General features: G+C 70.9%; 58 protein-coding genes and 1 riboswitch (1 of these 59 running past the window's edge). Of the genes, 25 read left to right on the top strand and 33 right to left on the bottom strand.

Annotation, left to right across the window (positions count from 1 at the left end):
• Window positions 1–287: 287 nt before the first annotated feature.
• Window positions 288–929 carry a DNA-3-methyladenine glycosylase gene (locus GXP76_RS06750; protein WP_242570503.1) on the bottom strand — a complete coding sequence of 214 codons (642 nt, stop codon included), beginning with the start codon at window positions 927–929 and terminating at the stop codon, window positions 288–290.
• A gap of 85 nt (window positions 930–1014) precedes the next feature.
• On the opposite strand from GXP76_RS06750, the gene GXP76_RS06755 reads away from it, so the two are divergent.
• The 3 genes from GXP76_RS06755 to GXP76_RS06765 all read left to right on the top strand — a co-directional run bounded on the left by GXP76_RS06755 (window position 1015) and on the right by GXP76_RS06765 (window position 3127).
• Window positions 1015–1797 carry a sporulation protein gene (locus tag GXP76_RS06755; RefSeq protein WP_242570504.1) on the top strand — a complete coding sequence of 261 codons (783 nt, stop codon included), beginning with the start codon at window positions 1015–1017 and terminating at the stop codon, window positions 1795–1797.
• 89 nt (window positions 1798–1886) lie between these two features.
• Window positions 1887–2426, top strand: a complete 540-nt coding sequence (locus GXP76_RS06760) for a YbhB/YbcL family Raf kinase inhibitor-like protein (RefSeq protein ID WP_242570505.1) — start codon at window positions 1887–1889, stop codon at window positions 2424–2426.
• A 188-nt stretch (window positions 2427–2614) separates the two neighbouring features.
• Window positions 2615–3127, top strand: a complete 513-nt coding sequence (locus GXP76_RS06765) for an HNH endonuclease (protein WP_078078023.1) — start codon at window positions 2615–2617, stop codon at window positions 3125–3127.
• A 94-nt stretch (window positions 3128–3221) separates the two neighbouring features.
• Here the strand turns inward: GXP76_RS06765 and GXP76_RS06770 are convergent, their stop codons facing one another.
• From GXP76_RS06770 to GXP76_RS06785, 4 genes are all read right to left on the bottom strand, one after another.
• A complete protein-coding gene (locus GXP76_RS06770) occupies window positions 3222–3989 on the bottom strand; it encodes a sulfite exporter TauE/SafE family protein (protein WP_242570506.1) in 768 nt (255 codons plus the stop codon).
• A 183-nt stretch (window positions 3990–4172) separates the two neighbouring features.
• Window positions 4173–5102, bottom strand: a complete 930-nt coding sequence (locus tag GXP76_RS06775; RefSeq protein ID WP_078078021.1) for an SPFH domain-containing protein — start codon at window positions 5100–5102, stop codon at window positions 4173–4175.
• Between the two features lie 133 nt (window positions 5103–5235).
• Complete coding sequence (locus tag GXP76_RS06780; protein WP_242570507.1) at window positions 5236–5664, bottom strand: NfeD family protein; 429 nt, start codon at window positions 5662–5664, stop codon at window positions 5236–5238.
• A gap of 98 nt (window positions 5665–5762) precedes the next feature.
• A complete protein-coding gene (locus GXP76_RS06785; RefSeq protein WP_242570508.1) occupies window positions 5763–6554 on the bottom strand; it encodes an ABC transporter ATP-binding protein in 792 nt (263 codons plus the stop codon).
• 124 nt (window positions 6555–6678) lie between these two features.
• On the opposite strand from GXP76_RS06785, the gene GXP76_RS06790 reads away from it, so the two are divergent.
• Window positions 6679–7467 carry a hypothetical protein gene (locus GXP76_RS06790; RefSeq protein WP_242570509.1) on the top strand — a complete coding sequence of 263 codons (789 nt, stop codon included), beginning with the start codon at window positions 6679–6681 and terminating at the stop codon, window positions 7465–7467.
• Between the two features lie 103 nt (window positions 7468–7570).
• Here the strand turns inward: GXP76_RS06790 and GXP76_RS06795 are convergent, their stop codons facing one another.
• The 3 genes from GXP76_RS06795 to GXP76_RS06805 form a co-directional block, all read right to left on the bottom strand.
• A complete protein-coding gene (locus GXP76_RS06795; protein ID WP_147871995.1) occupies window positions 7571–7816 on the bottom strand; it encodes a chaplin in 246 nt (81 codons plus the stop codon).
• Window positions 7817–7992: 176 nt separating this feature from the next.
• Window positions 7993–8640: a response regulator transcription factor gene (locus tag GXP76_RS06800; protein ID WP_078078017.1), complete on the bottom strand. Its 648-nt coding sequence runs from the start codon at window positions 8638–8640 to the stop codon at window positions 7993–7995.
• Complete coding sequence (locus tag GXP76_RS06805) at window positions 8633–9778, bottom strand: GAF domain-containing sensor histidine kinase (protein WP_242570510.1); 1146 nt, start codon at window positions 9776–9778, stop codon at window positions 8633–8635. The genes GXP76_RS06800 and GXP76_RS06805 overlap by 8 nt, the downstream gene beginning before the upstream one ends.
• Window positions 9779–9979: 201 nt before the next feature.
• Here GXP76_RS06805 and GXP76_RS06810 point away from each other — a divergent pair, with 201 nt between their 5' ends.
• Complete coding sequence (locus GXP76_RS06810) at window positions 9980–10678, top strand: SDR family oxidoreductase (protein WP_242570511.1); 699 nt, start codon at window positions 9980–9982, stop codon at window positions 10676–10678.
• 1159 nt (window positions 10679–11837) lie between these two features.
• Window positions 11838–12584, top strand: a complete 747-nt coding sequence (locus GXP76_RS06815; RefSeq protein WP_242570512.1) for a transglycosylase SLT domain-containing protein — start codon at window positions 11838–11840, stop codon at window positions 12582–12584.
• Window positions 12585–12743: 159 nt separating this feature from the next.
• On the opposite strand, the gene GXP76_RS06820 is transcribed toward GXP76_RS06815, so the two are convergent.
• On the bottom strand, window positions 12744–15356 hold the full coding sequence (locus tag GXP76_RS06820) for an FHA domain-containing protein (RefSeq protein WP_242570513.1): 2613 nt from the start codon (window positions 15354–15356) through the stop codon (window positions 12744–12746).
• Window positions 15357–15638: 282 nt separating this feature from the next.
• Between GXP76_RS06820 and serB the strand changes: the two genes are divergently transcribed.
• Entirely contained in the window at window positions 15639–16871 is a 1233-nt protein-coding gene (gene serB, locus GXP76_RS06825) for a phosphoserine phosphatase SerB (RefSeq protein WP_242570514.1), read from the top strand.
• A gap of 124 nt (window positions 16872–16995) precedes the next feature.
• Here the strand turns inward: serB and GXP76_RS06830 are convergent, their stop codons facing one another.
• The 4 genes from GXP76_RS06830 to GXP76_RS06840 all read right to left on the bottom strand — a co-directional run bounded on the left by GXP76_RS06830 (window position 16996) and on the right by GXP76_RS06840 (window position 19507).
• A complete protein-coding gene (locus tag GXP76_RS06830) occupies window positions 16996–17514 on the bottom strand; it encodes a histidine phosphatase family protein (RefSeq protein ID WP_242570515.1) in 519 nt (172 codons plus the stop codon).
• Window positions 17515–17579: 65 nt separating this feature from the next.
• Entirely contained in the window at window positions 17580–17786 is a 207-nt protein-coding gene (locus GXP76_RS06835; protein ID WP_078078010.1) for a hypothetical protein, read from the bottom strand.
• Between the two features lie 288 nt (window positions 17787–18074).
• Entirely contained in the window at window positions 18075–18191 is a 117-nt protein-coding gene (locus tag GXP76_RS35540) for an SGM_5486 family transporter-associated protein (protein ID WP_023542633.1), read from the bottom strand.
• 17 nt (window positions 18192–18208) lie between these two features.
• Complete coding sequence (locus GXP76_RS06840) at window positions 18209–19507, bottom strand: MFS transporter (protein WP_242570516.1); 1299 nt, start codon at window positions 19505–19507, stop codon at window positions 18209–18211.
• A gap of 87 nt (window positions 19508–19594) precedes the next feature.
• Here GXP76_RS06840 and GXP76_RS06845 point away from each other — a divergent pair, with 87 nt between their 5' ends.
• A complete protein-coding gene (locus GXP76_RS06845; RefSeq protein WP_242570517.1) occupies window positions 19595–20269 on the top strand; it encodes a FadR/GntR family transcriptional regulator in 675 nt (224 codons plus the stop codon).
• A gap of 29 nt (window positions 20270–20298) precedes the next feature.
• Here GXP76_RS06845 and GXP76_RS06850 read toward each other — a convergent pair whose 3' ends face one another.
• From GXP76_RS06850 to fabG, 3 genes are all read right to left on the bottom strand, one after another.
• Window positions 20299–20730: a hypothetical protein gene (locus GXP76_RS06850; protein ID WP_242570518.1), complete on the bottom strand. Its 432-nt coding sequence runs from the start codon at window positions 20728–20730 to the stop codon at window positions 20299–20301.
• Between the two features lie 153 nt (window positions 20731–20883).
• Window positions 20884–21654, bottom strand: a complete 771-nt coding sequence (fabI, locus tag GXP76_RS06855) for an enoyl-ACP reductase FabI (protein ID WP_242570519.1) — start codon at window positions 21652–21654, stop codon at window positions 20884–20886.
• Window positions 21655–21658: 4 nt separating this feature from the next.
• On the bottom strand, window positions 21659–22378 hold the full coding sequence (gene fabG / locus GXP76_RS06860; RefSeq protein ID WP_242570520.1) for a 3-oxoacyl-[acyl-carrier-protein] reductase: 720 nt from the start codon (window positions 22376–22378) through the stop codon (window positions 21659–21661).
• A gap of 189 nt (window positions 22379–22567) precedes the next feature.
• Here fabG and GXP76_RS06865 point away from each other — a divergent pair, with 189 nt between their 5' ends.
• From GXP76_RS06865 to tyrS, 3 genes are all read left to right on the top strand, one after another.
• Window positions 22568–24091 (top strand): TldD/PmbA family protein, encoded by a 1524-nt coding sequence (locus GXP76_RS06865; RefSeq protein WP_242570521.1) that lies wholly within the window; start codon window positions 22568–22570, stop codon window positions 24089–24091.
• Window positions 24088–25485 (top strand): metallopeptidase TldD-related protein, encoded by a 1398-nt coding sequence (locus GXP76_RS06870; protein ID WP_242570522.1) that lies wholly within the window; start codon window positions 24088–24090, stop codon window positions 25483–25485. The genes GXP76_RS06865 and GXP76_RS06870 overlap by 4 nt, the downstream gene beginning before the upstream one ends.
• 66 nt (window positions 25486–25551) lie before the next feature.
• Window positions 25552–26829, top strand: a complete 1278-nt coding sequence (gene tyrS, locus GXP76_RS06875; RefSeq protein ID WP_242570523.1) for a tyrosine--tRNA ligase — start codon at window positions 25552–25554, stop codon at window positions 26827–26829.
• Window positions 26830–26944: 115 nt separating this feature from the next.
• On the opposite strand, the gene GXP76_RS06880 is transcribed toward tyrS, so the two are convergent.
• Entirely contained in the window at window positions 26945–27232 is a 288-nt protein-coding gene (locus GXP76_RS06880) for a GlsB/YeaQ/YmgE family stress response membrane protein (RefSeq protein WP_242570524.1), read from the bottom strand.
• Between the two features lie 215 nt (window positions 27233–27447).
• On the opposite strand from GXP76_RS06880, the gene GXP76_RS06885 reads away from it, so the two are divergent.
• Complete coding sequence (locus tag GXP76_RS06885) at window positions 27448–27822, top strand: DUF3099 domain-containing protein (protein ID WP_242570525.1); 375 nt, start codon at window positions 27448–27450, stop codon at window positions 27820–27822.
• 250 nt (window positions 27823–28072) lie between these two features.
• The gene (locus tag GXP76_RS06890; protein ID WP_242570526.1) at window positions 28073–28336 is read left to right on the top strand and encodes a hypothetical protein; all 264 of its coding nucleotides are present in this window, start codon (window positions 28073–28075) and stop codon (window positions 28334–28336) included.
• On the opposite strand, the gene moaA is transcribed toward GXP76_RS06890, so the two are convergent.
• From moaA to GXP76_RS06905, 3 genes are all read right to left on the bottom strand, one after another.
• The gene (moaA, locus tag GXP76_RS06895; protein WP_242570527.1) at window positions 28319–29308 is read right to left on the bottom strand and encodes a GTP 3',8-cyclase MoaA; all 990 of its coding nucleotides are present in this window, start codon (window positions 29306–29308) and stop codon (window positions 28319–28321) included. The genes GXP76_RS06890 and moaA overlap by 18 nt on opposite strands.
• Window positions 29309–29457: 149 nt before the next feature.
• Window positions 29458–31104 (bottom strand): cation acetate symporter, encoded by a 1647-nt coding sequence (locus GXP76_RS06900; protein ID WP_374360007.1) that lies wholly within the window; start codon window positions 31102–31104, stop codon window positions 29458–29460.
• Complete coding sequence (locus GXP76_RS06905) at window positions 31101–31469, bottom strand: DUF485 domain-containing protein (RefSeq protein WP_242570528.1); 369 nt, start codon at window positions 31467–31469, stop codon at window positions 31101–31103. The genes GXP76_RS06900 and GXP76_RS06905 overlap by 4 nt, the downstream gene beginning before the upstream one ends.
• Window positions 31470–31704: 235 nt before the next feature.
• Here GXP76_RS06905 and GXP76_RS06910 point away from each other — a divergent pair, with 235 nt between their 5' ends.
• A complete protein-coding gene (locus GXP76_RS06910) occupies window positions 31705–33237 on the top strand; it encodes a S8 family serine peptidase (RefSeq protein WP_242570529.1) in 1533 nt (510 codons plus the stop codon).
• An 80-nt stretch (window positions 33238–33317) separates the two neighbouring features.
• Here the strand turns inward: GXP76_RS06910 and GXP76_RS06915 are convergent, their stop codons facing one another.
• The gene (locus GXP76_RS06915) at window positions 33318–33950 is read right to left on the bottom strand and encodes a lysoplasmalogenase (RefSeq protein ID WP_242570530.1); all 633 of its coding nucleotides are present in this window, start codon (window positions 33948–33950) and stop codon (window positions 33318–33320) included.
• 32 nt (window positions 33951–33982) lie between these two features.
• A complete protein-coding gene (locus tag GXP76_RS06920) occupies window positions 33983–34816 on the bottom strand; it encodes a sterol desaturase family protein (protein WP_242570531.1) in 834 nt (277 codons plus the stop codon).
• A 194-nt stretch (window positions 34817–35010) separates the two neighbouring features.
• Here GXP76_RS06920 and GXP76_RS06925 point away from each other — a divergent pair, with 194 nt between their 5' ends.
• The 5 genes from GXP76_RS06925 to GXP76_RS06945 all read left to right on the top strand — a co-directional run bounded on the left by GXP76_RS06925 (window position 35011) and on the right by GXP76_RS06945 (window position 39858).
• Window positions 35011–36057 (top strand): DEDDh family exonuclease, encoded by a 1047-nt coding sequence (locus tag GXP76_RS06925; protein WP_242570532.1) that lies wholly within the window; start codon window positions 35011–35013, stop codon window positions 36055–36057.
• A 63-nt stretch (window positions 36058–36120) separates the two neighbouring features.
• On the top strand, window positions 36121–36354 hold the full coding sequence (locus GXP76_RS06930) for a hypothetical protein (protein WP_242570533.1): 234 nt from the start codon (window positions 36121–36123) through the stop codon (window positions 36352–36354).
• Between the two features lie 95 nt (window positions 36355–36449).
• The gene (locus GXP76_RS06935; RefSeq protein WP_242570534.1) at window positions 36450–37238 is read left to right on the top strand and encodes an SURF1 family protein; all 789 of its coding nucleotides are present in this window, start codon (window positions 36450–36452) and stop codon (window positions 37236–37238) included.
• Window positions 37239–37267: 29 nt separating this feature from the next.
• Window positions 37268–39097, top strand: a complete 1830-nt coding sequence (locus GXP76_RS06940; RefSeq protein WP_242570535.1) for a glycoside hydrolase family 15 protein — start codon at window positions 37268–37270, stop codon at window positions 39095–39097.
• Window positions 39098–39102: 5 nt separating this feature from the next.
• On the top strand, window positions 39103–39858 hold the full coding sequence (locus GXP76_RS06945; protein WP_242570536.1) for an SDR family oxidoreductase: 756 nt from the start codon (window positions 39103–39105) through the stop codon (window positions 39856–39858).
• Between the two features lie 63 nt (window positions 39859–39921).
• On the opposite strand, the gene amaP is transcribed toward GXP76_RS06945, so the two are convergent.
• The 5 genes from amaP to GXP76_RS06970 are packed head-to-tail and all read right to left on the bottom strand — an operon-like array spanning window position 39922 to window position 42260.
• The gene (amaP, locus tag GXP76_RS06950; protein WP_242570537.1) at window positions 39922–40500 is read right to left on the bottom strand and encodes an alkaline shock response membrane anchor protein AmaP; all 579 of its coding nucleotides are present in this window, start codon (window positions 40498–40500) and stop codon (window positions 39922–39924) included.
• A 4-nt stretch (window positions 40501–40504) separates the two neighbouring features.
• Window positions 40505–41197: a DUF6286 domain-containing protein gene (locus GXP76_RS06955; protein ID WP_242570538.1), complete on the bottom strand. Its 693-nt coding sequence runs from the start codon at window positions 41195–41197 to the stop codon at window positions 40505–40507.
• On the bottom strand, window positions 41194–41538 hold the full coding sequence (locus GXP76_RS06960) for a hypothetical protein (RefSeq protein ID WP_242570539.1): 345 nt from the start codon (window positions 41536–41538) through the stop codon (window positions 41194–41196). The genes GXP76_RS06955 and GXP76_RS06960 overlap by 4 nt, the downstream gene beginning before the upstream one ends.
• A gap of 6 nt (window positions 41539–41544) precedes the next feature.
• Complete coding sequence (locus GXP76_RS06965; RefSeq protein WP_242570540.1) at window positions 41545–41736, bottom strand: hypothetical protein; 192 nt, start codon at window positions 41734–41736, stop codon at window positions 41545–41547.
• Window positions 41737–41771: 35 nt separating this feature from the next.
• Window positions 41772–42260 (bottom strand): Asp23/Gls24 family envelope stress response protein, encoded by a 489-nt coding sequence (locus tag GXP76_RS06970; RefSeq protein ID WP_242570541.1) that lies wholly within the window; start codon window positions 42258–42260, stop codon window positions 41772–41774.
• A gap of 94 nt (window positions 42261–42354) precedes the next feature.
• On the opposite strand from GXP76_RS06970, the gene GXP76_RS06975 reads away from it, so the two are divergent.
• Together GXP76_RS06975 and GXP76_RS06980 are read left to right on the top strand one after the other, a co-directional pair.
• A complete protein-coding gene (locus GXP76_RS06975; RefSeq protein WP_242570542.1) occupies window positions 42355–43092 on the top strand; it encodes a hypothetical protein in 738 nt (245 codons plus the stop codon).
• A 123-nt stretch (window positions 43093–43215) separates the two neighbouring features.
• Window positions 43216–43722, top strand: coding sequence for a DUF6624 domain-containing protein (locus GXP76_RS06980; protein WP_242570543.1), 507 nt, complete (start codon window positions 43216–43218; stop codon window positions 43720–43722).
• A gap of 208 nt (window positions 43723–43930) precedes the next feature.
• On the opposite strand, the gene GXP76_RS06985 is transcribed toward GXP76_RS06980, so the two are convergent.
• The 3 genes from GXP76_RS06985 to GXP76_RS06995 form a co-directional block, all read right to left on the bottom strand.
• On the bottom strand, window positions 43931–44722 hold the full coding sequence (locus tag GXP76_RS06985) for an enoyl-CoA hydratase/isomerase family protein (protein ID WP_242570544.1): 792 nt from the start codon (window positions 44720–44722) through the stop codon (window positions 43931–43933).
• Window positions 44723–44851: 129 nt separating this feature from the next.
• Window positions 44852–45070: a helix-turn-helix domain-containing protein gene (locus GXP76_RS06990; protein ID WP_023542602.1), complete on the bottom strand. Its 219-nt coding sequence runs from the start codon at window positions 45068–45070 to the stop codon at window positions 44852–44854.
• Between the two features lie 336 nt (window positions 45071–45406).
• The gene (locus tag GXP76_RS06995) at window positions 45407–47005 is read right to left on the bottom strand and encodes an ABC-F family ATP-binding cassette domain-containing protein (RefSeq protein WP_242570545.1); all 1599 of its coding nucleotides are present in this window, start codon (window positions 47003–47005) and stop codon (window positions 45407–45409) included.
• A gap of 234 nt (window positions 47006–47239) precedes the next feature.
• Here GXP76_RS06995 and GXP76_RS07000 point away from each other — a divergent pair, with 234 nt between their 5' ends.
• A complete protein-coding gene (locus GXP76_RS07000) occupies window positions 47240–47641 on the top strand; it encodes a VOC family protein (protein WP_242570546.1) in 402 nt (133 codons plus the stop codon).
• Window positions 47642–47701: 60 nt separating this feature from the next.
• Here the strand turns inward: GXP76_RS07000 and GXP76_RS07005 are convergent, their stop codons facing one another.
• The 3 genes from GXP76_RS07005 to GXP76_RS07015 all read right to left on the bottom strand — a co-directional run bounded on the left by GXP76_RS07005 (window position 47702) and on the right by GXP76_RS07015 (window position 51238).
• Window positions 47702–49129 carry a hypothetical protein gene (locus tag GXP76_RS07005; RefSeq protein WP_374360022.1) on the bottom strand — a complete coding sequence of 476 codons (1428 nt, stop codon included), beginning with the start codon at window positions 49127–49129 and terminating at the stop codon, window positions 47702–47704.
• 169 nt (window positions 49130–49298) lie between these two features.
• A complete protein-coding gene (locus GXP76_RS07010) occupies window positions 49299–50426 on the bottom strand; it encodes an alpha/beta hydrolase (protein WP_242570548.1) in 1128 nt (375 codons plus the stop codon).
• 95 nt (window positions 50427–50521) lie between these two features.
• The gene (locus tag GXP76_RS07015; RefSeq protein ID WP_242570549.1) at window positions 50522–51238 is read right to left on the bottom strand and encodes a class II aldolase/adducin family protein; all 717 of its coding nucleotides are present in this window, start codon (window positions 51236–51238) and stop codon (window positions 50522–50524) included.
• Window positions 51239–51585: 347 nt separating this feature from the next.
• Here GXP76_RS07015 and GXP76_RS07020 point away from each other — a divergent pair, with 347 nt between their 5' ends.
• From GXP76_RS07020 to GXP76_RS07030, 3 genes are all read left to right on the top strand, one after another.
• Window positions 51586–52842: an inorganic phosphate transporter gene (locus GXP76_RS07020; RefSeq protein ID WP_242570550.1), complete on the top strand. Its 1257-nt coding sequence runs from the start codon at window positions 51586–51588 to the stop codon at window positions 52840–52842.
• A gap of 22 nt (window positions 52843–52864) precedes the next feature.
• Entirely contained in the window at window positions 52865–53098 is a 234-nt protein-coding gene (locus tag GXP76_RS07025; RefSeq protein ID WP_242570551.1) for a hypothetical protein, read from the top strand.
• A gap of 148 nt (window positions 53099–53246) precedes the next feature.
• Window positions 53247–53394: riboswitch (cobalamin riboswitch) on the top strand.
• Window positions 53395–53852: 458 nt separating this feature from the next.
• Window positions 53853–54782 carry the 5' portion of a cobalamin biosynthesis protein gene (locus GXP76_RS07030; RefSeq protein ID WP_242570552.1) on the top strand. Its footprint extends 57 nt past the window's final position, so the window shows 930 of its 987 coding nt (coding positions 1–930); the start codon lies at window positions 53853–53855; the stop codon falls past the right edge of the window.

Below are 54782 nucleotides of genomic sequence, written 5' to 3' on the forward strand. Positions count from 1 at the left end.
CCTTGCTGTCTTGCGTTCCCGACTCTATCAGAACCTTTCGGCGTCCGATTCCCGGTCGGCGGGAACGCTTTCAGATATCCGCTTTCGCGTTTCCCTTTCGGCGTGTTCACTACGTTAACCGATTCTCCGGGCGACTCATAATCGAGCCGATGAGTTCGAATTTCGGCATGCCGAAAGAGAACCCGTCAGGGGAGAATCGTAGGTAGTGGGTGGCCGCTGCGGGCTGCTGAAGAGACAAGACCCGTTGAAAGCGGCTCGGACTACGTTAGGGGTACCGACCCGGCGCGTCAAGTTGCCCGGCGGCGGGGAGTGTGTGCCCGGTACGGGCTCACCGTGGGGTCCCCGTCGATCCAGAACCGCCAGGGGTGCGGGGCGCCTTCGCCGCCCACGCCGGTGCGCGGGCCGTTACGTACCTGATCAGCCGGGGGTGGTGTGCCCGTGAGTACGGACAGGGGCGCGTCGTCGCCGGCGCAGACGTCCGTGCCGTTCAGGCCGCGGTCGACGTCCAGGCCGGTGGCCAACCGGGCCGGGCCTTTGGCCAGTTCCTTGTCGTGGCGGGCCGAGACACGTCGTTCCCGTACCTGCTCCCTCCCCTCCCGGACCTCACCGGCGCGCAGCAGCACACCGCTCGCCCGGCCCACGGGACCGCACACCAGGTTGAGGCAGTGCCACATCCCGTACGTGAAGTAGACGTACGCGTGACCGGGCGGGCCGAACATCACGTCGTTGCGGGCCGTCCGGCCGCGATAGGCGTGGGAGCCCGGGTCGATGTCGCCCGCGTACGCCTCCACCTCCGTGAGGCGGAGCTCGATGGTCCCCTCCGCCGTGCGGCGCAGGAGAGTTCGGCCGAGGAGGTCCGGGGCGACTTCCAGCACGGGGCGGTTGAAGAAGGCGCGGGGCAGCGGCGTACGGTCGGGGCGCTCGATCATGGCGTCCGAGCGTAGCGGGGGAACCGCCCGCGGTCGTGGCGCGTATGTAGACGCGTACAGAGGTCAGGATCCAGGAGGAGTGACTATGGGCTTCAAGAGGCTGCTCGCGAGCATGGGCGCCGGCGGGGCGTCCGTCGAAACCGAGCTGACCGAGCAGAACGTCGTGCCGGGCGGGGTCGTCCAGGGCGAGGTGCGTATCCAGGGCGGGGCGGTCGCCCAGCAGATCGAGGGACTCTCCGTCGGCCTCCAGGCGCGCGTCGAGGTCGAGGGCGGCGACCAGGAGGTCAAGCAGGACCTGGAGTTCGTCAAGCAGCGTCTGGGTGGTGCCTTCGAGGTGCAGGCCGGTGCGGTGCACGTGGTGCCGTTCGGGCTGGAGATCCCGTGGGAGACCCCGGTGACGAGCATCGCCGGACAGCAGCTGCACGGCATGAACATCGGTGTGACGACGGAGCTGGAGATCGCCCGGGCGCTGGACTCCGGCGACCTGGACCCGATCAACGTGCACCCGCTCCCCGCCCAGCAGGCCATCCTGGACGCCTTCATCAGCCTGGACTTCCGCTTCAAGAGCGCGGACATGGAGCGCGGGCACATCCGCGGTACGCGTCAGCGGCTGCCGTTCTACCAGGAGATCGAGTTCGTTCCGCCGCAGCGGTACCGCGGGCTCAACCAGGTGGAGCTGACGTTCGTCGCGGACGACCGCGAGATGGACGTCATCCTGGAGATGGACAAGAAGCCGGGCCTCTTCAGTGAGGGCAGCGACTCGTTCCGCGCGTTCAAGGTGGGTCTGCACGACTTCCAGGGAACCGACTGGCCCGCCTACCTCAACCAGTGGATCGCCGACGTCGGCGGACGTCGTAACTGGGCCTGATGTCTGTCCCCATCTAGTCTCGGCTTCGGAAGGCCGTCGGGCCGCGGTTCGTGGCCCGGCGGCGTGAAGCCGAAACCGGAGGTTCAGTAGTGACCGAGGCGAAGAGGGCTCCGCTCCCTCACGACTTCCTGCCGCCCGTGCCGTCCTTCACCGTGGTGAGCGACGACATCGCGCCCGGCGCGGTCCTGAAGGACGCCCAGGTCTTCGCGGCGGGGAACACGTCGCCGCATCTGCGGTGGGAGGGGTTCCCCGCGGAGACGAAGAGTTTCGCGGTGACGTGTTTCGACCCCGACGCGCCGACCGGGAGCGGTTTCTGGCACTGGTCGCTGTTCGACATCCCGGTGTCGGTCACCGAGTTGCCGACGGGCGCGGGCTCCGGCTCGTTCGAGGGGCTGCCCAAGGGCGCCGTTCACGCCCGTAACGACTACGGGTCGAAGGACTTCGGGGGCGCCGCTCCCCCGGAGGGCGATCCCGCGCACCGCTACGTGTTCACGGTGTACGCGGTGGACAGCGACGCGCTGGGACCGGATTCGGATGCCTCGCCGGCCGTGGTCGGGTTCAATCTGCGGTTCCACACGCTGGCGCGTGCGCAGCTGATCGGTGAGTTCACCGCTCCGGCGGCCGGCTGAGCGTTCAGCTGTTGTTTGCCCTGCCCTGGTCTTGGAGAGATCAGAGCAGGGCATTTTTTTGTTGCGGGGGTATTGGGGTCGTCCCCGGAACTCGGATCGGCGGATATTGCGTTGTCCATCCTGGCGCGCCCGGCCAGAGTTGATCCCAGCCCGCCGTCCGGCGGGGCGGCACACGGGAGGTGGGCGGGATGCGGGACACGCTGGTACTGAATGCGAGCTTCGAGCCGCTGTCGACGGTGACACTCAACCGTGCGGTGGTGCTGGTCCTTCAGGACAAGGCCGTCGTCGAGCAGTCCCACCCCGGTCTGCGGGTGCGCGCGGCAGCGGTGGATCTCCCGGTGCCCCGGGTGATCAGGCTCTGCCGGTACGTACGGGTGCCGTTCCGAAGACAGGCTCCGTGGTCGAGGCGTGGGGTGCTGATACGCGACCAGCACCGGTGCGCGTACTGCGGCCGGCGCGGGACGACCGTGGACCATGTGGTGCCGCGGTCGCGTGGTGGTGCGGACAGCTGGCTCAATACCGTCGCTTCGTGTGCCGAGGACAATCACCGCAAGGCCGACCGGACGCCGGAACAGGCGGGAATGCCGCTGCTGTACGAGCCGTTCGTGCCGTCTCCGGCCGACGCGATGCTGTTGGCGCTGCGGGCCGGTGAGCGCTCGACGCTGCCGCAGTGGCTGGCGGGGGTCGGTACGGCCGCGTAGCCGTCGGAGGGGACGTCGGGGCGGACATCGGTCTTCATCGGATTTCCTGGTCGGGCGGGCCGTGTGTGCGGCCCGCCCGACGGCCGTGGACGCGTCAGCGCGTGACGAGCTGGACGACGGCCACCGTGCCGACGACCACGATCAGCCCGCGCAGCACCGCGGGCGACAGCCGTCTGCCGACCTTCGCGCCGATCTGGCCGCCGATCGCGGAGCCCACGGCGATGAGCACGACCGCCGTCCAGTCGAAGTGCGCCACGAAGAGGAAGAACACCGCCGCGATGGTGTTGACGACGGCGGCGAGGACGTTCTTGACGGCGTTGAGCCGCTGCATCTCGTCGTCGATCAGCATGCCCATCAGGGACATGTAGATGATTCCCTGGGCGGCCGTGAAGTAGCCCCCGTAGATGCTGGCGGTCAGTACGCCGCCGACGAGCAGCGGGCCGCCGTCGGTCTTGGTCATGACGTTCTTGCGCTCGCGGCGGCGCTGGACGGTCTTGGAGAGCCGGGGCTGGAGGATCACCAGCACGAGGGCGAGGCTGACGAGGACCGGCACGATCGTCTCGAAGGCGGTCGAGGGCAGGGAGACGAGCAGGATCGCCCCGCAGAGGCCGCCGCAGACGGCGGCGGCTCCCAGGCGCAGGACGCGGCGGCGCTGTCCGGTGAGTTCCGCGCGGTAGCCGATGGCTCCGCTGACGGCGCCCGGTATCAGGCCGAGTGCGTTGGAGACGGTGGCGGTGACGGGGGGCATGCCGGTCGCGAGCAGTACGGGGAACGTGATCAGGGTGCCCGACCCGACCATGGCGTTGATGGTTCCGGCGCAGGTGCCCGCGACGAAGACGGCGAGCATCTCCCAGATGGTCACGCGGTACGCCCCTCGGTGATCGGTGGTTTCTGCACCGATCATGCCCGACTCCGGACGGTGTCCCGTACCGCGGGCAGGGTCCCGTACGACGAGGTGGTGCGTCGCGTACGGGACCGTGGCCCACGGGCCGGTCCGCGCGCGTCGGTCCGCTCGGATCGGCCCGCGTGAACCGGCGCGCGCCGGTCAGTCGAGCGGCGGCTGCTGGCGCCGCTCCTTGCCGGTGTTGAAGCCCGGTACGCCGGCGCCGAGGTTGTCGAACGCGCCGCTGAGTCCCTTGAGCGCGTCGCCGATCTCGCTGGGCACGATCCAGAGCTTGTTGGCGTCGCCCTCGGCGATCTTGGGGAGCATCTGGAGGTACTGGTAGGCGAGGAGCTTCTGGTCGGGGTCTCCGGCGTGGATGGACTCGAAGACCGTACGGATGGCCTGGGCCTCGCCCTCGGCGCGCAGGGCGGCCGCCTTGGCCTCACCTTCGGCCCGCAGGATCGCCGACTGCTTCTCGCCCTCGGCGGTCAGGATCGCCGACTGCCGGATGCCCTCGGCGGTGAGGATCGCGGCGCGCTTGTCGCGGTCCGCGCGCATCTGCTTCTCCATCGAGTCCTGGATGGAGGTCGGCGGCTCGATGGCCTTGAGCTCGACGCGGTTGACGCGGATGCCCCACTTGCCGGTGGCTTCGTCGAGGACTCCGCGCAGGGCCGCGTTGATCTCCTCGCGGGAGGTGAGGGTCCGCTCCAGGTCCATGCCGCCGATGATGTTGCGCAGCGTGGTGACGGTGAGCTGTTCGATCGCCTGGATGTAGCTGGCCACCTCGTACGTCGCGGCGCGGGCGTCGGTGACCTGGTAATAGATGACGGTGTCGATGTTGACGACCAGGTTGTCCTGGGTGATCACCGGCTGGGGCGGGAAGGGGACGACCTGTTCACGGAGGTCGATGCGGTTGCGGATCGAGTCGATGAACGGGACCACGATGTTCAGGCCCGCGTTGAGCGTGCGGGTGTAGCGCCCGAAGCGCTCCACGATGGCGGCGCTCGCCTGCGGGATGACCTGGATCGTCTTGATCAGGGCGATGAATACAAGCACCACCAGGATGACCAAGACGATGATGATTGATGGCATCGCGTTCCTACTGCCCTTCGCTGCCGGACTGCCGGACTGTCAGATGATCTAGTTTCGCAGAACACGCCTGCGTGTGCGGCCGGTTCGGCCTGGTTGGCTCAGTTCGGACGGCGTACGCGGATGTGGCGGGCGCTCACATCACCACTGCGGTCGCGCCGTCGATGTCGGCGACATCGACCTTCTCCCCCGGTTCAAAGACCTGTTCGGAGTCGAGGGAGCGTGCGGACCAGATCTCACCGGCGAGTTTGATCCTGCCGCCGGCGCTGTCGACCCGTTCCAGGACCACGGCCTGACGTCCCTTCAGGGCGTCGATTCCCGTGGCGAGGCGGGGAGTTCGGGGGCCTTGTCTGGCCGCGAGTGGCCGTACGACGGCGATGAGGGCGACCGAGACCGCCACGAAGACGAGGACCTGCGCCACGATTCCGCCACCGAGGGCCGCGACGACGGCACCGGACACCGCGCCCGCGGAGAACATCCCGAACTCGGGCATCGCCGTCAGGACGAGCGGAATTCCCAGTCCCACGGCCGCGATCAGCCACCACACCCATGCTTCGATTTCCACAACCCTCATGGTAGGGCGGCGAGTCCGGTCCGGACAGGGGTGCGATCAGGTCATATGGGGCGCGCGTGCGCCAGGGGGGCCGCCGGGGGTCCGGGAGGTCAGCGAAGGGGCAGACCGCGGGCGGACCAGCGGTCGTTGGCCTGCTCGACGATGAGCGGGAGGCCGAAGCAGAGGGAGAGGTTACGGGACGTCAGCTCGGTCTCCATGGGTCCCGCGGCGAGGACCTTGCCCTGGCGGATCATCAGGACGTGCGTGAATCCGGGGGCGATCTCCTCGACATGGTGGGTGACCATGATCATGGAGGGGGCGTACGGGTCCCTGGCGAGCCGCCCGAGCCGGCGTACGAGATCTTCCCGGCCGCCGAGGTCGAGACCGGCGGCGGGCTCGTCCAGGAGCAGCAGTTCGGGGTCGGTCATCATCGCGCGGGCGATCAGGGTGCGCTTGCGCTCGCCCTCGGAGAGCGTGCCGAACCTGCGGTCCAGGTACTCGGTCATGCCGAGCCGGTCGAGGAAGGCACGGGCTCGCCGCTCGTCGACCTCGTCGTAGTTCTCGTGCCAGGTGGCGGTCATGCCGTACGCGGCGGTGAGGACGGTCTCCAGCACGGTCTGGCGCTTGGGCAGCTTCTCGGCCATGGCGACTCCGGCCATGCCGATGCGGGGGCGGAGCTCGAAGACGTCGACCTTGCCGAGCTTGTCGCCGAGGATCTTGACCTTGCCCTTGGAGGGGAAGAGGTAGCTGGACGCGAGGTTGAGGAGGGTGGTCTTTCCGGCGCCGTTGGGGCCGAGGATGACCCAGCGTTCGCCTTCCTTGACGGACCAGGAGACGTCGTCCACCAGAGCGCGGCCGTCGCGGACCACGGATACGTCCACCAGCTCCAGTACATCGCTCATGAGCGCGTTGTCTCCCCATGCTGTCTTGAGATCTGGCATGCGCCTGTGGGCGCAGCTCCACAGGGAAAACCTACGCCACCGGTCCGGCGGTCAACTCCTTAGGTCCGTTCCCTAGGCTGGGGCCATGCTTCTGGAACCACGCTCAGGACTGTTGGCGGCCTGGGGAAATGCCCTCCTTGCCGGTTTCGTATCGCCGGACGACGCCGTGCTCGCGATCGTCGGGACGGACGCGGTGCACCGGGTGGCCGGGCTGCCGGGTGAGACGGGGCCGGTCGGGCTGACGCTGGCGCTCGGCCGGCTGCGGGCGCTCGGGGTGACCGGGTACCGGGTGGCGCTTCCGGCGCCGGGGCATCCGCTGGGGCTCAGCGGGCCGCCGGAGTTCAACGCCCGCGCGCTGGAGGCGGAGGAGGCGGTGGTCGCCTCGGGGGCGGCGTACGGGCTGGTGCCCGAGGTGTCGGCGGTGGGGCCCGAGGGCGACCTGCATGTGGAGGTGGTCTGGCACTGTCTGCCGGTGCGGGAGGCGCCGCCGGCGGACGTACCGTCGCTGGGTGAGGCGGAGCGGGAGCTGGCCGAGGCGCTGCGGGACGCGACGGAGGTGCTGTCGCGGCTGGACGTCGCGGGGTCGGGGCCGGTGGCCGAGGCGGCGCTGGACGCGTACCGGGCGCGGGCGGAGCGTGGCCGTGAGGTGCTCGCTCCGGGCTATCCGCCGCGTGCGGTACGGGTGCTGGAGCTGGCGCAGCGGGTGGGTCTGCTGGTCGCGCTGGCGCGGGAGAACGGGCACGGCGGGGCGGTGAGCGCGTCGGAGATGGCGGCGCGGGGTGAGGCGCTGCGGCCGGTGGAGCGGGTGTCGAGGCGGGCTCAGGTGGCGGCGTACAACGCGTATGTGGAGGAGTTGGACCGCGGGCCGCGCTGAAGAGGTGCCGGGGGTTGTGACATTCGGCACGGCCCCGGTGTCCGTCGCCGAGGACGGACACCGGGGCCGCGAAGCGCCTGGACGGCGTGGGGCGGGCGGTGGATCAGCCGTTGAGGCCGCCGTTGCCGAACGCCGGGTTGAGGACGCCGATCACGTTGACCGTGTTGCCGACCGCGTTCACGGGGATGTGGATCGGGGCCTGGACCAGGTTGCCCGAGCCGACGCCCGGCGAGTGCACGGCCTTGCCGTCGGCGTGGGCGCCGTCGGTGGCGAAGGCGGCACCGGAGCCGGCGGCGACGAGGCCACCGGCGATCATGGTGAGGGCGGCTGCCTTCTTGAGGTTGTTCATTTTCAGGATCCTCCATCGCAAGGGCCGCGGCGGTACTCCGCGGCTCGCCATGGAGAACGCCCGGACGCCGCCGGGGATACGCCGTGTGAGTGACATACACCCGACGGTATGAATCTCAGATCGGAAGACGACATTCCGAATCGGCGGTGGAGAGGTTCCGGGGGCCTGGTCCGCGCTCAGCCCGTGATCCCGTGCCGTACGGCCCACAGCGCGGCCTGTGTGCGGTCGGCGAGGTCGAGCTTCATCAGGATGTTCGAGACATGCGTCTTGACGGTCTTCTCCGAGAGGACGAGCGCGCGGGCGATCTCCCGGTTGGAGCGGCCGTCCGCGATCAGGGTGAGCACTTCGCGCTCCCGGTCGGTGAGCGAGGACCCCCTGCCGTGTCCCGTGCCGGGGTCGTCCTGGGCCAGCAGGGCACCCGCCACCTCCGGCTGGAGCAGGACATGACCGGCGTGCACGGAGCGGATGGCGCCGGCCAGCGCCTCCGGGTCGACGTCCTTGTAGACGTAGCCGGCCGCCCCCGCACGCAGCGCGGGCACCACCGTGCGCTGCTCGGTGAAGCTCGTGACGATCAGCACCTTGGCGGGGTTGGCCAGATCGCGGAGCTTGCGCAGCGCCTCGATGCCGTCGGTGCCGGGCATCTTGATGTCCATCAGGACGACGTCCGGGCGCAGCTCCTCCGCACCGGCCACGCCCTCGTCGCCGTCGGACGCCTCGCCGACGACCTCTATGTCGTCCTGGATCTCCAGGAAGGTGCGCAGTCCGCGCCGGACCACCTGGTGGTCGTCCACCAGCAGCACGCGGATTCTCCTGTTGTCAGCCACCGGGCACTTCCATCTCGATCGTGGTGCCCTGTCCGGGCGCCGATTGCACGGTCAGCCTGCCGCCCACACCGCTCGACCTGTCCCGCATCGAGACGAGCCCGAGGTGGCGGCCGGCCCTGCGGACGGCCCTCGGTTCGAAGCCCTTGCCGTTGTCGGTGACGCTGAGGACCGCGCCCGGGCCACGGGGGGCGATGGAGACGTCGACACGGTCCGCGCCGGAGTGGCGCAGCGCGTTGTGGAGCGCTTCCTGGGCGACGCGCAGCATCGCCTCCTCCTGTGCGGCGGGCAGGGCCCGTACCCCGCAGCTGTCGAAGGTGACCTGTGCGGCGTGCGCGCGGTCGAGCACCTGGGTGTGGGTGCGCAATGTATGGACGAGGCCGTCCTCGTCGAGGGCCGCGGGGCGCAGCTCGACGACCGCGGCGCGCAGTTCGTCGGCGGCCTCGGCGGCGAGGTCGGCGACCTGTTGCAGTTCGCCCTTGGCCCGTGCCGGGTCGCGGTCTATGAGGCTGGCCACGGCCTGGGCGGTGAGGCGCAGCGAGAAGAGTTTCTGGCTGACCGCGTCGTGGAGTTCGTGGGCGAGCCGGGAGCGTTCCTCGGCGATGGTCAGTTCCCGGCTGCGCTCGTACAGCCCGGCGTTGGTGAGGGCAATGGCGGCGTGCTGGGCGAGGATGCCGAGGAGTTCCTCGTCCTCCTCGGTGAATCCGCAGCCGCCGACGGGCTTGGGGCAGCGCTTGTTGGCGAGGAAGAGGATGCCGATCGTCTGCTCGCCGTCGCGGATGGGCAGGCCGAGGAAGTCGGACATGTCGGGGTGGGCGCCGGGCCAGCCGCCGAAGCGGGGGTCCTTCTTCACGTCGGCGAGCCGCTCGGGCCGTGCCTCGTGGAGCATCGCCGCGAGGATGCCGTGCTGGCGCGGGAGCGGGCCGATGGCCCTCCACTGCTCGTCACTGACGCCGTCGACCACGAACTGGGAGAAGCCGCCGTGGTCGTCGGGGACGCCGAGCGCCGCGTACTCGGCGTCGAGCAGTTCGCGGGCGGAGGCGACGATCGTCTTCAGGACGTCCCGTACTTCCAGATGTCTGCTCATCGCCAGGAGTGCGGTGCTCACGGCGGCGAGCCCGGAGCTCGGTCGATGGCTCATGGCCTCACCGTACCGGCGGGCGGGAGTGGCCGGATCGGGCCTGAGGCGCAGTGGGACGAGGGCCAACGGCCTAGGCCGAAGTGCCTCGCCGCGCCGGGACTCGCGCCCGAGGCGGCGGGGCGCCCGTCCTTTCTACGTTGAGGACAGCGGCCCTCGGCGACGTCGTCCGGAGCCGACCCGAGGCGAGACGGAGGGGACGCCATGCCGGTAGCGATCATCACGGGAGCTTCCAAGGGGCTGGGGCGCGCGCTCGGCGGCGCGCTCGCGCGCGAGGGCTGGGACCTGGTGCTCGACGCCAGGACGGCGGGCCCGCTGGCGGAGGCGGCGGCGGAGATCCGGGCGCACGGGACGCGGGTGACGGCGGTCCCGGGGGATGTGACCGATCCCGTCCACCGCGCGGAGCTGGTCGCGGCGGCGGCCGGGCTCGGCGGGGTCGATCTGCTGGTGAGCAACGCGAGCGCGCTGGGCGCCGAGCCGCTCGTACGGCTGGACGCGCTTGCGCTCGACGGGCTGCGGGCCGCGCTGGAGACGAACGTGGTGGCGGCGCTCGGGCTGGTGCAGGAGGCGCTGCCGCTGCTGCGGGCGGGCGGCGCGGGCACGGTGATCGCCGTCAGTTCGGACGCGGCGGCGGAGGCGTACGAGACGTGGGGCGGGTACGGGGCGTCGAAGGCCGCGCTCGACCATCTGGCGGCCGTGCTCGCCGTGGAGGAGCCGCAGCTGCGGGTGTGGACGGTCGACCCGGGCGACATGCAGACGGATCTGTACGCGGCGGCGGTGCCGGACGACGCCGAACCGCGCCCGGAGCCCCGCTCCGTGGTGCCGGGCTTCCTGCGGCTGCTGCGTCAGCGGCCGAGGAGCGGCCGCTACTCGGCGACGTCGTTACTGGGAGTGGCGTCCTGACGGGCGCGGCGCGCGCCGGAACGGCGCGGCGCGGCCCGGGCGTGACGACGTCCGGCTCCTGTTGGCCGCGGCACGGGGGCGTCACACCACGCATGTCCGGGGAGCTGGCGGGCAGCTGCCAGCTGCGGTCGACGGCGGCAGGGCGGGTAGCGGCTGGTCGTCCCCTTCGCCACGCGGGGTGACGGCGTCCCGGCCCTGAGCGGCCGTACGCCTGCCGGGCGGCGAGGGCCTCGGGCAGGAGGAGCCGCTGGACCCGGCGGGCACCCGGCTGTGGCGGGCGCGCGGAGCGGGACCAGCCGCTCTTCGCCCTCCCTGCCTGACGGCTCCGGCTCAGGGAGTCGCCGCCGCACCCCCAGCGCTTCGAGGCCCCGGCGACGACGACCACGGGCGGACCATCGCTGTCGGAACGACGGCCGTACGCGCCCCGGAGCCGACGCCCGGCGCCCGACTGGACGGACCCGGTGGCCCCCGGCGCGGGGGTACGTGCCCTGAACGGGCCGCCCAGCCCGAGAAGAAGATCGTCGGAGGCGGGACGACCGCCGTACGCGCCCCGGAACCGGCGCCCGACCCGGCAATCTCATCCGGCTGGACGGACCCGCTGGTCACCCCCGGCGCGGGGTACGTGCCCTGAACGGGCCGCTGACCGCGCCGCACCAGCCCGAGAAGGCAATCGCCGGCCAAGGCGGACCATCGCCGGCGGGACGGGACGACCGCCGTACCCCACCCGGCCGGACGCCGCCCCGGCGCGGCGGTGCGCGCCGGGGGCGCGCCGCGGCGGCGCGCGGTCGTGCGGGGGCTGTACCGCGCCTCTCCCTCTGGCACGAGCTCGGCGACGCCCACCTCGTCCTGCCGTGGGAGACCACTCACTCTCTGAGTTGCGTCAGCAACTTCGGGTGAAACGGACACCCGCCCCATGTGACGCCGCACATAGGACCCACATCACTTACGAAGGTATGTAGTGGACATAAAGACCGGCATAAGCATGCCCTGACCGGGTAGCGGGATGTCCCTTTTGCAACCCTTTCAACTATCACGGGTCGTACATCCCACCTTTGCCACATGTTTTTGCTGCCGCTAAGAATTGCACCCGTCGCCGCCGAGAAGAAGGCATCAGGCCGACCGGCCACCGCGACTCCCGCTATTCGAAGAGGTATGTCGTATGACCGCGTCCAGCACCACTGGCAACCGTCTGAAGAAGAGCCACAAGCTCTCGATCGCCGGCGTGACAGCAGTCGCCGCCGCGGCCGTCAGCTTCTCCCTGATCCCGGGCAACGCCTCCGCCGAGTCCAAGAGCAAGGATGTGGCCGCCTCCGTGTCCACCGCCCCGGTGGCCTGGAACATCGCGAACGGCAGCGGCCAGGCCGCAGCCGTCCACGAGAGCCTGACCAAGCAGAACAACATCGCCGACCGCGTCGCGGAGATTCACGCGAAGCAGGGTTCGGCGGCGACGGTCAAGGCCGACGCCAAGGACAAGACCGCCGCCGAGAAGAAGGCCGACGCCAAGGCCAAGGCGTCGGCGAAGGCCAAGAAACGCGCGGCCGAGAAGGCCAAGGCGAACCGCTCCGCCGACCGCAAGCCCACCTACGCCAACAACCTGAACGGATGGATCAAGGAAGCCCTGTCCATCATGAAGAAGGAGAAGATCCCCGGCACGTACGAGGGTCTGCACCGCAACATCATCCGTGAGTCCAGTGGCGACCCGCGTGCGATCAACAACTGGGACATCAACGCCAAGAACGGCGTCCCGTCGATCGGCCTGCTCCAGGTCATCAAGCCGACCTTCGACACGTACCACGTCAAGGGCACCCCGCACAGCCAGTACCACCCGGTCGCCAACATCGTCGCCGCGGCCAACTACGCCGCCGACCGTTACGGCTCGATCGACAACGTCGACAGCGCCTACTGAGCCGCCGCACGACCGTCCCCGCAAGGCCGTAGGGGCAATGAAGCCCCTACGAGCACGCGCACCACGCGCGCCACAGACTCGTACAGACGCCGGTGGGCGGCACCCCGCGAAGGGGTGCCGCCCACCGGCGGCGTACGTGCTCCGTGTCGAGCGGCCGCGTTACTTGCGCATGACCTCCGGCTCGTGGCGGCGCAGCAACCGCGCCACCACGACCCCGCACACGGCGCCGATGAGCAGCAGGACCGTGATGTTGAATCCCCACTGCCCGATCGAGTGGTCCCAGAGCGGGTCCAGGTCGTTGGGGGCCTTGGGGTCCCACGGCGGCATCAGATGCGCCAGGTCGAGGGTCGAGCCGGTGCCGGCGATCGCCCAGCGCGAGGGCATCAGCCAGGCGAACTGCTCCAGGCCGGGCGAACCGTAGACCTGGAAGAGCGTGCCGGTGAAGACGACCTGGACGATCGCGAACATGACCAGCAGCGGCATGGTCTTCTCGGCGGTCTTCACCAGCGAGGAGATCACCAGACCGAACATCATCGACGTGAAGCCGAGGGCGATGATGACGATGCACATCTCGACGGCCGGCGGCATGATCAGGCCCTCGTCGGGCAGCGCGCGGGGCGCGAAGCCGATGCCGCAGATGATGACGCCCTGGAAGGCCGTGATCACACCGAGCACGATGACCTTGGACATCAGGTACGCGGAGCGGGAGAGGCCGGTGGCCCGTTCCCGTTCGTAGATCACCCGTTCCTTGATCAGTTCTCGTACGGAGTTCGCGGCACCCGAGAAGCACATGCCGACCGCGAGGATCAGCAGGATCGTCCCGGCCTTGCCGTTGAACCTGGCCGGTGCCTCCGGCGGCCCCAGACCGTACTCCGCCGGTATCACGACGCTCACGATGCCGAGGACGGCGGGCAGTATCACCATCAGGCCGAGGAAGCCCCGGTCGGAGGCGATGACCGAGGAGTAGCGGCGGATCAGCGTCCACAGCTGGGAGCCCCAGCTCTGCGGCTTCGGCGGGCGCATCTGCTGCGGCGTCGGCATGTGGACGGACTGCGCGGCGACGGCGTCGATGTCGGCGGCGTACATCTGGTAGTGCTGCGAGCCGCGCCAGCGGCCCGCCCAGTCGTAGTCGCGGTAGTTCTCGAACGCCGAGAAGACGTCGGCCCACGTGGTGTAGCCGAAGAAGTTGAGCGCTTCCTCCGGCGGTCCGAAGTACGCGACCGAGCCGCCGGGCGCCATGACGAGCAGCTTGTCGCAGATCGCCAGCTCGGCCACGGAGTGGGTGACGACGAGGACGGTACGGCCGTCGTCGGCGAGGCCGCGCAGGAGCTGCATGACGTCGCGGTCCATGCCCGGGTCGAGACCGGAGGTGGGCTCGTCCAGGAAGATCAGCGACGGCTTGGTCAGCAGTTCGAGGGCGACCGAGACACGCTTGCGCTGGCCTCCGGAGAGCGAGGTGACCCGCTTCTCCTTGTGGATGTCGAGCTTCAGCTCGCGCAGCACCTCGTCGATGCGCGCCTCGCGCTCGGACTCGGCGGTGTCACCGGGGAAGCGGAGCTTGGCGGCGTACTTGAGCGCCTTCCGTACGGTCAGCTCCTTGTGCAGGATGTCGTCCTGCGGGACCAGACCGATGCGCTGGCGCAGTTCGGCGAACTGCTTGTACAGATTCCTGTTGTCGTACAGGACGTCGCCCTCGTTGGCGGGCCGGTAGCCGGTGAGCGCCTTGAGGAGCGTGGACTTTCCGGAGCCCGAGGGGCCGATGACCGCGATGAGCGACTTCTCGGGGACACCGAAGGAGACGTCCTTGAGGATCTGCTTGCCGCCGTCGACCGTCACCGTGAGGTGGCGGGCGGAGAAGGAGACCTCACCGGTGTCGACGAACTCTTCGAGCCGGTCGCCGACGAGCCGGAAGGTCGAGTGGCCGACGCCCACGATGTCGTTCGGGCCGATGAGCGCCGTACCGGACTTGGGGATCGGCTGGCCGTTGACGTACGTGCCGTTGTGGGATCCGAGGTCACGGATCTGGAAACGGCCGTCGGGCGTCGAGGTGAACTCGGCGTGCAGCCGGGAGACCTGGAGGTCGGAGACGACCAGTTCGTTCTCCAGCGCACGGCCGATGCGCATCACCCGGCCGAGGGCCACCTGGTGGAAGGTGGTCGGACTGCGGTCCCCGTACACCGGCGGCGCCCCCGCCGCGCCACCGGAGCCGGGACCGCCCTGACCGCCGGCGCCGGGGCCGTGCGGCCCTCCGTGCTGCGGCGGTACGTAGCCGTGCTGGGGCTGCTGCTGTTGGTGCTGGGGTGGCGGCTGCTGCCAGCCCTGCTGCTGGGGCGGCTGCTGCTGGGGCGCCCAGCCGGGGGCGCCCTGTGCCTGCGGCTGCGCGTGCTGCACCTGCGGTGCCTGCGGTGCCTGCGCCTGTGGCGCGTGGGCCTGCTGGGGCGCGCCCTGCGGGTTGTGCGCACCGGCCGCCGCGCCGCTCAGATTCAGCCGCGGTCCGTCGGTCGCATTGCCGAGATGTACGGCGGTACCGGGGCCGATTTCCATCTGGTGGATCCGCTGACCCTGGACATAAGTGCCGTTGGTGCTGCCGTGGTCCTCAATTACCCAACCACGGCCTCCCCAGCTGATGGTGGCGTGACGCCACGAGACCCGTGCGTCGTCGATCACGAGGTCGCCCTGCGGATCACGCCCCAGGGTGTACGACCTGGACTGATCGAGCGTCCAGGTCCTTCCGTTCAGTTCAAGTACGAGTTCCGGCACTCCATGCCCCACTAGTTGTCCCCCGGGTTGCTCCCATCACAGGGAGTCTAGGGATGGCGAACATCGGGGGGAACTATTTCAGGCCCGCCCCCTTATACGAAAGTCGGGCCTCGGGAAAGAGCGCAAAATCCCGTAAGTGGCATGGCGAAACGTAAGTGAACAGTCTCAAAACCCTCAACCGGGACTCGTGTCCCACGGCTCATTCCGTGGCACGCCCGTGGCCTACTCGTGGCATGTCCGGTACGCGGGACGCCAGGTCGCCCCACGCGTCACTCCCGATACGGTGGAATCACCATGAGCGCATCGCAGCCCCGTCAGACCACTGACGCCGCCCCCACTCTTCTCGTCAAGATCTTCGGGAAAGACCGCCCGGGGATCACCGCCGGCCTCTTCGACACCCTCGCCGCCTACTCGCTCGACGTCATAGACATCGAGCAGGTCGTCACCCGTGGCCGTATCGTCCTGTGCGCGCTCGTCACCTCGCCGGGTAGCGACGGCGGCGCCGAGGGCGAACTGCGCGCGACCGTCCACAGCTGGGCCGAGTCCCTGAAGCTCCAGGCCGAGATCATCTCCGGGACCGGCGACAACAGGCCGCGCGGCAGCGGCCGTTCCCATGTCACCGTGCTCGGGCATCCGCTGACCGCCGAGTCGACAGCGGCCATCGCCGCCCGCATCACCTCGACCGGCGGGAACATCGACCGTATCTTCCGGCTGGCGAAGTACCCCGTCACCGCCGTGGAGTTCGCGGTGTCGGGCACCGAGACCGAACCGCTGCGCACGGCGCTGGCGACCGAGGCCGCCGAGATCGGGGTGGACGTCGCCGTCGTCTCGGCCGGGCTGCACCACCGGGCGCAGCGGCTGATCGTGATGGACGTCGACTCGACCCTCATCCAGGACGAGGTCATCGAGCTGTTCGCCGCGCACGCGGGGTGCGAGGAGCAGGTCGCCGAGGTGACGGCCCGGGCCATGGCCGGGGAGCTGGACTTCGAGCAGTCGCTGCACGCGCGCGTGGCGCTGCTCGCCGGGCTCGACGCGTCGGTGGTGGAGAAGGTACGTACCGAGGTACGCCTCACGCCCGGCGCCCGCACCCTGATCCGTACGCTCAAGCGGCTCGGCTACCAAGTGGGCGTCGTCTCCGGCGGGTTCACCCAGGTGACCGACGCGCTGAAGGACCAGCTCGGGCTGGACTTCGCCTCGGCGAACACCCTGGAGATAGTGGACGGGAAACTCACCGGCCGGGTCGTGGGCGAGATCGTCGACCGGGCGGGCAAGGCCAGGCTGCTGCGCCGGTTCGCCACCGAGGCCGGGGTGCCGCTGTCCCAGACCGTGGCGATCGGCGACGGCGCGAACGATCTCGACATGCTGAACGCGGCCGGGCTCGGGGTCGCCTTCAACGCCAAGCCGGTGGTCCGCAGGGCCGCGGACACGGCGGTGAACGTGCCGTTCCTGGACACGGTGCTCTATCTGCTGGGCATCACACGCGAAGAGGTCGAAGAGGTGGAGGGGGCCGAGGGCCCGTCCGTCTGAGCCCGCCCGCCGTCTGTACGCACCCGGCACGAAGCCCCGGCACGCACACCGTGCCGGGGCTTCGTCGTCAAGGCAGTTGGGGCGGTCGAAGGAGCTGACGGGTCGGGGCAAGGAGGGGAACCGGTCAGTCGTGCGGGGCCCAGTATTCGAGCAGTGTCCCCACGTCGGGCTCCACGGTCTTCCACGAGCCGGTGAAAGCGATGACGGCGAACGCCGAGGTCGGGAACGCGCTCGCGGTCATGCGGCCCAGCGCGTCACCCTCGGCACGGGCCGAGAGGGCGTCGGCGAGGGCGTGCATACCGGGGTTGTGGCCGATCAGAAGGAGGTCGTTCACCTCGTCCGACGTCTCGGTGAGCAGCGCCAGGAGATCGCCGAGCGTCGCGTCGTACAGCCGGTCCTCGTACACGGTCCTGGGGCGCTGAGGCAGTTCGTGCACCGCCAGCTTCCAGGTCTCGCGCGTGCGGGCCGCCGTCGAACAGAGAGCCAGGTCGAACGCGATACCGGTCTCCGCGAGCCGGCGGCCGGCCACCGGGGCGTCCGCGCGGCCTCGCTCGGCGAGCGGCCTCTCGTGGTCGGCCACGTCGGGCCAGTCGGCCTTCGCGTGCCGGAGTAGGACAATCCTGCGGGGTGTTTCGACGCTCATGCATCCCAGCTTCGCACGAAATGCGCCGTCAGGCGCGGGGTGTTGGAGGGGTGACCCGCCCCGGACTACCGGGCGAGGGTCTGCTGGATCTGGTGCACGACCCGGCCGACGCCCGGGTCGCCCGCGGCGGCGTTGGCCTGCCCGGGACCGGCCATCAGCAGCAGAAGCGCGGCGAACGCGATCGCGGGGAGCGCGATGGCCCACCAGGGGAGACGGATCTCGACGGTGTCGGGGGACGGGCGGTGGGACCGGGTGTGCGTAGGGGCCGCCATGGCCGCCTCCGTATGTCTGCGGTTGAGGTAGCTCAAAGCTACGGATCAGCCGCCCCCGCTCCCATCCGGAGACCCACCCACTTGACCCTGACCCTGGCCCCCTAGGGGAGGGTGGTGCCAGCACCACCCCGGCCGCCCTGGAACTCTCGGGCGAGTGAGCCGAAGGGCGCGCCCCCGTCGAAAGGGAGAGCGCGCGGAGGCCCCGAGGAACGCGGGGCTGAGCACGGTCGACCGCCGACAGGGGCTTGAAGCGCCCGGAGGCGAACCGAGCCCCGAGAAAGGAGGGGCTCAGGGCGAGGCGATCGAGGCGATGACGGCGATCACGACCATGATGCCGATGATCGTGCCGAACATCAGCAGCAGTTTCTTCTGGCCGTTCTGGGGATTCGGGTCAAGGACTGGCATGCGTCCAGTTTCTCATCTCAGCACTCGTCCTCGATCGTCCGGTCCCGGCCCGCCACGACCCCCAGCACGATCTGCGGCACCATCAGCCCCGCCATCAGCGTGATCGGCAGCTCCCAGCCGCCGCTGTGCTGGTAGAGCACGCCCACCAGCAGCGGCCCGGGAATGGAGATCAGATAGCCGGTGCTCTGCGCGAACGCGGACAGCCGTACGACCCCGGGGCCGGTCCTCGCGCGCATGCCGATCATCGTGAGCGCGAGCGGGAAGGCGCAGTTGGAGATGCCCAGCAGGAGCGCCCACAGCCAGGCCCCGGCGGCGGGCGCGAGGAAGAGGCCCGCGTATCCGGTCAGACCGCAGGCGCCGAGGGCGATGACGATCGGGCCCTGGTTCCTCATCCGGGTGGCCAGCCGCGGGATCACGAAGGCGAGCGGGACACCCATCACCATGGTGACCGCGAGCAGCAGCCCCGCCGTACCGGCCGGGACCCCCGCGTCGCGGAAGATCTGCGGCATCCACCCCATGGTGATGTAGGCGCCCGTGGCCTGGAGGCCGAAGAACGTGCCGAGCGCCCAGGCGGTGGGGCTGCGGGCGATCCTCGGGGCCGGCGCGGGGGCCGGCGCCTGCTTCCGCTCCTCCTCGCCGCCGGCCGTGGTCGCGGCGCTCCTCCGGTCGCGTACGAGGAGCGCCGCCCAGGGCAGTACGGCGACGGCCGCGACGACGGCCCACAGACCGAGACCCAGACGCCAACTGCCGCCCAGCGCGGCGGTCATGGGGACGGTCGCGGCGGCGGCCACCGCCGTTCCGGCGGACAGCGACATGGAGTAGAGGCCGGTCATGGTGCCGACCCGGTCGGGGAAGTACCGCTTGACGATCACCGGCATCAGCACGTTGCTGACGGCTATGCCCATCAGCGCGAGCGCGCTCGCCGCGAGGAAGGCGGCAGTGCCGTTGGTGAAGGGGCGTATCAGCAGACCGGCCGTGATGGCCACCATGCCGGCGCAGACGACCGCGCCGGGACCGAAGCGGCGGGCCAGGCGCGGGGCCGTGACGCCGAAGACGGCGAAACAGAGGGCCGGGACGGAGGTGAGGACCCCGGCGACGCTGCCGCTCATATGGAGTCCGGCGCGGACGTCTTCGAGCAGGGCCCCGAGGCTGGTGATGGCGGGGCGGAGATTGACGGCGGCGAGGACGAGTCCGACGACGAGCAGCCGGGTCAGCCACACGGTCGTCCGGGGTGACGGGGACGGTGCGGGAGAATCGGCGGGCGCGGGCGCGATGTCCTCCCGGGGCGTGAGCGGGGTCGTGGTCTCGTCAAGCATGGAGCCATCATAGAATCATGGGATGATTGGTTGTCCAATCCCGCGACAGCCGACTCCGTCGTCCCGGCACCGAGAACCTGGAGCACCATGGCCCTGACCTCCCCCCGGCGATCCGCGCTCTCCGATCAGGTGATCACCGAGCTGCGGACCCAGATCACGTCGGGCGAGTGGCCGGTGGGCTCGCGCATCCCGACCGAGCCCGAGCTGGTCGAGCAGCTGGGGGTGGCCCGCAACACCGTCCGCGAGGCGGTCCGCGCGCTGGCGCACAACGGGCTCCTGGACATCCGGCAGGGCTCGGGCACCTATGTCGTCGCCACCAGCGAACTTGCGGGGGTGATGCACCGCCGGTTCGCCGACGCCGACGCCCGGCACATCGCGGAGGTGCGCTCCACCCTGGAAGCGTCGGCGGCGCGGCTGGCGGCCGAGCGGCGTACGGAGCGGGAGATGCGGCAGCTGGAGACGCTGCTGGCGCGCCGCGAGGAGGCGTGGGCCGGCGGGGACGCCGAGCTGTTCGTGGCCGCCGACGCGACCCTGCACCTCGCGGTGGTCTCGGCCTCGCACAACGAGGTGCTCACCGCGCTCTACGCGGACCTGAGCGAGCTGATGCGCGACGGACTGCGCGCCGATGTGGGACGCGAGCTGCGGCCGGCGTTCCATCTGGACCACGCGCGGCTGGTGGCGGCGATCAGGGCCGGGGACAAGGAGACGGCGGGCGCGGAGGCGGCGAGCCACGCGTTCACGTGTCTGCGCGAAACAGCCTGAGCCCGCCCGACCGCCTCACCCGGGCGGGCTCAGGGCTCGACGCGGGCGTGGCTGACCCAGGCCGAGTCGACTTCCTTCCAGCAGCGTCCGGTGAGCCGGACGTGGCGCGCGGGCCCGGCCTCCGTGGGGGCGCTGTCGGAGTCGACATCCCACCAGCGCGCGCACTCCACGTGCAGCCGGAGGCGGTCGGTCCCGGGGTACGGGTTGTGGCAGTGCGCGGTCACCGACGAGCCCTCGATCGTCGTACGGCAGGAGGCCCCGAACGGGTCGCGGCCACGGCCGCCGCGGCCGCCGCCGGCATCCGCCGCCGCCCGCCCGACAGTGCCGGCGTCCGCCACCGACGTCCTGTTCCTCACCGGGGGCGACGGGTCGTCCCGTACGACGGCGGTGACGGCGAGACCCAGCACGATCAGGACCGCCACGGTCAGCGAGGCGGCCACCTTGCGTGCTTTCCGGTACACAGCGACACCTCCTCCCCGATCAGTGTGCGGGGAGTCGTCACTGTTATCGACTCGGACGGCTACGTACGGTGAGCACTCACGTCCCACGACGCGAGGGAGCCGCGTGCCGCCCCCCGGCGGTCACGCGGCTCCCTCGATCCGTATCCGTCGCGGTCAGGCGCCCATCATGTGGACACCGCCGTCGACGTGGACGATCTCGCCCGTCGTCTTCGGGAAGAAGTCCGACAGCAGCCCGACGACACCGCGGCCCGTCGGCTCCGGGTCGGCCAGGTCCCAGCCGATCGGCGCGCGGTGGTTCCACACGTCGGCCAGGTCCTCGAAGCCCGGAATGGACTTGGCGGCCATCGACTTGATGGGACCCGCCGAGATGAGGTTGCAGCGGATGTTCCGGTCGCCCAGGTCACGCGCGAGGTAGCGGTTGGTGGATTCGAGCGCAGCCTTGGCGACGCCCATCCAGTCGTACTTGGGCCAGGCGAACTGCGCGTCGAAGGTGAGCCCGACGACCGAGCCGCCCCGCTCCATCAGCGGCAGACAGGCCATGGTCAGCGACTTGAGCGAGTACGCCGAGACATGCACCGCCGTGCCGACGTCCTCCCACTCCGCCTCCAGGAAGTTGAAGACGCCCTGCGGACCGAAGGCGATCGAGTGCACGACACCGTCGAGGCTCGCGCCCTCGCCCTGGTGCTCACGGATCTTGTCCGCGAGGGAGTCCAGGTGCTCCTGGTTGGTGACGTCCACCTCGATGACGGGGGCGGGCTTGGGCAGCCGCTTGGCGATGCGTTCGACGAGCGAGAGGCGCCCGTAGCCGGTGAGGATGACCTCCGCGCCTTCCTCCTGCGCGATCTTGGCGGCGTGGAAGGCGATGGAGGAGTCGGTGAGGACGCCGGTGATGAGAATGCGCTTGCCGGCGAGGATTCCACTCATGTGATCAGTGACCCATGCCCAATCCGCCGTCAACGGGAATGACGGCTCCAGTGATGTACGCGGCGTCGTCCGAGGCGAGGAAGCGAACCGCGGCCGCGACCTCCTCGGGCAGCGCGTAACGGCCGAGGGGGACATTGGCGACGATCTTCGCGCGCTGCTCGTCGGTGAGCACCTTGGTCATGTCGGTGTCGACGAAACCGGGCGCGACGACGTTGAAAGTGATGTTGCGCGAGCCGAGTTCACGGGCGAGCGAGCGGGCGAAGCCGACAAGCCCGGCCTTCGAGGCGGCGTAGTTCGCCTGGCCCGCCGAGCCGAGCAGCCCGACCACGGAGGAGATGAGCACGACGCGGCCGCGCTTGGCGCGCAGCATGCCGCGGTTGGCGCGCTTGACGACGCGGAAGGTGCCGGTGAGGTTGGTGTCGAGGACGGAGGTGAAGTCGTCCTCCGACATCCGCATCAGCAACTGGTCCTTGGTGACACCGGCGTTGGCGACCAGCACCTCCACGGGACCGTGCGTCTCCTCGATCTCCTTGTATGCCTGCTCCACCTGCTCGGCGTCGGTGATGTCGCACCGGACGGCGAGGGCACCCGCCTCCGTGAGGGCCTCGGGCGGTTCGCCCGTGCGGTAGGTGATGGCGACCTTGTCGCCGTTGCCGACGAAGGCCAGGGCAATGGCAAGGCCGATGCCCCGGTTTCCTCCGGTGACGAGAACGGAGCGGCTCAACGGAGCACCTTTCGTAGCTGTCTGGTCCTGGAGAACCTATCGGTCGATCCGCCGGTACGTGGACTCGGGCATTGACAGGGCCTCGGGACGGTCACTGTGGGGTCTCTACATAAACGCGGCGAAATTCCCCTCCGTACCGCATGATTCACTGCGGACACCTTTACCGAGGCGTGTGAAAGGGAGGCCGACGTGCCCCATGAGGTGGATCAGTCGTTTCTGGCACTGCCGCTGAGGGCGCTCGCCGACGCGGCGCTCGCCAGGGCGCGTGCGCTGGGTGCCGATCATGCCGACTTCCGGTTCGAGCGGGTACGGAGCGCGGCCTGGCGGCTGCGGGACGCCAAACCCGCCGGGTCCTCGGACTCGACCGACGTCGGGTTCGCGGTGCGGGTCGTGCACGGTGGCGCCTGGGGGTTCGCCTCCGGGGTCGATCTGACGATGGACGCGGCGGCCCGGGTCGCCGGACAGGCCGTGGCGATGGCCAAGTTGTCGGCGAAGGTGATCGCGGCGGCGGGTTCGGACGAGCGCGTGGAGCTGGCAGACGAGCCGGTGCACGCGGAGAAGACGTGGGTGTCGGCGTACGACATCGACCCGTTCGGGGTGCCGGACGAGGACAAGACCGGTCTTCTCGCGGAGTGGAGCGCGCGGTTGCTGCGCGGGGAGGGCGTCGCGCACGTGGACGCCTCGCTGCTGACCGTCCACGAGAACAAGTTCTACGCGGACACGGCGGGCACCGTCACCACGCAGCAGCGCGTCAGGCTGCACCCGCAGCTTTCGGCGGTCGCCGTGGACGGCGAGAGCGGCGAGTTCGACTCGATGCGCACGATCGCGCCCCCGGCCGGCCGGGGCTGGGAGTACCTGACGGGCACCGGCTGGGACTGGGACTCCGAGCTGGAGCGGATCCCGGCGCTGCTCGCCGAGAAGATGCGCGCGCCGAGCGTCGAGGCGGGGACGTACGACCTGGTCGTCGACCCGTCGAACCTCTGGCTGACGATCCACGAATCGATCGGGCACGCGACGGAGCTGGACCGGGCGCTGGGGTACGAGGCGGCGTACGCGGGCACGTCCTTCGCCACCTTCGACCAGCTGGGGAAGCTGGCGTACGGCTCGTCGATCATGAATGTGACGGGTGACCGGACGGCGGAGCACGGGCTGGCGACGATCGGGTACGACGACGAGGGCGTCGAGGCCCAGTCGTGGGACCTCGTCAAGGACGGCACGCTCGTCGGCTACCAGCTGGACCGGCGGATCGCGAAGCTCACGGGCTTCGACCGTTCCAACGGCTGCGCGTTCGGCGACTCCCCCGGCCATGTGCCGGTGCAGCGCATGGCGAACGTGTCGCTGAAGCCTGATCCTGGCGGGCTCGCCACGGAGGATCTGATCGGCGGTGTGGAGCGCGGGATCTATGTGGTCGGCGACCGTTCGTGGTCGATCGACATGCAGCGGTACAACTTCCAGTTCACCGGGCAGCGGTTCTTCCGGATCGAGAACGGCAAGCTGGCCGGGCAGTTGCGGGATGTCGCCTACCAGGCGACGACGACGGACTTCTGGGGCTCGATGGAGGCGGTCGGCGGACCGCAGACGTATGTGCTCGGCGGCGCCTTCAACTGCGGCAAGGCCCAGCCGGGCCAGGTGGCGGCGGTCTCCCACGGCTGCCCCTCGGCCCTGTTCCGCCGCGTGAACATCCTCAACACGACGCAGGAGGCCGGACGATGAACACGAGCAGCAGTGGCAAGCCGCACGAGATCGTCGAGCGGGCCCTCGCCCTGTCGGCCGCCGACGGCTGCGTGGTCATCGCGGAGGAGCGGTCGACCGCCAACCTGCGCTGGGCGGGCAACGCGCTGACGACGAATGGCGTGACCCGGGGCCGTACGCTCACCGTCATCGCGACCGTCGACGGCAAGGAGGGCACCGCCTCCGGTGTGGTGTCCCGGTCCGCCGTCACCGCCGAGGAGCTGGAGCCGCTGGTGCGCGCCGCCGAGGCCGCCGCCCGTGGCGCGGGTCCTGCGGAGGACGCCAGGCCGCTCGTCGAGGCGGGTGCGGCGTCGGAGGACTTCACCGACGGTCCCGCCGAGACGACGTCCGCGGTCTTCGCGGACTTCGCGCCCGCGCTCGGCGAGTCCTTCGCGCGTGCCCGGGCCGGCGGCCGTGAGCTGTACGGCTTCGCCAACCACGAGTACACGTCGACGTATCTCGGTACGTCCACGGGCGTACGGCTCCGGCATGACCAGCCCAACGGCACGCTGGAGCTGAACGCCAAGTCCCCCGACCGGTCGCGGTCGGCCTGGGCGGGGCGGGCGACGCGCGACTTCAAGGACGTGGACCCGGCGGCGCTCGACGCGGAGCTGGCGCGGCGCCTCGCCTGGGCGGAGCGCCGGATCGAGCTGCCGGCGGGCCGGTACGAGACGCTGCTGCCGCCCACCGCGGTGGCCGACCTGCTGATCTACCAGCTGTGGTCGTCGTCCGCGCGGGACGCCGCCGAGGGCCGGACGGTCTTCTCCAAGCCCGGCGGCGGCACCCGGGTCGGCGACACCCTCGCCGAGCTGCCGCTGTCGCTGCGCAGCGATCCGAACGAACCGGGCCTGGAATCCGCGCCGTTCGTGATCGCGCACGCGTCGGGCGACGACGCGTCGGTGTTCGACAACGGTCTGCCGCTCCTGGCGACCGACTGGGTACGGGACGGCAAGCTGGACCGGCTGATCACCACCCGGCACAGCGCTGAGCTGACCGGGCTGCCGCTGGCCCCTCCGGTGGACAATCTGATCCTGGACGGCGGCGGTGAGCGTTCGCTGGAGGAGATGGTCGCCGGCACCTCGCGCGGGCTGCTGCTGACCTGCCTGTGGTACATCCGCGAGGTCGATCCGGCGACGCTGCTGCTGACGGGGCTGACCCGGGACGGCGTCTATCTGGTCGAGGACGGCGAGGTCGTCGGCGAGGTGAACAACTTCCGCTTCAACGAGTCGCCGGTCGGTCTGCTGGCACGGGCGTCGGAGGCGGGACGGACGGAGAAGACGCTGCCGCGTGAGTGGGGCGACTACTTCACCCGGGCCGCGATGCCCGCCCTGCGGGTGCCCGATTTCAATATGAGTTCGGTCAGCCGGGGCGTATAACCTCGGGGGCGTTCCGTCGTCACGGACGGCGGAGTGACCTGACTCATCGAAGGAGACGCGAGAAACGTGACGGATATCGTCGACGAGCTGAGGTGGCGCGGGCTGATCGCCCTGTCCACCGACGAGGACGCACTGCGCAAGGCGTTCGCGGACGGCCCCGTCACGTTCTATTGCGGCTTCGACCCGACAGCGCCCAGCCTGCACCTGGGGAATCTGGTCCAGATCCTCACCATGCGCCGGATCCAGCAGGCGGGGAACCGTCCGCTGGGTCTGGTCGGCGGGGCGACGGGGCTGATCGGCGACCCCAAGCCGAACTCGGAGCGGACGCTCAACGAGCCCGAGGTCGTCGGTGAGTGGGTGGGGCGGCTGCGCGGGCAGATCGAGCGGTACCTGGACTTCGAGGGTCCGTACGCGGCGACCATGGTCAACAACCTGGACTGGACGTCGGGGCTGTCGGCGATCGGCTTCCTGCGGGACGTCGGGAAGTACTTCCGGGTCAACAAGATGATCGCGAAGGAGGCGGTCGCGCGGCGGCTGAACTCCGACGCGGGCATCAGCTACACCGAGTTCAGCTACCAGATCCTCCAGGGCATGGACTTCCTGGAGCTGAACCGGCGCTACGGCTGCACGCTCCAGACCGGCGGCAGTGACCAGTGGGGCAATCTGACGGCGGGCACGGACCTGATCCACCGGGTCGAGCCCGAGGCGTCGGTGCACGCGCTGGCGACTCCGCTGATCACCAAGGCGGACGGCACGAAGTTCGGGAAGACGGAGTCCGGCACGGTCTGGCTGGACGCCGGGCGCACGACACCGTACGCGTTCTACCAGTTCTGGCTGAACGCTGACGACCGGGACGTCTCCAAGTTCCTGCGGATCTTCAGCTTCAGGTCCCGTGCGGAGATCGAGGAGCTGGAGAAGCTGACCGAGGAGCGTCCGCAGGCCCGCGCGGCGCAGCGGGCGCTGGCCGAGGAGCTGACGACGCTGGTCCACGGCGCCGATCAGTGCGCCGGTGTGGTCGCGGCGTCGAAGGCGCTGTTCGGCCAGGGTGAGCTGACCGGGCTGGACGCGGCGACGCTGGCGGCGGCCCTGTCCGAGGTGCCGCACGCGCGGGTGGCCGAGCTGGTGCCGGTGGTGGATCTGCTGACGGAGGTCGGGCTGGCGCCGAGCAAGTCCGCGGCCCGTCGCACGGTGAAGGAGGGCGGGGCCTACGTGAACAACGTCAAGGTCACGGACTCCGAAGCCGTGCCGGACGCCGGGGAGTTGCTGCACGGGCGCTGGCTGGTGCTGCGCCGTGGCAAGAAGAACCTCGCCGCGGTCGAGGTCACGGCGGAACCGGTCTCCTGACCGGACGGCGGACCTCAGTGCCGTCACAGGACAGCGGTACGGCCCGGTACGCGTATGGCGTACCGGGCCGTACCGCTGTCGGGCCTGTGGTGTCCGGGCCGCCGGGGCCCGGTCGTCATCTGGAGGCTCTGGCCCGGCTCCGGCCGCCCCGGATCGACGACCAGAGCATGTCCCCCACCCCCACGACGAGGATGGCGCCGATCAGCTGGAGCACGTGCCGTGTCCAGTCGATGCCCTTGGTGTCCTCGACTCCGAGCCAGCCCGCCGCCGCGTTGCCGAGGATGCTGCCCAGGATTCCGAACACGGTCGTCAGCCACAGGGGGATCTGCTGTTTGCCGGGGATGATCGCTTTGGCGATCAGGCCGAGCACCAGGCCCACGATGATTGCCCACAGCCAGCTCATGATCGCCTCCTCGTGCGGCGCACTCTGCGCATGTGGGCCAAGTCTGGGTGTGTCCGGTGTACGCCGCATGCGGAACAGGGCCGTACGTGGCCGGGCGGGGACGCGGTGCGCCGCGTCGGGCGGTCCCCCCTCTCGTAGGCGGCGCACGGCGGGCGTACCGTTGGACGGGTCCGGCACGGGGAACGGTCGGCGAGGGAATCGGATGGTGGGTCGTGATGCGGAAGCAGCGCAGCGCCGAGGTCTTCCACATCACGGGAGCGAGGCGGGGGCTCGACGAGGACGTGCGCGGCAGACAGCGGCGCTATGTCATCTCCATGCTGGTGCGCACGCTCGGGATCATCCTGGCCGTGGTTCTGTGGAATGTTGAGCGTTATGTGGCGATCGCGGGCCTCGTGCTGGGCATCCTGCTGCCCTATGTGGCCGTCGTGATCGCCAACGGGGGCCGGGAGAGGGCCCGTTCGCTGCCGTCGGCCCATCTCGGCCCGGAGATCCGGCCGATGATCGCTCCCGCCCCCGCGGCGGGTGGAGCGGAATCCGGCGCGCGGTCCGCGAACTACGAACAGCCGGCCCCTCCGCGCGAGCGGACTTAAGCGCCACGAAATCAAAGCTCAAGAAAAGCTCAGATCAATCATGAAGTTCCGGTGCACCTGAGGCCACTACCCGTGACATACTTTGTAGGCGCTCCGCATCCCCCGTCGGAGCGACGGACCGACGCCGGGCAGCTCCCCCCGTGGCTGCTCGGCGTCGCCCTTTTTATGCGTTTTCTCCTGGGATCGGACCGTTTGCCCCGAAGTTCACCGGGCGGCGGGTGTACTCCTGTCACCACCTAGGCTTGAGGCCGTGGACCTCTTCGACTTCTCCGGCTCCGACTCCGGCTCCGCTCCCGACGGACCCGTCTGTTCGGCCAAGGGCTGCCGTGCTGCGGCCGTGTGGGTGCTGGCCTGGAACAATCCCAAGCTGCACACGCCCGAGCGCCGTAAGACCTGGCTGGCCTGCGACGAGCACCGCGAACACCTGTCGTCGTTCCTCGGCGTCCGCGGTTTCCTCAAGGACGTGGTCGCCCTGGCCGACTGGGAGCGGGAGCACTCAGCCGCCGATGGCTGACATGGGCCGGTCGGGCTGGAGGAACGCCGGGTCGTCCAGGCCGGAGCCCGCCTTCTTGCCCCACATCGCCAGCTTCCAGAGCGTCGCGAGGGACTCGTCCGTGGCGTCCGACCGCAGGGCCGCGCGCAGGTCGGTCTCCTCACGCGCGAACAGACAGGTGCGCACCTGACCGTCGGCGGTGAGCCTGGTGCGGTCGCAGGCGGAGCAGAACGGGCGGGTGACGGAGGCGATGACGCCGACCCGGTGCGGTCCGCCGTCCACGATCCAGCGCTCGGCCGGGGCGGATCCGCGCTCCCCGGCGCCCTCCTCGGTGAGCGTGAAGCGGGTACGCAGCGACTGGAGGATGTCGCCGGCGGTGATCATCCCGTCGCGCTTCCAGCCGTGCTGGGCGTCGAGCGGCATCTGCTCGATGAAGCGCAGCTCGTAGCCGTGTGCGACGGCCCAGGCGAGCAGCTCGGGGGCCTCGTCGCCGTTGAGCCCCGGCATCAGGACGGTGTTGACCTTGACGGGTGTCAGCCCCGCCTCGCGCGCGGCGGCGAGGCCGTCGAGCACGTCCTGGTGACGGTCGCGCCTGGTGAGGGTCTTGAAGACGTCACGGCGCAGGGTGTCGAGGGAGACGTTGACGCGGTCGAGGCCGGCGGCCTTGAGCGCCGCGGCCGTGCGCCCCAGCCCGATGCCGTTGGTCGTCACCGACATCCTGGGGCGGGGCGTGAGGGCCGCGCAGCGCTCGACGATGCCGACGAGACCGGGCCGCAGCAGCGGCTCCCCGCCGGTGAAGCGGACGTCGCGGATGCCGAGCCGGGTCACGGCTATACGGACGAGTCTGACGATTTCGTCGTCGGTGAGGAGATCGGGCTTCGCGAGCCACTGCAGGCCCTCCTCCGGCATGCAGTACGTGCACCGCAGGTTGCACTTGTCGGTGAGCGAGACTCTCAGATCGGTCGCCACACGGCCGTAGGTGTCGATGAGCACTGTGAGTCCCCTTCCCTCGTGATGCCTGTTCCGAGCGTACGGCAGACCTGTGACAACGACGGGGGCCGTTTGCCACGAGGAGCGGCATGGCCGCGTCGTAGGACTCTACGACGCGGCCATGCCAAAGGCACTCGTTCCGGCGAAGACGCTCAGTGCGCTCCGGTACCCGTGAGCGACTTGACCTCCAGTTCGGCGTACTTCTTGACGTCCGGCTCCTCCTTGGACAGGAGCGATCCCAGCCAGCCGAGCAGGAAGCCCAGCGGGATCGAGATCAGGCCAGGGTTCTCCAGCGGGAAGAACGCGAAATCGACGCCCGGGAACATCGAGCTGGGCTTGCTGGAGACGACCGGGGAGAACAGCACCAGCAGGACGGACGAGGACAGACCGCCGTAGATCGACCAGAGCGCGCCCGTCGTCGTGAACCTCTTCCAGAAGAGGCTGTAGAGGAGGGTCGGCAGGTTGGCGGAGGCGGCGACCGCGAAGGCGAGGGCCACCAGACCGGCGACGTTCAGGTCACGGGCGAGGGCGCCGAGCGCGATGGAGACGACGCCGATGGCGACGGTCGCGTAGCGGGCCGCGCGGACCTCCTCCTTCTCGGTGGCCTTGCCGCGGCGGATGACGTTGGCGTAGATGTCGTGCGCGAACGACGACGAGGACGCCAGTGTCAGACCGGCCACGACCGCGAGGATGGTGGCGAAGGCGACCGCGGAGATGATGGCGAGCAGGATGGCGCCGCCGGTCGAGTCCCCGCCGCCGCCGATCTCCATCGCGAGCAGTGGCGCGGCGGTGTTGCCCGCCGGGTTGGAATCGGTGATCTCCTTCGGCGTGAGCAGCGCCGCGGCGCCGAAGCCGAGGGCGATCGTCATCAGGTAGAAGCCGCCGATGATGCCGATGGCCCAGTTGACGGACTTACGGGCGGCCTTGGCCGTGGGCACGGTGTAGAAGCGGATCAGGATGTGCGGCAGACCGGCGGTGCCGAGGACGAGCGCGATGCCCAGGGAGATGAAGTCGAGCTTCGAGGTCTCCGTGAGGCCGTACTTGAGTCCGGGCTCCAGGAAGGCCGCGCCCTTGCCGCTATTGGAGGCAGCGGATCCGAGCAGGTCGGAGACGTTGAAGTTGAACTTGAGCAGCACCAGGAAGGTGATGAGCAGGGTGCCCGCGATGAGCAGGACGGCCTTGACCATCTGGACCCAGGTGGTGCCCTTCATGCCGCCGATGGTGACGTACACGATCATCAGGATGCCGACCAGGGCGACGATCAGGATCTTGCCGGCGTCGCTGGTGATGCCGAGCAGCAGGGAGACGAGCACGCCCGCGCCCGCCATCTGCGCGAGCAGGTAGAAGATCGAGACGACGATGGTGGAGGCGCCGGCGGCCGTACGGACGGGGCGCTGGCGCATCCGGTAGGCGAGGACGTCGCCCATGGTGTAACGGCCGGAGTTGCGCAGCGGTTCGGCGACCAGCAGCAGCGCGACGAGCCAGGCGACGAGGAAGCCGATGGAGTAGAGGAAGCCGTCGTATCCGAACAGGGCGATGGCGCCGGCGATACCGAGGAAGGAGGCGGCGGACATGTAGTCGCCGGAGACCGCGAGTCCGTTCTGGAAGGCGGTGAACTGCCGTCCGCCCGCGTAGAAGTCGGCGGCGCTCTTGGTCTGCCGGCCGGCCCACACGGTGATGACGAGGGTCGCGATGACGAACAGGGCGAAGAGCGTGATGATCAGGGGCCGGTGCTCGCTGGCGTCGGAGTTGGCGAGATGGATTCCCGCGGCCTCGCTCAGCTGGATGGTCGGGCTCACAGGTCGGCCTCCATACGGGACTTGATCGCCGCGCCCTTGGGGTCGAGCTTCTGCGATGCGAACTTCGAGTAGAACCAGGCGATGAGGAAGGTGGTGACGAACTGACCGAGCCCGAAGACGAAGGCGACGTTGATGTTGCCGAAGAGCTTGGTGCCCATGAAGTCGCCGGCGTAGTTGGACAGCAGGACGTACAGCAGGTACCAGGCGATGAAGGCGACGGTCAGGGGGAAGGCGAAGGAGCGGTAGGTACGGCGCAGTTCACCGAATTCCGGGCTCTCCTGGACCTGGACGTACTGGGCTGTCGTGGGCTGGGCGGGGGTGCTGGTGTCCGAATCGCCCTTGGGCGGCGGTCCATCGGTAGCCACGGAATCTCCTCGTGACGCGAGTGCGGTAGGGGTGGTCGGTACGGGCGCTGACTGGGGGTGATGTTGTTCCACCCCCTGACAACGGCACGGAGAGCGCGTCGAAGTGGTTCAACTGTGGCGTTTTTCTGACCGAAATCATTGATGAGCAGGGATGATCAGCGATAGCTTCGCTCGTCATGTACCCGTCGTTGCGCAGCATGCGCAGGGGCGGCCTCACGGATGATGTGGAGAACCCATGGCTCATCTGAGATCCGGACGGCGGCACGCACTGGCTCTGCCCGTCGGTCTGGCGCTCATCGCCTCCCTCGGCTTCCTGCCGACAGGGGCGGCATCGGCGGCGCCCGTCGACGACACCGCGGCCACCGTCTCGACGGACGGCCCGAAGCTGTCGTACGTCGTGAACACCAGCGGCGGGCACTCCACCGTCAAATCGGTGAAGAAGGCCATCGCGAAGGCCGGCGGGACCGTGGTGATCGCCTATGACCAGATAGGTGTCATCGTCGTCCACTCGCAGAACCCGGAATTCGGGAAGACGATCCGCGAGGTGCGGGGAGTCGCTTCGGCGGGAGCCACCCGTACGAAGCCGCTGTCGGCCCAGACCACCACGGACATCGGGGCCGAGCAGCCGCTGTCCGCCAAGGAGGCGAAGGCCGCCGAGGCGAAGGCGACCGCGGACCAGGACGCGCTGGAGCCCCTTCAGTGGTCCCTGCCGGCCATCAAGGCCGACAAGGCCCACCAGAAGTCGCTCGGCAGCAGCAAGGTCACGGTCGGTGTGATCGACACGGGTGTCGACGACACCCACCCCGATCTCGCGCCGAACTTCGACCGCCGCGCCTCGGTCAGCTGTGTGGGCGGTACGCCCGACACGGCGGACGGCGCCTGGCGTCCCGGTGCCGGGGAGAGCACCCACGGCACGCACGTCGCGGGCACGATCGCCGCGGCCAAGAACGGCACCGGTGTCACCGGCGTCGCTCCGGGCGTGAAGGTCTCCGGCATCAAGGTGTCGCAGCCCGACGGCTTCTTCTACACCGAGGCGGTCGTCTGCGGCTTCGTCTGGGCCGCCGAGCACGGCGTCGATGTGACGAACAACAGCTATTACACCGACCCGTGGCTGTTCAACTGCGAGGACGACCCGGACCAGAAGGCACTGGCCGACGCCGTCACGCGGGCGACCCGGTACGCCGAGGGCAAGGGCGTCGTGAACGTCGCCGCCGCCGGCAACTCCGACATGGATCTGGCCGCCGACGAACTGACGGACACCTCCAGCCCGAACGACACCACTCCCGTCGAGCGTGTGATCGACCCCAAGGAGTGCCTGGACATACCGACCCAGGTGCCCGGTGTCGTCACGGTCGCCGCGACCGGTGCGAAGAACCTGAAGGCGTCGTACTCCAACTACGGTCTCGGGGTCATCGACGTCGCCGCTCCCGGCGGTGACCGGACGGCGTACCAGCCGCCGGAGGCGCCCGCGGTCAACGGCCTGATCCTGAGCACGCTGCCCGGTGGTGGCTTCGGCTACAGCGGCGGTACGTCGATGGCTTCCCCGCACGCGGCGGGTGTCGCGGCGCTGATCAAGTCGAAGCACCCGTACGCCTCGCCGTGGCTGGTGAAGACGTTGCTGAGCGCCCAGGCCGACGCGACGTCCTGCACCAACCCGTACGACATCGACGGTGACGGCACCGTCGACGCGGTGTGCGAGGGCGGCAAGAACAAGAACGGCTTCTACGGAGCCGGTGTGGTCGACGCGCTGGACGCCGTCCGCTGGTAACAGCGTTCGCGTGAGTGTGTGACCGAGTGAGTGTGTGACCGAGTGGGTGGGCGGGCCGTCCGGACGGGCGGCCCGCCCACTCATGTCCGGGGCGGGGCCGTGAGGATTCCGGCCGTCAGCAGGGCCTGCGCCGCGATGTAGGTCAGCATGATCCACAGATCGGCGGCAGGCGGCTGCGGCCACTCGGCGACGCCGGTGGCGATGAGCGTGTCGGAGAGCAGGAAGAGCGCGCCGCCCGCGCCGGCGAGCAGGCCCAGACCGCTGGCCCGGTAGGCCATGGCGGCCAGCAGGAGGCTGTACACGGCCACGGGGACGCGCAGTTCGGCCGGGAGGCCGGGCCACAGCAGAGCGAGCGTCACAAGGAGCAGCAGGCCGTATCCCGCGGCGAGGCCGGCGCGGGTACGGCGGCGGCCGAAGATCGTCAGATAGCAGAGGTGACCGGCGGCGAAGCAGCCCATGCCGGCGAGGAACGCCCCGTCGTCCGACGAGAGCAGGAAGACGTCACCGCCCCAGCCGAGGAGCAGCGCGGCGACGAGCGGCCGGGGTCCGCGCCGGGCGGCCACGTACGCGGCGAGCAGCGGCATCAGCAGGGGCTTGGCGAGGAGTTGACCGGTCCGGGAGTCCACGGCGACCGAGACGAGTTCGGCGAACACGGCGACGGCGAAGGCCACCAGGAGCGCCTTCGGAAGCCGTCCGCCGATCCGTCCGGTCACGTGGCGGCTCGCCGTTCCGCCCACCGGGGCGCTCACTCGGGCTGCCAGCCCGGTCCCCGGAAGACCCGTCCGGCCCGTTCGCGCCAGTCGCGTGCCGCCCGTACGTCGCGTGCGATGGCCGCGTACTCGTGGGTGGCGACCCGCAGCGGGTTGTAGGTCTCTATGTTCTTCGTCAGCCCGAAGACGGGCCGTTCGGTCTCCGCCGCGAAGGAGCCGAAGAGACGGTCCCAGACGATCAGGATCCCGCCGAAGTTCCGGTCCAGGTAACCGCCTTGGGAGGCGTGGTGCACCCGGTGGTGGGAGGGCGTGTTCAGGACGTACTCGAAGGGCCGGGGCAGCTTGTCGATCCGCTCGGTGTGCACCCAGAACTGGTAGACGAGATTGGCCGACGAGCAGAAGGCGAGCGCCGCGGGATGCACCCCGAGCAGGATGAACGGGAGGTAGAACGGCCAGACGGTGAGCGAGGTCCAGGGCTGGCGCAGCGCGGTGCTGAGGTTGAACTTCCGGCTGGAGTGGTGCACGACGTGGCAGGCCCACAGGATCCGCACGACGTGGTGGCCGCGGTGGGACCAGTAGTAGAGGAAGTCCTGCGCGAGCAGCATCAGGGGGATGGTCCACCACAGAACGGGGACGCGTAGCGGCGTCAACTCGTAGGCCGCCGTGTAGATGGCCACGACGGGGATCTTCCACAGGAGGTCGAAGCCGAGGCTGCCGAGACCCATGGAGAGGCTGGTGGCCGCGTCCTTGCCGGAGTACCCGGCGGCGTCCTCGTCGGGATGCAGCCGGTAGCTCACCACTTCGACCAGGGTGAGCAGGACGAACGCGGGGATCGACCACAGCACGACATCGGGCAGGTTCGGCGGCATGTCAGCACCGTAGGGCCGGGTGCGCGGCCCCGGCTAGATGTTGTTACTGACAAGTATGTGAGACATCCTGTCAGCCGAATTTGGTGACTTCCACCAAGGGGTGATCCGGACGGTCCGTCAACGCCCTTGACCCGCGGCCGTGTCGGGCCCCGGGCAGGCGCGTCACGGAGTGTCAGTCGCGGCCCGTATTGTCTGTGACCATGCTCGACGACCCCACGACTTCAGCGATGTGGCCGGCCGCGTATCCCCGGGGATACGCGGTCGTCGACGTGGAGACCACCGGACTCGCCCGTGACGACCGGATAGTGTCCGCGGCGGTGTACCGGCTGGACGCGCGGGGCGATGTCGAGGACCACTGGTACACCCTGGTCAACCCCGAGCGGGATCCGGGGCCGGTCTGGATCCACGGGCTGACGACCGATGTCCTGGCGGACGCACCGCTGTTCAGGGATGTCGAGCGGGAGTTGTCGGAGCGGCTCGCGGACCGGGTGCTCGTCGCGCACAACGCGTTCTTCGACTGGTCGATGATCTCGCGGGAGTACGCCCGCGCGAGGGCGACCGCGCCCACGCGCCAGCGGCTGTGCACGATCGCGCTCGCCAAGGAGCTCCGACTGCCGCTGCCCAACCACAAGTTGGCCACGCTCGCCGAGCACTTCGGTGTCGCGCAGCGGCGCGCCCACCACGCGCTGGACGACGCGCGGGTGCTCGCGGAGGCCTTCCGGCCGAGCCTGCACGCGGCGGCGCGTGACGGGGTGCGGCTGCCGCTGCTCGAATGCCGGCCGCTCACGGAGTGGTCGGACGGCCCGGCGGCCCCGCTGATCGGCCGTCAGCCGGCGTACCGTCCGACGACCTGGCGCCCGTCGCGCCGGCTCCCGGCCTGTCCGTATCCGAACCCGGGGCGGTACGAGAGCGACAAGCCGCTGGCGCAGGGGATGCGGGTGGCCTTCTCGGGTGACACGTCGGTCGACCGTGAGCTGCTGGAGGACCGGGCCGTCGAGGCGGGGCTGCATGTGGCCACCAGCGTCTCCCGGAAGACGAGTGTGCTCGTGACGAACGATCCCGGGTCGGCGACGTCGAAGACGGTGAAGGCGGCGGAGTACGGCACGCCGATCATCGACGAGGCGGCGTTCACGCACCTGCTGCGTGACGTGGCGCCGGCGCCGGGCACCGTCCCCGCGCCGGGGCCCGGCGCGGGGCCCGCCTCCGTACCGTCCCCGGCCCCGCCCCCGGCAGACGGGTGATTGCGCCGCGACTCGCCTGCCGTCCGCTCGCACACCAGGCCGCCTCGTCACACCCTGTGGCGCATGGCACGTTGCGAAGTCTGCGGAAATGAGTACGGCATGTCGTTCGAGGTGCACGCGCAGGGCGCCGTGCATGTCTTCGACTGCTTCTCCTGCGCCATCCACCGCATGGCGCCCGTCTGTGAACACTGCCGGGTCCAGATCATCGGCCAGGGCGTCGAGGTCGAGGGCCAGTGGTTCTGCGGCGCGCACTGCGCCCGCGCCGAGGGGAGGGCGGGCATCGTCGACCGGGTGTGAGGTCCGCCGGCGGGCCCGGACCCGGTCCCGGGCCTGCCGAGCGGGCGGGCGGACCCGCTGCCGGGGCCGGTGCGGGCGCCGGGTACCGTCGAGGCGTGTACCGCTTCCTCCTGTCGCGGCAGTGGGTGATCCTCACCCTGTTCGCCCTCGTGCTCATCCCCGTGATGATCGAGCTGGGTTTCTGGCAGTTCCACCGCCATGAACACCGGGTGGCACAGAACACCCTGATCGCGGACAACCTCAAGGCGAAGCCGGTCCCGGTCACCGACCTCACCTCCCCCGGCCACACCGTGCCGCGTGCCGACTACTGGCGGCAGGTGGAGGCCACCGGTACCTACGACACGGCGCACGAGGTCGTCGTACGGCGCCGCACCAACAGTGACGAGCAGGTCGGCTTCCATGTGCTGACCCCGCTCGTACTCGGCGACGGCCGCGCCGTCCTCGTCAACCGCGGCTGGATCCCCTTCGCCGAGGACCAGCGGTCCTTCCCCGACATCCCGGCGGCGCCGAAGGGCGAGGTCACGGTCACCGGCCGGCTCAAGGCCGACGAGACGACCGGCACCAGCGGCATCAAGGAGCTGAGCGACCTCCCGGACCGCCAGATCATGCTGATCAACAGTGAGCGGCAGGCCCGGTCGCTCGGCCGGACCGTCCTCGGCGGCTACATCGAGCAGACCGCCCCCGCCGCCCCGGGCGACAGCCCGCAGCAGATCCCGGAGCCCGACTCCGGCTCCATCGGCGCCCACATGGCGTACGCCGTGCAGTGGTGGCTGTTCACCGCCGGCGTGCCGGTCGGCTGGGTCATCCTCGTACGGCGCGAATTGCGCGACCGCGCGGCGACCGCCGCCCGGAGCACACCCGAGCGCGAGACGGCCGCCGCATAACCCGCCTGTCCTGCGGGAACAGGGCTGAGGTGACCCAACGCATCGAGGACTACGCCCTCATCGGCGACCTGCAGACCGCGGCCCTCGTCGGCAGAGACGGCTCCATCGACTGGCTGTGTCTGCCACGCTTCGACTCGGCGGCCTGCTTCGCCTCCCTGCTCGGCAACAAGGAGAACGGCCACTGGCTGCTCGCCCCCCGTGGCGCGAACCGCTGCACCAGCAGGCGGTACGCGGGCGACTCGCTGGTGCTGGAGACCCTCTGGGAGACCAGGAGCGGCACGGTGAAGGTCACCGACTTCATGCCGCAGCGCGATGTCGCGCCGGACGTCGTGCGGATCGTGGAGGGCGTCAGCGGCACCGTGGAGATGAACGCCACCCTGCGGCTGCGCTTCGACTACGGCTCGATCGTGCCGTGGATGCGCAGGACGGACGGCCAGCGCGTCGCCGTCGCCGGACCCGACTCGGTCTGGCTGCGCAGCGTCTCGCGGGCGCGGCCCGTCGGCGGTGAACTGGCCCCGAACGAGAAGCCGGTGGTCAAGACCTGGGGCCAGGAGTTCAGCACCTGCTCGTCGTTCACCGTCGGCGCCGGGGAGAAGGTCGCCTTCGTCCTCACCTGGCACCCCTCGCATCTGCCGCGCCCCGACCTGGTCGACCCGTTCGAGGCCCTGGAGCACAGCAAGGAGGACTGGGAGGAGTGGGCGGCGCGCTGCACGTACAAGGGGCCGTACCGCGAGGCGGTCATGCGCTCCCTGCTCACGCTGAAGGCGCTCATCTACGCCCCGACCGGCGGCATCGTCGCGGCCCCCACGACCTCGCTCCCCGAGGAGCTGGGCGGCGTACGGAACTGGGACTACCGCTACTGCTGGCTGCGCGACTCGGCCCTCGTCCTGAACGCCCTGCTGTCCGCGGGCTATGTGGACGAGGCCGAGGCCTGGCGCGACTGGCTGCTGCGCGCGGTCGCCGGTGACCCCTCCGACCTCCAGATCATGTACGGGGTCGGCGGCGAACGGCGGCTGCCGGAGACGGAGTTGCCCTGGCTGAACGGTTACGCGGGCGCGCGGCCGGTCCGGGTCGGGAACGAGGCGGTGGAACAGCTGCAGCTCGACGTGTACGGCGAGGTCATCGACTCCCTGCACGTGGCGCGTGGCGTCGGTCTCACCGGCCGGCCGCACGCGTGGGACCTCCAGCTCGCCCTGCTGGGCTTCCTGGAGTCGAAGTGGCGCGAGCCGGACGAGGGGCTGTGGGAAGTGCGCGGTCCCCGGCAGCACTTCACGCACTCCAAGGTGATGGCGTGGGTCGCCGCCGACCGGGCGGTGAAGACACTGGAGGCCGATCCGTCGCTGCGGGGCGATGTGAACCGGTGGCGGACGATGCGCGACGAGGTGCACCGCGATGTGTGCGAGAAGGGCTTCGACCCGGTCCGTAACACCTTCACGCAGGCGTACGGCTCCCGGGAACTGGACGCGGCGACGCTCCTGATCCCCCGCTTCGGCTTCCTGCCGCCGGACGATCCGCGGGTCGTGGGCACGGTCGACGCGGTACGGGCCGAGCTGGGCCAGGAGGGGCTGGTCCGCCGCTACAGCACGGAGGGCACGTCGGTCGACGGACTGCCGGGCGGCGAAGGAACGTTTCTCGTCTGCTCGTTCTGGCTGGCAGACGCGCTGCTGATGACCGGCCGCAGGAAGGAGGCGACGGAACTCTTCGAGCGCCTGCTGGCTCTGCGCAACGACGTCGGTCTGCTCGCCGAGGAGTACGACGCGGCGATCGGGCGGCAACTGGGCAACTTCCCGCAGGCGTTCAGTCATATCGGTCTGGTGGGGACGGCCCTCGCCCTGGCCGTGGAGGACGAGGCAGAATAAGGGGCATGGATCTTGGACTGAAGGACCGTGTCTACGTCGTCACCGGCGCGTCCCGGGGGCTCGGACGCGCGTCCGCCGAGGCGCTGGCGGCGGACGGCGCGAAGGTGGTCGTCACCGGGCGCGACAAGGAGTCGGTCGCCGGGGCGGCGGACTCGATCGGCCCGAACGCGTTCGGCGTCGCCGCGGACAACGCCGATCCCGCCGTCGCCGACCGGCTGATAGCCGCGGCACGGGAGCGGTTCGGCGGCTTCGACGGGATCCTGATCAGCGTCGGCGGCCCGCCGCCGGGGCTCACCGCGGACACCACGGACGAGCAGTGGCGGTCGGCGTTCGACTCGGTCTTCCTCGGCGCGGTACGGCTGGCGCGCACGGCCGCGGCGGAGCTGGGCGACGGCGGGGTGATCGGTCTCGTCCTGTCCGGCTCGGTCCACGAGCCGATCCGCGGCCTCGCGATCTCCAACGGGCTGCGGCCGGGACTCGCGGGCTTCGCGAAATCACTCGCGGACGAGGTGGGACCGCGCGGCATACGCGTGATCGGTCTGCTGCCGGCCCGGATCGACACGGACCGCGTCCGCGAGCTGGACTCGCTCTCGGACGACCCGGCGGCGGCGCGCGCGGGCCACGAGTCCCGCATCCCGCTGCGCCGCTACGGCACACCGGAGGAGTTCGGCCGCACGGCCGCGTTCATGCTCTCCCCGGCGGCGTCCTATCTGACGGGTGTGATGCTGCCGGTGGACGGCGGCAACCGCCACGGGTACTGACGGCCCCTCCGGCGCTTGACGAGCGGGGCCCGGGGCGCACCGGGGCCCGGGGCGGCGCCTGGGTCACGTCACCCGCTGCGCCCGGTGCTTGGCCGCGCGCAGCCTCGCCTCCGTCGGCAGCTTCTCCAGCCCCGCCGAGTCCCGCGCATGCGCCACCGCCTCCCGCGTGAGCCCCTCCAGCGCCTGCCCCGGCGCCACGTGCGGCTCCAGCAGCAGCCGCACCCGCGCCTCCGGCGCGCTCCGCCGCCCGGTCAGCCGGACCCGCGCCCGGGACACACCGTCCAGCGACTGCGCCTCGCTCTCCAGGACGTTCTCCAGCGCCCGGCCCCTCAGCAGCGCGCCCTGCCCGTCGCCGCTGTCGACCAGCACCTCCGCCAGCCGCGCGCGCCGCAGTTGGGACAGCAGCCACCACAGCGTCAGCAGCACCAGGACCGCGAGTACCGCGATGACGACCGGCCACCACCAGCTCTGCGCGCTCCAGCGGTCGCGGTCGGCCTGGCTGAGCAGCACGTCCTTCTCGCCGGTGTACGGCCACCAGGACGGGACGGACACGCCCAGCCCCGTCGCCAGCACCCCGCCGCCCACGCACAGCAGCACCAGGCCGACGAGGCCCAGCAGGACACGGTTGACGACCCTGAGCATCCCGTCACCCCTTCTTCGGCCGGCGGACGTGCACGGAGAGCGCGGGCGGCCTGTCCAGACCCAGATCGCCGATGCCGGCGGCCAGCGCGGTGTCCAGATCGGCGCGCACGTCGTCGAGTTCGCGGAAGTGGGAGACGGCCCGCACCCGGACCTTGGAGCGGCGGGCCCGTACGCGGACGGAGCGGACACCGGAGACCTCCAGCGCCCGGTCGCGCAGCGTCAGCGCCGCGGCCTCCCGGTCGAGCCCGGCCCGCACCCGCGTGGGAGTGCGCCGCATCGGCAGCACCTGGCGCAGCCCCGGGGTGAGGGCGAGGACGATCAGCCAGAGACCGACGGCCGCCGCGACGCCCGAGCCGACCAGGACCCAGGTGTTGTCCAGCGGCTCGGTGGCGAGCCGGGCGGCGAGCCAGCGGCGCCAGTACATGGCCGGGTGCTCGGCCCGTACGGCCGCGACGTCGTACAGGGTCAGCGCCGACGCACCGAGCAGTACGGCGGCGACCACCGCGGCCGGGATCCGGCGCCAGGACCAGAAGCGGTGGGACTTGCCGTCCCCCTCGTCCCCGTCCAGCGTGGGCCGCGGTTCGTACCGGGCCGCGGAGGCGGACTGGTCGAGTTCGAGCAGGTCCGCGCGGACGGCTCCGTGCGCGCCCGTGTCCCCCGGCGTACGTTCGGTCCCCTCACCCACCGGTTCGCTCATCGGATCCTCCCCTGCGCGGCGCGCGACTGGGCGGAGTGGAGCCGTTCGACCATGACGACCACTTCCGGCACCTCCATCCCCGCCAGAGCACTTACCCGCCGGGCCACTTGGTGACGCACCGCGCCGCACTGGGCGCCGATGTCGGAGGGGTAGTCGAGCTCGACACCGATCCGTACGCGCGCCACGTCGTGGTGGACCAGCACGCTGGCATGCGGCGGCTCGCCCCCCTCCAGTACGCGGTGGAGCGCCTCCCGCGCCGCCTGCGCGGCGATCTTCGCGACGACACGGTCGGCGATGGTGGTCGCCCCGCGCTCCGCGGCCGTCACCCGCTCATCGGCCACGGACCGTCACCGCCGACGTTCGTCGCGTTCGCGGCCACGGAAGAGGTCGCCCGGTTCCAGGTCACCGTCGAGGAACCGGCCGACCACGAACCCGACCGCGCCCAGCGCGGCAACCAGCAGGAAGGCTCCGAAACCCCCGAAAAATCCGGCGAACGCCAGGGCCATGCCGGCCAGCAGGCCGACCACCGCCATGCTCATCTGGTGACTCCTCATCGGTCTCGCGGATCGGGCCGTTACTGGAGCCGTGACTCGGGCTCGTCGTCCTCTTCGTCCGGCAGCTTCACATCGCTGACCGCGATGTTGACCTCGACGACCTCAAGGCCCGTCATCCGTTCGACGGCGGAGATCACGTTCTCCCGTACGTCTCGGGCGACGTCGGCGATCGACACGCCGTAGTCGACGACGATCTCCAGGTCCAGGGCCGTCTGTACCTCGCCCACCTCGGCCTTCACACCTCGCGAGACGGACTTGGTGCCCCCGGGGACCCGGTCGCGTACGGCGCCGAAGGTGCGGGACATGCCGCTGCCCATCGCGTGGACGCCGAGCACATCACGCGCGGCGAGGCCGGCGATCTTCTCCACCACTCCGTCGGCGATGGTGGTCCGCCCGCGGACGGCCGGGTCGCCGCCACCCTTCCTGCCGCCTGAGGGCTTGCGCTGGTCCTCGCTGGACGACGACTTGGCCGATGGCTCGGACTGGTTGCGCTGCGTGGTCTCGGACATGGCGATTCGCCCCTTTCCGGGCGCTGGTGGACTCGTTGCCCACATTAGGGCGTCTTGCCCGGTCTCGCGCCGGGAATGCGGCAGTCTGGGGTCCATGACGACTGGTCACGGTGGGAACGGTGCGGACGGTTGGAGCGCGGCGGTGCACGAACGGCTCGGCCTCGGCCGGCTGCTCCCGCTGGGCGAAGCGGCGGACGGGGTGTGGCTGGCCGAACGGGCGGCGGCGACCGCGCTGAGGCGGAGCACGGCGGAAGTGCCCGGCACCGCGCTGGGCCGGCTGAGGCTCTGTCTGGCGGACCCCGGCTCGGCGGACCGGCCCGCCGTGAGGCCGCCGCCGAGCGCGCTGCCGCCGGGGGCGCTCCGTATCGAGGGCGACTTCGCGACGGTCGGGGGCGAGCCCCTGCCCGCCGTGGCGGAACGGCTGCGCACGGCCCTGTACCAGCACGCGGTGGAGCGGCTGGGGCTGCGGGTGTCGGAGGTGGACCTGCGGGTGACGGCGCTGCTGGAGAAGCCGGGTTCGGACTCCTCGGGTACCACTGCGCCAGTCGGGGCAGTCGCGGTCGCTCCGAGGGGCACGGCGGCGGTCGTCGCGGCGAACGTCCCCGGTGTCGCCCATCTGTCCGGGGCGCTCGGCGCGCCGGTGCTCGTCACGAGGGGCCATGTCCGCGTCGAGCTGGCGACGGCGGAGGGCCACCGCCCGTCCGAGGTGGCGCGCGCGGTGAGGCGGCAGGTCTCGGCGTCACTGCCGAGCCACCCGACGGTGGCGGTCCTGATCACCTCGGTGGATGTCCCCGGCGGGGGCCGGAAAGGCCCGTCCGGCGATCGTCCCTGAATCCATTGTCCCGGTGCGCGCGGCCCCCTGTCACCGTTCTCCGGAATGATCTTTCCGCCTGATATGCGCCTTTAGGGTTGCGGGAGTCGAGCACAACGCACCTACGCATCATTGGAGTTGAGATTGGCGCACGACATCGCCGCGCTGACGGCGGAACTCATGGACATGGCCGCGGCCGACCACCGGTCCGCCGCGCTCGCGAACAGCGACGATCCGGCCGAGCGGCTGGTGTGGCACCGGCTGACCGCACGGCACGGCGACCGGCTCGGCGAGATCATGGACGAGTACGGCTGGCCGACGGCGGAACTGGTCGGCGAGGAGGCCGCACACGCGGCGTGGCTGGTGGCCCAGCACTCCGACCGGCAGCTCGACGTCCAGCGTCGCGCGCTGAAGCACCTGGAGCGGGCGGTGTCGGAGGGCTCGGCCGGCCCGCGCGAGCTGGCCTTTCTGCGCGACCGCACGCTGGTCAACGACGGCCGCGAGCAGATCTACGGCACGCAGATCGCGGGCGTGAAGGACGGATCGCCGGTTCCGTGGCCCTGCGAGGAGCCCGAACGCGTGAACGAACTCCGCGCAGAGGTGGGCATCGAGCCGTTCGACGAGTACGTGACCCGTTTCGCGCCGGCCTGACACCCGTCCGGCGGGATCCGGGAGAAGGCCCTGGGGCGTGTCCGCCAAGTCGCGCCCGGGCCCGCGACGCCTGGCACGGCACCTCGCCGCGTTGTCGGACCCGGCCGAGTACGCCCGGTACGAGGCTGGTCCTCCGCCTTGCGATGCACCGCACCAGACGCCGCGGGCCCCGCCCTACGGGCGGACGACGCCACTTCGCGGACAGGCCCTAGTCCCCCAGGCCCGCCAGGTCGCGCAGGCGGCGTGCCTGGGACGCGCGTTCGGCGGCGCGCTGCTCGTCGTACGTACGCGACGACGCGCCCAGCAGCAGCGCCTTCGTCTCGATCGTCGCGTCGCGCGGCGCGGCGAGGAGCGCGGCCGTCAGGTCGCCCACCGCCGCGTCGAGTTCGGCCGGCGGTACGACGAGATTGGCGAGGCCGGTGCGCTCGGCCTCGTCGGCCAGGACGAAGCGGCCCGTCGCGCAGATCTCCAGCGCGCGGGCGTAGCCGACGAGACCGACGAGGGGGTGCGTACCGGCGAGGTCGGGGACCAGCCCGAGGCTGGTCTCGCGCATGGCGAACTGCACGTCCGACGCGACGACCCGCAGATCGCAGCCCAGCGCGAGCTGGAATCCGGCGCCGATGGCGTGCCCCTGGACGGCGGCGATCGACACGATGTCGCTCCGGCGCCACCAGGTGAAGGCGGACTGGTACTCGGCGATTACCGCGTCCAGCTCCGTGTCGGAACGGCGCGCCAGCTCCGGGAAGGAGGGTTCACCGTCGAAGCCCTCGGGACTGAACGCCTGCCGGTCGAGGCCCGCGGAGAAGGACTTGCCTTCGCCGCGCAGCACGACGACCCGCACGCTGCCTGGCAGTGACTGCCCGGCTTCCGTCAACGCCCGCCACAGAGCGGGAGACTGAGCGTTGCGCTTGGCCGGGTTGGTCAGGGTCACCGTGGCAACCGCGTCCTCGACGGTGAGCCGTACGCCGTCCTTGTCGAGCACGTGATCGAGCGAAGTCATGGGACGCCTCCGGTTCGGTGCAGTCAGCACGCCTAGCTAAGTGACTGCACAGTAACCACCCGGTCGACCGCGACGACCGGCCGGGTGGTCACCGGCGGAACCGGTGGCCGGAGAAGCTGTGCGCGGCCGTCAGGCCGAGGCCTTCTTGCCGCGCGTCGCTCCACCGCGTCCCCGGAGTGTGACTCCGGACTCGCTGAGCATCCGGTGGACGAATCCGTAGGACCGGCCCGTTTCCTCGGCCAGCGCACGGATACTCGCACCGGAGTCGTACTTCTTCTTCAGGTCTGCCGCGAGCTTGTCGCGCGCGGGGCCGGTTACCCGGCTGCCCTTCTTCAGAGTCTCGGCCACCCGTGCCTCCTCATGAAAATGCGCTCTGGACTTCTCATGATCACCCCTCGGGGCGCTCCTGGCCACCCATTCAGCAAGGTTCCCGTCACAAGCTTCGAGGGAGCCCCGCAACCGAACACGAACGGAATGACGAATTCCAGACCGGCGCGGGCAGGGCCGCCGACGGACACACAGGGGAAACAGCAGGTCAGACGCCGTACGCCGGGACGCTGGGTGAACTGGTCCCGGAACGGCCTGATAGTCGGCGCGCCACGCCAAAGTACGAGAGGCACTCACTCAGATGATGGATCACCGCTGAGCCGAATGATCCATACGCGGTGGATCACGCCCGTGCCGTCAGGCCAGGGCCACCAGGTCCGCGTAGTCCGCGCCCCAGAGGTCCTCGACACCGTCGGGCAGCAGGATGATCCGCTCCGGTTCGAGGGCCTGGACGGCGCCCTCGTCGTGCGTGACGAGGATGACCGCGCCCTTGTACGTGCGCAGCGCGCCGAGGATCTCCTCGCGGCTGGCCGGGTCGAGGTTGTTCGTGGGCTCGTCGAGGAGCAGCACGTTGGCCGACGAGACGACCAGGGTCGCGAGGGCGAGGCGGGTCTTCTCGCCGCCGGACAGGACGCGGGCGGGCTTCTCGACGTCGTCCCCGGAGAAGAGGAAGGAGCCGAGGGTCTTGCGGACGTCGACCAGGTCGAGGTCGGGGGCGGAGGAGCGCATGTTCTCCAGGACCGAGCGGTCGGGGTCGAGCGTCTCGTGCTCCTGCGCGTAGTAGCCGAGCTTGAGGCCGTGGCCCGGCGTCACCTCACCGGTGTCGGGCTTCTCCACTCCGGCGAGCAGCCGCAGCAGCGTGGTCTTGCCCGCGCCGTTGAGGCCGAGGATGACGACGCGTGAGCCCTTGTCGATGGCCAGGTCGACGTCCGTGAAGATCTCCAGGGAGCCGTACGACTTCGACAGGCCCTCGGCCGTCAGCGGCGTCTTGCCGCACGGCGCGGGGTCGGGGAAGCGCAGCTTGGCGACCTTGTCGGACTGGCGTACCGCCTCCAGGCCCGACAGCAGGCGCTCCGCGCGGCGCGCCATGTTCTGGGCGGCGACGGTCTTGGTGGCCTTGGCGCGCATCTTGTCGGCCTGCGAGTTGAGCGTGGCGGCCTTCTTCTCCGCGTTGGCCCGCTCGCGCTTGCGCCGCTTCTCGTCCGACTCGCGCTGCTGCTGGTAGAGCTTCCAGCCCATGTTGTAGACGTCGATCTGGGAGCGGTTGGCGTCCAGGTAGAAGACCTTGTTGACGACCGTCTCGACGAGGTCGACGTCGTGGGAGATGACGATGAAGCCGCCGCGGTACGTCTTGAGGTAGTCCCGCAGCCAGACGATGGAGTCGGCGTCGAGGTGGTTCGTCGGCTCGTCCAGGAGCAGGGTGTCGGCGTCCGAGAAGAGGATGCGGGCGAGTTCGACGCGCCGGCGCTGACCGCCGGAGAGCGTGTGGAGGGGCTGGCCGAGGACCCGGTCGGGCAGGCCGAGCGCGGCGGCGATGGTGGCGGCCTCGGACTCGGCGGCGTAACCGCCCTTGGTGAGGAACTCCGTCTCCAGGCGCTCGTACTTCTTCATCGCCTTCTCGCGGGTGGCGCCCTTGCCGTTCGCCATCCGGTCCTCGTTCTCGCGCATCTTCTTCAGGACGGAGTCGAGGTCGCGGGCCGAGAGGATGCGGTCGCGGGCGAGGGTGTCGAGGTCACCGGTGCGCGGGTCCTGCGGCAGATAGCCGACGTCGCCCGAGCGGGTGATCGTGCCGGCGGCGGGGGTGCCTTCACCCGCGAGGCATTTGGTGAGGGTGGTCTTGCCCGCTCCGTTGCGGCCCACGAGGCCGACGCGGTCGCCCTTGGCGATGCGGAAGGAGGCTGACTCGATGAGGATGCGAGCGCCGGCGCGCAACTCGACACCGGTGGCGGTGATCACGGAAAAACTCCAGGGCGGTATGGACGGCGGAAGGGCGGGCGGAGGGGATTCTTCGACGCCGGCTAATGCACAAGGAGAAATGCCATACGGCCGAGTCTACCGGGGCCGGACAACTGGTTTTCGCCCGGCGGGGTCCCGCCGGGACGGCCGGCCGGGCTGCGTTGTCGGTGACCGATGCCAGACTGGGAGAACTGAGACGCAGGTCACAGCCGAACGCGGAGAAGGGTGATCAGCATGGCCGGTGTGCCCACTGTCTGTCCGACGCTCGTGTACGAGGACGCGAAGGCTGCCATCAGGACGCTGAAGGACGCCTTCGGCTTCAGGGAGGTGAGTGTGTACGAGGGCGAGGACGGCAGCGTGCTCCATGCCGAACTGGCCCATGGGAGCGGCATGGTGATGCTGGGGTCCCGGAAGGGCGAGGGCGTCTTCGCCGAGGCGATGGCGGGCGGCGGGCCCGCCGGGATCTATGTGGTCGTCGAGGACGTCGACGCGCACCACGCGCGCGCCGTGGAGCAGGGCGTGGAGATCCTGATGCCGCCCACCGACCAGGACTACGGCTCGCGGGACTACATGGCGCGCGACGCGGAGGGCAACGTGTGGAGCTTCGGGACGTACGCGCCGGGTGCCGGCGGCTGACCGCCGCGCGGTGCGGGAGCGGCCGGGGTCCGCGCGGACGGCCCCGTCCGCGCGGACCGGTCAGGCTCCGCCGGTGTGGACCTGGAAGGCGGCGCGGCGTACGGCCTTCGCGAGGGCCGGGTCCGGGTGCGCGGCGGCCAGGGCGACCAGCACCTGCACGGTGCGGGGGTGGCCGACGGCCCTGACCTCGTCGAGCAGGGCGGGGACGGTGCCCTGGACGGCCGAGTCGAGATGGCGGACGAGCAGCGCGGTCTCGCCGTGGTCGGCGACGGCCGCCGCGGTGTCGACCCAGAGCCAGGTCGACTCCTCACGGGTGAGGACGTCGGGCGCGTCCTCGGGGTCGGTGCCGTCGTGCTCGGCGAGCCAGAGCAGCGCGTAGGGGCGCAGGGAGGGTTCGGCGGAGGCGGTGCGCACCTCGGGCTCGGCGGGGGCGCCGACGACGCGCAGGGCCTCGAAGGCCAGTCCGCGCAGGAGCGCGTCCTCGCCGCGTGCCACGGCGAGGAGTTCGGCGACGGCGCTGCCGACGGTGCGGGCGGCGAGCCAGGCGCGGTACTCCGCGCGGGCCGGTCCGGGGGTGAGCCGGGCGCAGCCGCGCAGCATGTTGTCGGCGGACTGCTCGATGTTGCCCGCCGGGCTCTGCGCGGCGACGCAGATCTGCTCCAGCTTGACCCAGACCGCCCAGTTGCCGAGCGGGGTGAGGGTCGCCTGCCCCGCGCCGAGCGTCAGCGCGCCGACGGCGGCCAGGCCCTCCAGGGCCCAGTCGAGGAGCGGCGGCAGCGGGACGGCGGCGGTGGCCGGCGCGGGTTCGGGCTCCGGCGCGGACGCTGTCGGGGCCGCCGTGGGACCGGACGCGGCCCGGGGGTCGTACGGCACCTCGCAGCGCTCGTCGCGCAGCTCCGCGACGCGCTGCTGGAGCAGGTCCAGCAGGGCCGGTACGGGCACGGGGCCCGCCGAGAGCTGGAGGAGGGAGAGCACCTGGGGGACGGCTTCGACGACCTCGGCGACCGTCGCCGGGGCGACGTCGTCGGGGGCGGCGTGGACGAGCGACCAGGCGTCGAAGAGGGCGACCCAGCCGCGCAGGACGGCGGAGTCGTCCCGGTCCCAGGCGCGCAGACGCCAGCCGGGGCGTGCGGTGGTGCCGTGCAGTTCGACGAGACCGGCGAGCCGGGCGCGGTCCCAGCCCGCGCTCACCTGGTCCGCGGTCAACTCAAGTGCGGTGGCGGCACGTTCGCGTGCCTTCGGGGCGAGCGGGCCCGCGCCGGGGTCCCGGTCGGCCGCCGCCCAGCGGGCGATCCGTACGGCGTCGGCGAGGACGGCCCTCGCCTGACGGGCCAGCTCCGCGGGGGGCGGTGTGCCCTCCGGCGGACGGGGCGCCGGACGTGTTCGTCCGGTGGTCACGGCCCGTCGGGCCGTGGACAGGGCTCGCGGGCGGACGAGTCGGAGTCTGGAGTTGCGCGCCAATTGCTCATCAGGCTTTCGGGACGTCACGGGTGCAGTCTTCCCGCTGATTGCCCGAAAGCCCAAACGGAACCTCCCGGCCGGGCCTCCAACGGCCGGTCACCCGCCCGGGAAGACACCGGACCGGAGGGTGGCCGAGGCGTGCTCCGGGCCGCCTCCGTACGGAAGTCGGGCCACGTGGGGCCCTGGAGGCGCGGGGCTACATGAGGGGCGTGAGAAAGCGGCGGAGCGTCTCCTCGTAGCCGACGGGGTCGGCGTTCCACATCGCGCCGTGCGGGGCGTCGGAGACCGTGTGCAGGCTGACCAGTTCGGGGCGGCGCGCGGCGAGTTCACGGGACGGGTACCAGGGCGCCAGGGCGTCGTCGGGGCCGTGCACGATCAGCGTCGGGACGTGGAGCTTCCCCGGATCGGCGACCACGGGCAGTCTGCCGCCGCGCAGTCCGGTGCGGCCCTGCGCCGCGCGGACGGCGAGCGGCAGGAGGGGCCCCGGGGTGCGGCGCGCGGTGGCCAGGGCGCGCAGCGTGGCCTCCCAGTCGAGCACGGGGCTGTCGAGGACGAGTCCGGTGATCCGGTCGCGCTGGCCGGATTTCCCGGCGGCGTGCAGGGCCATCGTGGCTCCGACGGACCAGCCGTACAGGATGACGTGTTCGGCGCCGTCCCGGACGGCGTAGCGGATCGCCGCGTCCAGGTCGCGCCATTCGGAGTCGCCGAGGTGTCCGAGGCCGTCCGGGGAGGGCGGTGCGCCGCGGTCGCCCCGGTAGGCCAGGTTCAGCACCGGGAACTGCTGGTCCACCAGGAACTCCATGACGTTCATGGGGTGCTCCAAGGTGGTGCCGAGTCCGTGCGCGGTGATCACCCAGGTGTCGCGGCTGCCGGGGACGAACCAGCCGGGCAGCGCGCCGAGTTCGCCGGGGATCTCCACCAGGTCGTGGTCGATGCCCAGCGCGGTGGTGGGGTCGCCGTGGTGGAGCTGGGGCGTGAGCCGGACGCGGCTGCCGGCGCCGAGGGTGCCCCGCTGGACGCGCTCCAGTCGGCGCACGACCGTGTCGGGAGGGTGCGGTACGTCGTCGATGACCGGGCCGACGACCGCCTGGACGTCCGCGGATTCCAGGCCGTAGGTGCCGGGGCGCAGGGAGGCGAGGCAGCGGGTCAGGGTGACGCGGCCTGCGGCCGTGGCGTGCACGGCGAGCCGTGGGTCGCCCGGCAGTGGCCGTCCGGGCGGCGCCTTGAGCGCCGCGTCGCTGGCGTACCGGCCGGCCGCCACCGCGGCCGTACCGACACCGATCACTGTGGTGACGGCTGCTGCCGTCGCTCTGGCCGGGCGCATTCCCCCAGTGTCGGTACGGACGGCCGGTACGGCCAGTGGAGCGGGCGTCCGGGGTGAGGGCCGGGGCCCCGTGAGGCGAGGGGGCGGCGGTGCGGTCAGCTCCGCTGGCCGTAGCCCTTGAGCCGCTCCCCGACGTCCCGTACCTGCTGCGAGGAGAGCAGGCTCGGTGTACGCCCGGGGACGGAGGTGGCGGTGAGCCACAGGCGGCACATCCACTCCAGCTGGGCCGTGCGGTCGTAGGCCTTGTCCAGGGTGTCGGCGTAGGTGACGGTGCCGTGGTTCTGGAGGAGACAGCCCGTGCGGTCGCGCAGCGCGTCCACCATGTGCCCGGCCAGGGCGTCGGTGCCGTACATCGCGTACGGGGCGACCCGGACCGGTCCGCCGAAGTCCGCCGCCATGTAGTGGATCAGCGGGAGTTCGGGGACGAGGGTGGAGACGGCGGTGGCGTGGACGGCGTGGGTGTGCACGACGGCGCCCGCGGTGGAGTTCCGGTAGACCTCCAGGTGCATCGGCAGCTCGCTGGTGGGCCTGAGGCGGCCGAGTACCTGCCGGCCGTCCAGTTCGACGGCGACGGTGTCCCCGGGTGTCAGCCGGTCGTAGGGCACGCCGCTCGGCGTGACGAGGACGAGTTCCCCGACGCGTACGGACACGTTGCCCGAGGTGCCGACGACCAGTCCGTCGGCCGCGCTGCGGCGGGCGGTGGCGACGAGGTCCCGCCATGCCTGTTCGATCTCCGGCCCGTCCGGGTGCCCGTGTCCGTGCCCGTGCTCGCTCCCGCGGTCGTGCCCGTGCGTGTGTCCGGTTTCCGTCATGCGGCGATTTTGCCAGGCGCTCCAGGGGAGTTCGCGGGGTCCGCGGGGTCCCTCGGTGAGGTGAATCTCTCTCCGGCTCGGGCCTCGGCGTGCGGGCCGGGGCGGGCCGCGCCGGGCGTCGGGGAGAGGCCCGCGGAGGGCCGGGAACGGGGCAGGGGCCGGGCGCCGCACGGGTCGAGCGGAATCCGCGCGACGCCTCCGGTGGGGGGAGCCGGCACACCCGTTCACAAACGGAGCGTCCACCCTCTGTTGGGAGTCACCGCAACGCCTGCCTCAGTTCATCTTCCGTTCACTCAACATCCCTACGTTCCTGAACGGCCACTGACGTCAAACGATTGCCTGGGTAAATGGAACACATCACGCTGCTGCTCGCGATCGTGATCGTGACGGCTCTCGTGTTCGATTTCACGAACGGTTTCCACGACACCGCCAACGCGATGGCGACGACCATCTCGACCGGCGCCATGAAACCCAAGACGGCGGTGGCGATGTCCGCCGTGCTCAACCTCGTCGGCGCTTTCCTGTCCGTCGAGGTCGCCAAGACCATCTCCGGCGGGCTCATCAACGAACAGGGCATCCAGACGGAAGTCATCTTCGCGGCGCTCGTCGGCGCCATCCTCTGGAACCTGTTCACCTGGCTGCTCGGCCTTCCGTCGAGCTCCTCCCACGCTCTGTTCGGCGGACTCATCGGCGCCACGCTGATGTCCGTCGGCACCTCCGGCGTCAACGGCGGAGTCGTCGTCACCAAGGTCCTGCTCCCGGCGATCGCCGCGCCGCTGGTGGCCGGTCTGGCCGCGATGCTGGCCACCCGGCTCACCTACCGCATCGGCCGCAACACGGCCGAGAAGGACACGGCGAAGGGCTACCGCGCGGGCCAGATCGCGTCGGCCGGCCTCGTCTCCCTCGCCCACGGCACCAACGACGCGCAGAAGACCATGGGTGTCATCACCCTGGCGCTGGTCACCGGCGGCGTCCTCGCCCCCGGCTCCAACCCCCCGATGTGGGTCATCGTCTCCGCCGGTGTCGCGATCGCGCTCGGTACCTACCTCGGCGGCTGGCGCATCATCCGCACCATGGGCAAGGGCCTCACCGACCTCCAGCCGCAGCAGGGCTTCGCCGCCCAGACCAGCGCGGCGACCGTCATCCTCGCCTCCTCCCACCTCGGCTTCTCGCTCTCCACGACCCAGTCCTGCTCCGGCGCGGTGATGGGTGCCGGTCTCGGCCGCAAGGGCGGGGTCGTCCGCTGGTCGACCGCCACCCGGATGTTCATCGCCTGGGGGCTCACACTGCCGGCCGCCGGTCTGGTCGCCGCGGGCGCCGAGTTCCTGACCGCCCAGGGCGCCTGGGGCATCGCGGTCACGGCCGTGCTGCTCGTCGGACTGTCGGCGGTCATCTGGCTGGCGTCGCGCCGTCAGCCGGTCGACCACACCAACGTCAACGAGACGGACGGGGCCGCCGAGGAGCCCGTGGGTGTCGTGACCGCCGCCATCGCCGCCGTCACCCCGCCCCCCGTGGGCGGCCCGGCGTCGGAGATCGCCGCCACCATCCCGGCCCCGGGTCCCGGGGAACCCACCGCCGAACCGGCCCGGACCGCGAAGGTCTGACGAAGCGAAGGACACTTTCCGCATGAACATCGACTGGGCGGCGCTCGGCTCCGTCTTCGGCGTCAGTCTCGTGGCCACCGTCGCTCTGGTGGGTCTGTTCACCCTGGGCATCGTGGGGCTCTCGAAGGGCGGGGCGGCCACGGCCTCCGGCGCCACCGGCTCCGGCTCCGGGGCGCTGGCCCGCACCGGCGCGTACGTCTGCTTCGGCCTGTGCCTGGCGGCTGTGTCGTACGGGATCTACATCATCGTCGCCTGACGCGGAGCGACGCGCGGCGAACGAGCACGGCCGAGGGGGGTGGCCCGTTACGGGTTGCCCCCCTCGGCCGTGTTTCCGTCCTTGCCGGCGGCCCGCGCCGTGTGGGCCTCAGCACACTGCCCTGCCGCAGGTCAAAGCCCGGTTGACGCGGATTCGCACGCGTGGTGGACTGCCGAGGCCAATACGGCGACAGCGAAGAGGAAGCCGGTGCGAATCCGGCGCGGTCCCGCCACTGTGACGGGAGACAGCCTTGTCTCCCGGAGCCAGGAACTCTTGTCGCCGCATCACGTCGAACCAGGGCGCGGACCCTGAGTGAGGACATGTCGCCATGCCCGGCTGCGGTACAGCTGTCGCGTCCAGTGCTGTGAGTACTAGTGCGTGTTTTGAAAGTCCCGTCTGGCTCACGGCCCCTGGCACGCACGCTCGCCGCGTTGTCGGAGTCGCCCGAGTACGCCCGGTACGAGGGCGATCCTCCGCCTTGCGATCGCACGCACCAGACGCCGTGAGCCCCACCCTTCGGGTGGACGACGCTACTTTCAAAACACGCCCTAGGGCCTGTCTTTTGGATCAGGCCGGATCAGGGAGCGGGGTCTGGTGCGTGCGGTCGCAAGGCGGAGGAGGGAGGCATGGCGGAGCCATGCCGACCGACGACAACGCGGCGAACGTGCGTGCCAGGGACCGCGAGCCCGGCAAGATCCGAAAGACAGGCCCTAGACCCCCACGAGCGTGGCGAGGCGTATCGGCGGGCTGAGCGATGCGTGCCGAGTCTTCGGCGGGGCGCCACGTACCGGCCCCGGGAAGCGTTTTCGCGTACGGCGCCGCCGCCGGACTGCTCGCCGACCGGCTCCTCGGCGACCCCCGGCGCGGCCATCCGGTCGCCGGCTTCGGGCGGGCCGCGGGCGCCGTCGAACGTCTGCTGTGGCGTGACCACCGGGGCTGGGGCGCGCTGTACGCCGTCGTGTGCGCCGGGGGTACGGCCGGGGTGGCCGCCCTCGTCTCGCGTGGGCTGCGGGACCGTACGGCCGCCTCCGTCGCCCTGACCGCCGCCGTCACCTGGACCGTGCTGGGCGGTACGTCGCTGGGGCGTGAGGCGCGCGCCGTCGGCGGGGCGCTGGCGGCCGGAGACGTGGAGGTCGCGCGGGAGTGGCTGCCGCGGCTGTGCGGGCGGGACCCGCAGGGTCTGGACGAGCGGCAGATCGCCCGCGCCGTCGTGGAGTCCGTCGCCGAGAACACCTCGGACGCCGTCGTGGGAGCCCTGGTCTGGGGCGCGTTCGGCGGGGTGCCGGGGCTGGTCGCGTTCCGCGCCGTCAACACGCTGGACGCCATGGTCGGGCACCGCTCGCCGCGCCATCTGCGCTTCGGCTGGGCGTCGGCGCGGCTGGACGACGTGGCCGGCTGGCCGGGGGCCCGGCTGACGGCGGTGCTGGCGGCGGTGGCGGGCGGCGCGCCCGCGCGGGCGCTGGGCGCGGTACGGCGCGACGCTGGCCGCCATCCGAGCCCCAACGCGGGCCCCGTGGAAGCGGCGTTCGCGGGCGCGCTGGGCGTGCGGCTGGGCGGCACCCTCGCGTACGGCGGACGGGTCGAGCACCGGCCGGTTCTGGGCGGCGGCGGGCGGCCGGTGGAGTTGGCCGACATCGAGCGGGCGGTCCGGCTGTCGCGCCGCGTCGGCGCGCTCGCGCTCGGC

The organism is Streptomyces sp. NP-1717, from assembly GCF_022695985.1.
In the GTDB taxonomy this organism is placed as follows: domain Bacteria; phylum Actinomycetota; class Actinomycetes; order Streptomycetales; family Streptomycetaceae; genus Streptomyces.

What these genes read in the sequence shown, in the direction of transcription:
- GXP76_RS06920 (WP_242570531.1), bottom strand. Translation starts at nt 34,816, where the DNA reads ATGCCGCCGAACCTGCCCGATGTCGTGCTGTGGTCGATCCCCGCGTTC.
- serB (WP_242570514.1), top strand. Translation starts at nt 15,639, where the DNA reads ATGAGCGCATCGCAGCCCCGTCAGACCACTGACGCCGCCCCCACTCTT.
- GXP76_RS07015 (WP_242570549.1), bottom strand. Translation starts at nt 51,238, where the DNA reads ATGACGGAAACCGGACACACGCACGGGCACGACCGCGGGAGCGAGCAC.
- GXP76_RS06880 (WP_242570524.1), bottom strand. Translation starts at nt 27,232, where the DNA reads ATGAGCTGGCTGTGGGCAATCATCGTGGGCCTGGTGCTCGGCCTGATC.
- GXP76_RS06810 (WP_242570511.1), top strand. Translation starts at nt 9,980, where the DNA reads ATGCCGGTAGCGATCATCACGGGAGCTTCCAAGGGGCTGGGGCGCGCG.
- GXP76_RS06790 (WP_242570509.1), top strand. Translation starts at nt 6,679, where the DNA reads ATGCTTCTGGAACCACGCTCAGGACTGTTGGCGGCCTGGGGAAATGCC.
- GXP76_RS07010 (WP_242570548.1), bottom strand. Translation starts at nt 50,426, where the DNA reads ATGCGCCCGGCCAGAGCGACGGCAGCAGCCGTCACCACAGTGATCGGT.
- GXP76_RS06765 (WP_078078023.1), top strand. Translation starts at nt 2,615, where the DNA reads ATGCGGGACACGCTGGTACTGAATGCGAGCTTCGAGCCGCTGTCGACG.
- GXP76_RS06805 (WP_242570510.1), bottom strand. Translation starts at nt 9,778, where the DNA reads ATGAGCCATCGACCGAGCTCCGGGCTCGCCGCCGTGAGCACCGCACTC.
- GXP76_RS06815 (WP_242570512.1), top strand. Translation starts at nt 11,838, where the DNA reads ATGACCGCGTCCAGCACCACTGGCAACCGTCTGAAGAAGAGCCACAAG.
- GXP76_RS06975 (WP_242570542.1), top strand. Translation starts at nt 42,355, where the DNA reads ATGACGACTGGTCACGGTGGGAACGGTGCGGACGGTTGGAGCGCGGCG.
- GXP76_RS06785 (WP_242570508.1), bottom strand. Translation starts at nt 6,554, where the DNA reads ATGAGCGATGTACTGGAGCTGGTGGACGTATCCGTGGTCCGCGACGGC.
- GXP76_RS06830 (WP_242570515.1), bottom strand. Translation starts at nt 17,514, where the DNA reads ATGAGCGTCGAAACACCCCGCAGGATTGTCCTACTCCGGCACGCGAAG.
- GXP76_RS06755 (WP_242570504.1), top strand. Translation starts at nt 1,015, where the DNA reads ATGGGCTTCAAGAGGCTGCTCGCGAGCATGGGCGCCGGCGGGGCGTCC.
- fabI (WP_242570519.1), bottom strand. Translation starts at nt 21,654, where the DNA reads ATGAGTGGAATCCTCGCCGGCAAGCGCATTCTCATCACCGGCGTCCTC.
- GXP76_RS06840 (WP_242570516.1), bottom strand. Translation starts at nt 19,507, where the DNA reads ATGCTTGACGAGACCACGACCCCGCTCACGCCCCGGGAGGACATCGCG.
- amaP (WP_242570537.1), bottom strand. Translation starts at nt 40,500, where the DNA reads ATGCTCAGGGTCGTCAACCGTGTCCTGCTGGGCCTCGTCGGCCTGGTG.
- GXP76_RS06930 (WP_242570533.1), top strand. Translation starts at nt 36,121, where the DNA reads ATGGCACGTTGCGAAGTCTGCGGAAATGAGTACGGCATGTCGTTCGAG.
- GXP76_RS07020 (WP_242570550.1), top strand. Translation starts at nt 51,586, where the DNA reads ATGGAACACATCACGCTGCTGCTCGCGATCGTGATCGTGACGGCTCTC.
- GXP76_RS06885 (WP_242570525.1), top strand. Translation starts at nt 27,448, where the DNA reads ATGCGGAAGCAGCGCAGCGCCGAGGTCTTCCACATCACGGGAGCGAGG.
- GXP76_RS06845 (WP_242570517.1), top strand. Translation starts at nt 19,595, where the DNA reads ATGGCCCTGACCTCCCCCCGGCGATCCGCGCTCTCCGATCAGGTGATC.
- GXP76_RS35540 (WP_023542633.1), bottom strand. Translation starts at nt 18,191, where the DNA reads ATGCCAGTCCTTGACCCGAATCCCCAGAACGGCCAGAAGAAACTGCTG.
- GXP76_RS06910 (WP_242570529.1), top strand. Translation starts at nt 31,705, where the DNA reads ATGGCTCATCTGAGATCCGGACGGCGGCACGCACTGGCTCTGCCCGTC.
- GXP76_RS06985 (WP_242570544.1), bottom strand. Translation starts at nt 44,722, where the DNA reads ATGACTTCGCTCGATCACGTGCTCGACAAGGACGGCGTACGGCTCACC.
- GXP76_RS06955 (WP_242570538.1), bottom strand. Translation starts at nt 41,197, where the DNA reads ATGAGCGAACCGGTGGGTGAGGGGACCGAACGTACGCCGGGGGACACG.
- GXP76_RS07025 (WP_242570551.1), top strand. Translation starts at nt 52,865, where the DNA reads ATGAACATCGACTGGGCGGCGCTCGGCTCCGTCTTCGGCGTCAGTCTC.
- GXP76_RS06945 (WP_242570536.1), top strand. Translation starts at nt 39,103, where the DNA reads ATGGATCTTGGACTGAAGGACCGTGTCTACGTCGTCACCGGCGCGTCC.
- GXP76_RS07000 (WP_242570546.1), top strand. Translation starts at nt 47,240, where the DNA reads ATGGCCGGTGTGCCCACTGTCTGTCCGACGCTCGTGTACGAGGACGCG.
- GXP76_RS06835 (WP_078078010.1), bottom strand. Translation starts at nt 17,786, where the DNA reads ATGGCGGCCCCTACGCACACCCGGTCCCACCGCCCGTCCCCCGACACC.
- GXP76_RS06775 (WP_078078021.1), bottom strand. Translation starts at nt 5,102, where the DNA reads ATGCCATCAATCATCATCGTCTTGGTCATCCTGGTGGTGCTTGTATTC.
- GXP76_RS06750 (WP_242570503.1), bottom strand. Translation starts at nt 929, where the DNA reads ATGATCGAGCGCCCCGACCGTACGCCGCTGCCCCGCGCCTTCTTCAAC.
- GXP76_RS06970 (WP_242570541.1), bottom strand. Translation starts at nt 42,260, where the DNA reads ATGTCCGAGACCACGCAGCGCAACCAGTCCGAGCCATCGGCCAAGTCG.
- GXP76_RS06795 (WP_147871995.1), bottom strand. Translation starts at nt 7,816, where the DNA reads ATGAACAACCTCAAGAAGGCAGCCGCCCTCACCATGATCGCCGGTGGC.
- GXP76_RS06965 (WP_242570540.1), bottom strand. Translation starts at nt 41,736, where the DNA reads ATGAGCATGGCGGTGGTCGGCCTGCTGGCCGGCATGGCCCTGGCGTTC.
- GXP76_RS06870 (WP_242570522.1), top strand. Translation starts at nt 24,088, where the DNA reads ATGAACACGAGCAGCAGTGGCAAGCCGCACGAGATCGTCGAGCGGGCC.